The organism is Psychrobacter sp. Sarcosine-02u-2 (assembly GCF_002836335.1).
Taxonomy (GTDB): Bacteria; Pseudomonadota; Gammaproteobacteria; order Pseudomonadales; family Moraxellaceae; genus Psychrobacter; species Psychrobacter faecalis.
Genome location: NZ_PJBX01000176.1, coordinates 1 through 57,671 on the forward strand (window position 1 = coordinate 1; position 57,671 = coordinate 57,671).

A 57,671-nucleotide genomic window follows, 5' to 3' on the forward strand; every position below is an offset into this window, starting at 1 on the left:
TTTTTATCAGCCTACTTATTAATAGTAGCTTGATGTGTTCTTTCTCGCTAATGGGTGTTTATTCAGTACCAAAACACTTTCTAAACGCCCTTCCCTTTCGACTGGGTGGCATTATACGCGCTTTTAGTAGGGGGTCAAGGGGGTTTATCCGCTATTTTAGCGATTATCTGACCTTACCATTAATACTGTTTATTTATCAGTTAGTTAGGGTTAAAAATAATTTCACCTTCATTATAGACTACCTTTTTTGCTTAAAATTGCTTACCTCTCCTATATAACGGCTATCTAATAATTATCTTCTATATAGGATATGACACTTCTATAGTTTACCTATCTTTTTAAAGAAATCCTTATAAGCAGCGACTTTTTTATCTAACGCTAAAGGGTAGGCGCGCGACGTTGAAGGTAACCTATATAAGGTAAGATTATTTACATTAACTTTCTTATTATTATTACTTTGCCATTCATAAGGGTAATCCATACTTTGATTGGTCTTAGGGTATTTTGATTTGGCAGGTGGCTCAGCTAATAAATTGAGTAGCACTTCAGTGGCTTTGCCGCCCGTGGTAAATAAGGTTTCAACCTTTGGTACTTGTGGCAAGATAATATCTAAATCAACGGGGGTGACAACGGTGAGGTTTTTGTCCGATGCATTACCAGTCTCGCGGATAGCTTGAGTGACGGTAGGACAAGAGGCAATGCCGCGCTCGAACATAAAGGCACGAATACGCTCAGGGTCAAAACGCTTTTCATCGCCTACTCTGAAATAATCAACGTCATCAAAAAACACACTGCCATAGATACGCCACATATCATTATAAAAGTTCGGGTAGTGAAAGCGCATTGCCCATTTATCAGCAGTCGGTGGAAAAGTACCCATCATCATCACGGTAGCATTCGGCGGTAACACTGGACCGAACGGATGGGTTTCTACTTCTGCGGCGCGAGTGTCGAACAATAACGAGTTGGTAGCCAATTTATCAGTATTATCATGGGTATGGGATGGTTGTGTAATCATAAGATTCTTCATCAGAAAAGCGGTTTTTTTGTTATCATAGCAAGCCTAAACACTACTTCATTTGTTAGGGCGTTATTATAGTCGAACATAGTTTGCTTAAATAAAACTAACCTTGTTATAAATGCCTTTGGCTTACTTTTTTATTAAAGCATTAAGCTTACTATTGATGGTCTAGGTATAGGGTTGAAGTGCAGTAAGTGTTTGTATCTTTATTACTAATAGCAACCGCAGTAACTGCGCAAGCATCAGCGAAAAATCAAGAGAGACCTTATGAATGACTTAAAAATCACCGTTATTGATCACCCGTTAGTCCGTCATAAACTCAGCCTTATGCGTGAAAAAGACTGTAGTACTTATAAATTTCGCACCCTAACCAAAGAGCTTGCGCGCTTGATGGCGTATGAAGCGAGCCGTGACTTTGAAATCGAAAGCTTCCCGATGCAAGGCTGGTGTGGTGAAATCACTGGTGAGCAAATTTCGGGCAAAACTGTGACTATCGTTCCTATTTTGCGTGCTGGTATCGGTATGCTCGACGGCGTGCTCGATTTAATCCCGACCGCCAAAATCTCTGTGGTCGGTTTACAGCGTGACGAAGAAACCTTGCAGCCTGTGCCGTTTTTTGAAAAATTTGTCAGCCACATGGACAAACGCCCAGCACTTATTATTGACCCAATGTTAGCAACTGGCGGCTCAATGGTTGCAACCATCGAGATGCTAAAGAAAAATGGCTGTACCAATATCAAAGCATTGGTATTGGTTGCCGCCCCTGAAGGCGTGCGTTTAGTGAATGAAGCCCATCCTGATGTGACCATTTATACGGCTGCGCTTGATAGCCATTTGGATGAGCATGGCTATATCATTCCAGGTCTTGGCGATGCCGGCGATAAAATCTTTGGTAAGCAGTTATTTAACAAGTAAGACAACGCCTTTAAACCAAAACAAGCTATCGTCATAAAAATTATGAAGCACGCAACATCAATGATAAGGATATAAGATGAACGTATTGATTACAGGCGCAAGCGCTGGTTTCGGTAAAGCATTAGCTGAGCGTTTGGTTGCCAATGGTCACCGCGTGATTGGCTGTGCCAGACGCTTAGATAAGCTAAACGCTTTGGCAGATACGTTGGGCGAGGCATTTTTACCTGTGGTCATGGATGTCAGTGACACGGCGTCTATACCGCACATCATTGCTGACTTGCCGGCTGACTTTAGTCAAATCGATGTCTTGGTGAATAACGCTGGATTGGCACTTGGCACCGAGCCTGCACAAAAAGCTGATCTCGATGACTGGATGCGTATGATTGATACCAATGTTAAAGGTTTGATGGCGTTGACTCATGCTGTCTTGCCAGTCATGGTCGCACGCGATAGCGGTTATATCATTAATGTCGGCTCTATCGCCGGCAGTTGGCCTTACTTTGGTGGTAACGTCTATGGCGCGACCAAAGCCTTTGTCAAACAATTTAGCTTAAATCTGCGCGCGGATCTCATCGGTACGCAAGTACGGGTGACCAACCTTGAACCAGGTAATGTCGCGGGCACTGAATTTTCAAACGTGCGCTATCATGGCGATGACAAGAAAGCCGCTCAAGTCTACGACGGCTTTAAAACCATGACCGGTGATGATATTGGCGATATCTTGTTATGGCTGATTGAGTCGCCTGCCCATATTAACGTCAATCGTTTAGAAGTGATGCCGGTTGCGCAAACCTATAATGGTCTAACGATTGCTAAGCAAGATTCATAAAGGTTTAAACTACCGTTTGGCTCACTAGCGTAATTCATAAGACCGAAGCAATATAGTCGCCTCTATGTTGCTTCTTTTTTCGGCCATGACATTCTCTTCATTGGCCAAGCGCAATTCCTGAAAATCCAAAATCAATACCTCATTACGCGTGCGCTCGCTGGTACGTTTATTATGACGTATGGGAAATCCTAAAACTTGCTTACCTTTAATTACTATCTGATTGATAATCATGGTCGGATTATTCATAGTAGATTTTGCACTTAACTGTTGAGCATCAATAATCGCGGTGGCAGGATTGAGCGTTGTGATTAACACCTTTGTCTGACGCACGCTTTTTGCTAAATCTCCTGCAAAAAAGAATACTTGCTCTATTGGTAAACACTGGGCGTGGCGCATAAGCTCGCGGCGAAATAACGCTGGCATATCGGTATTAAAGCTGTCTTCTGTTTGTCGATAAAACGCCGTAAAGTTACGATGCAGATAGCGACCAAAGACGCTGCTATTGATCCAATCTTGATAAACATCATTGGCTAATAACTGCTTTGTAAATGCTTCGGCATCTGGCATATTTTCTGTCATGAGCATGGCTAGCAATAGCGCGAGCGGATTGGTAAATGTTTGCTGCTGCCAGCTTTGTGGATATAAGCTGCTATCAAGCAATGCTAAAGTTAACTTGCCCATACGCTAATATCCTTATTAAACAGTGAAACTATTATTTAGTACATATAGTATCTATTATATACGTTTCCTATTACAGTCATTCGCTATCGAATAGCAGCACAGATTGTGTGCTTGGATTCATTTGATCGCCTTACTCATATAAAAAAAAGCGACCTTAAAAGACGCTTTTTATTTGAGCAATGAGTTTTAAGTATTTTTAAAGCCTTAATCAGCTAAGGCTTTAATCAGCTCAAATCTCGGTATTTCTTTACCATCAACTTCAACGGTTTCTGTAAACATGGTTAATGGTCGCACCCAAACGCCATACTCGCCATATAGACAGCGGTAAACGACTAGCGATTCTTCGGTTTCTGAATGCTGCGCGGTATGCAATACCTGATAAAGATTGCCTTTATAATGGCGGTAGATGCCTTGAGTGACGGTTTGGGTCATACGAATATCTCAACTATTCAAAAAGACTATTTATTTCTTTAAAAACTTTCTCAAAGTTATGCAACGTTATTTCATCAAAGCTACTTCCATCCATACTAATTTTTGCGATCTCATTAGCTGGTCTAAAGTGATTAAATCTACCCTTCTCAATAACCTTATTAATTTGCAAAATAATTCTACTAATATTTGGATTAAGGTCAGAAATTTCTATATCGTTATATTCGTTGAAAGCTAAATTGAATAAATTTAAATAGTCTTTCTTGTTGAATAAATCTTCCAAGTCAGCTTTATCATGAGTCTCAAGAAATTCATGAAAAAATCTAACCTTACTTTGATGTATGATTCTTTCAGAAATTAGGTTTTCCATTTTAGCTTTTGCTTTGACATCGTTATATGAGTCAAGAAGACAAACTATCTCTAACTGAGAGCCTCGCAATAAAGATATGAAAGTTGCGACCTTTTCAAGACCTCCGGTTGGAACTATAGTTATATCTTCTCTAATACCTTGTCGCCCAAGAGACTCTAACAGTCCAGACAAAGCTGTAAGTATGATTAAGTCAGATACACCTTCAACAAGCAGATTTTTATTGCTTACAAATAAATTTTGGGCTATGTCATAGCCCAAAGCTGCCTGTAAAGGAAATAGTGTATTCGGATCTTTTTCCTGAATACTATTTGAAATGACTGATGTTTTATCTTCTTCAAATACTGTTCTCACTCGCTCCAAGCTATTAGAGGGAATCATAAAAGGTGAGTGAGTCGTGTATATTATTTGATAGTCTTCCGATAAATCCTCTAGAAATCTTAATAAATCAGCTTGTGCTGAAGCATGCAAGTTCAAACCTGGTTCATCTAGCAATAGAATATATTGAGAATCTGAATCTTCTTGTATCTTTTTGAACCAAACCAAAAAAGAGAAAAACCAATTGAATCCTTTACTTCTGTTTTTTAAAGGCAAAGATACACCTTTGTTCTTCACCCTAATGTCTAAGACATGCTCTATTACTCTGTTGCTGCCATCTTTCACAGAGTCGATTTGAAAAGTTATGCCAAGATTCTTATTGGTTTGCCAATACTTAAAAAGCTCTTCAGAAATAATAGCTTCAGTTGCTTCAAGTTCTGCAATAAAATCTTCAAAATCATTTGACTGTATTAATTCAGATGTATCTATATCTGCCAAATCAAACAAAGCTCTTGCTGTCTTTTGCTCACTATCACCAAGTGTTTTATTTTCAAGCTTTTCAATACTAATTCTAGAAGGTAGTGCGAAATATTCATCATAATAGAGAAATTTGGGAAGATTGGGTTTTATGAATACTCTAGCTACATATTCACTTAAGGGATCGCTTTCCCATTTCCATTCATTAGTATAAAACTTAGCTAACGATGAAATTCCTTCTTTATACTGATCTTCATTATAACTTTCAATTAAATCATTAAGTTCTTCGCTAGAATTAATTTTTACGAGTTTATCATTCAAAGACTTACTAGATATGCCCAACTTACTGGTTTGAAATTTAACGAACTTATCACGGTCTATACCAACGTTTGACCAAGTACGATTACTCGTATATTTACTTATACAATCAATTAAAGTTGACTTGAGTGCATCTTTACCAAGCTCATTTTCAATCGCAGCAATCAACGTCTCATCTAATTTATATGTACAAACTATAGCAACAGGTTCCTCATCTGATTTTTCCATTTTCTTTTTTTCACGTCTTGGATAGTCATGAGTAACATTAAACTTAAAATCGTCATCATCCTGAAAATAATTAGTCTTAGCAATAGCCTCTAAAGCTGCTGTTTTACCAGATTCATTCATACCAACTAGAATTGTAATATCTTCTGCCACCTCAAAATTTTGTTTTTCTGTATAAGACTTATACTTCAATAGCTCTACTTTTTTCAACTTCATCATAAGAAAACATCCCTGTTTTTATAAGCAGATTATTGAGTTTAAGCAACCGTCACTTTTGCATAAGCCTTTTTGCCTGCTTGGATAACGACTGTCTGACCAGACGTTAAATTAAAGCCTGCATCGACCACTTCGCCATCTACTTTTACCGCGCCACGTTTGATCATGTCTTTAGCTGATGAGCTGTTTTTGGCAAGCTCTGCTTGATTTAATATCTGCGTGATAAATAATGCGTCCTGCCCTTCTAGCTCTAACGTCACTTCTGGTAAATCGACTGGCAATTCGCCATCAGCAAGTACGTTACCCGCTGATTTATGCGCATTAGCTGCCGCATCGGCATCGTGGAAGCGCTCAATCAATTCTTCAGCAAGAATACGTTTGATTTCTTGTGGGTTGCGACCGTTTTCCATTTCAGCCATTAACGCTTCGACTTCTTCCATCGGCTTAAAGCTTAAAAACTCAAAGTAGCGACGAATTAAGGTATCTGGCATCGACAGCAGTTTTTGGTACATGGTGCCTGGCGCATCGTAAATACCGACATAGTTGCCGAGTGACTTAGACATTTTATTAACGCCGTCTAGCCCTTCTAAGATTGGCACCGTGATACAAACTTGCGGCTCTTGACCGTAACGACCTTGCAGGGTGCGTCCCATTAAGATGTTAAAGGTTTGATCGGTACCGCCAAGCTCGACGTCGGCTTTTAGCGCGATAGAGTCATAGCCTTGCACCAATGGGTATAAAAACTCATGGATAGCAATTGGCGTTTGCGCGGCATAGCGTTTAGAGAAATCATCACGCTCAAGCATACGTGAGACGGTCAACTGGCTAGAAAGCTGAATCATATCGCCCGCTGACATGTCTTTAAACCATTCAGAGTTAAAGACAATCTTGGTTTTTTCTTTATCCAAAATCTTAAAGACTTGTTCCGCATAAGTCTGCGCGTTGACTTTGATTTGCTCATCGGTCAACGGCGGGCGTGTGCTGTTTTTGCCAGATGGATCACCAATCTTGGCGGTATAATCACCGATTAGGAAATAAATCTCATGACCCAAGTCTTGAAAATGCTTCAGCTTATTAATCAGCACGGTATGACCTAGATGTAAGTCAGGCGCGGTGGGATCAAAGCCTGCCTTGATACGCAGCGGGCGATTCAGTTTTAACTTTTTAACCAAATCGTCTTCCGATAGGATTTCTTGCGTACCGCGCTGAATCAGGGCAAGTTGTTCTTCTAGGGTGTAAGTTTGGGTGGTCATGATGCTCTCTTTATTGTCTTTATTTAAAGGGTAACGCGTTTGGGCCAATTAGAATTTCGTAGCCCGTAAAAGATGATAGAATTTGAGAGATATACTAGCGTTTTTTAAGGTAAATTGCCATGACCAACCCTGCATCGATTGCTGATACTAATGATAATACTGATTCAACTATCAATTATGACGATAATTTAAATAACACTTTGGACAAAACTTTAGATGACGATTTGAATTATGCCACCTTGACCGATGCGCTTGAGCAAACGGTATTTGAAAACTTCGATGATGGCTTATATATCGGCATGATGTCTGGCACCAGCTTGGATGGTATGGATGCGGTGCTTTGTCAATTCGGTGGTGAAGAAAACATCCAACAACCGCTGCGATTGTTAGCTTCTATCAGCCAAGATTTTCCGCCACGCCTGCGTGAGGTTTTATTGGCACTTTGTCAGCCAAATGGCGTTCAAGAATTAACCTCGACAATGGGCGAACCAAGCAGCGAATTAGACTGGTTTGGCTGGGCAAGTAAAGGATATGCTGAATTTGCCAGCGACGTGGTGAATAATCTATTGCAGCAGTCCAATACCGATGTAGAGTCGGTGCTAGCGATTGGCTGTCACGGTCAAACGGTGCGCCATCGTCCACAAATGGGCTTTAGTTTGCAACTGCTCGATGCCAATATCATCGCCGAGCGTACTGGTATTAGCGTCGTCAGCGATTTTCGCCGCCGCGATATGGCCGTCGGTGGTCAAGGCGCGCCTTTAGTACCTGCCTTTCACCAAGCATTATTTGCCACGCCTGATAGCACGCGGGTGTTATTAAATTTGGGCGGTATTGCCAACATCACCGTTTTGCCAGCCAATGCTAGCCTTATTAACGCTAATCCTGCTAATGATGCTGTTGTTAATAATAGTCCAGTTATTGGTTATGATACCGGTCCTGCCAATTTATTACTCGATGCGTGGACAGCGTTGCATACGGATAAAGATTATGACGCTGGCGGCGCATGGGCGCAGTCAGGACAAGTCGTTGAGCCGCTACTTAACCAGCTGATAGAACATCCATTTTTTGCGCGAACCTATCCGAAAAGCACAGGTCGTGAAGACTTTAACTTAGCATGGCTACAAAGCGAGCTGCAAAAATTTGACCAAGCCTCTGCCCATATTCGCTATTCGTCAGCCGATGTACAGGCAACCTTGACCGAGCTGACGGCGATGAGTGCCAGTATGCAAATCAACCTGTTTATTAAGGCAAATGAAAATAGCTCGGTTTATGTCTGCGGTGGCGGTGCCTTAAATGATTACTTGATGACTCGCTTGCAGGCGCATTTACCTCACTGCAAAGTAGAAACTACTGCAAGCTTGGGACTAAACCCCGCTTGGGTCGAAGCCGTCGCCTTTGCATGGTTGGCACGGCAAACCTTAATGGGGGAAACTGGTAACTTGCCAGCAGTCACTGGCGCGAGTAAAGGCGTGGTATTGGGTCAAGTTTGTTTTGCTTAATAAGCCTTTAATTGTTTAAATTTTAGTTTACATACGTGCACTAATGTGTTTTATAATGACGGTTAAAATACCTTCTTTTTAGGATCGCACGTACAGGATATATCGCATGAGCCAACATAGCAGTTCACCAAACGCGCAAGCCGCCGACTCTAATGCTGCCCCTATCCAGCAAACTCTGCGCCAAAAGCCGCCCCATTATGAACGCCCAGATGAGATGCGTGTGGTGGTGACGGGTATGGGTGCGGTGACACCTTTAGGATTAGACGTCGCAAGCTCGTGGACGCGTCTACTTAATGGCGAGAGCGGTATCGCGCCCATTACTCATTTTGATGCAACCGACTATCGGGCGCAAATTGCGGGCGTGGTCAAGGATTTTGACGCCAAGCAATATATGAATGCTAAAGACGCGCGCCGCTATGATGAGTTTATGCATTATGCCGTTGCAGCTTCTGCTATGGCGTTAAAAGACGCGGGCTTTATCGATGAAGTGAGCGCAGCTGATGCACCTGTACAAGATGTCGAGCAAGAGCGCTTTGGCGTGATTTTAGGGTCAGGCATTGGCGGTATCCAAACCATTGAAAACAGCCGTGATACCCTACGTGACAAAGGCGCTATGAAGGTTTCGCCCTTTATCATTCCAGGTTCTATCGTTAATATGGCTGCAGGTTTGGTTGCTATTAAGCACACTTTACAAGGTCCAAACCTGGCGACCTCGACTGCTTGTACCACCGCGACCCATGCTATCGGGCTTGCTGCGCGCTTGATTGCCTATGGCGATGCCGATGTGATGCTGGCAGGTGGTAGTGAAAAAGGCTCGAGCCCGCTTGGAATGTCAGGTTTTGGAGCGATGCATGCCCTCTCAACTCGTAATGATGAGCCAACCAGAGCCTCGCGTCCGTTTGATAAAGAGCGTGATGGCTTTGTGCTCGGTGATGGTGCCGGTGTCATCGTCCTTGAAAGCCTTGCCCACGCCAAAGCGCGCGGCGCAACGATACTTGCTGAGCTGGTTGGCTTTGGCATGAGTGACGATGCCAGTCACATTACCGCGCCACCAGAAGATGGTAGCGGTGCGGCTCGCGCCATGCGCAACGCCCTAAACGATGCCGGTATTGAGCCTGCCGTCGTTGGCTACGTCAATGCCCACGGTACCAGTACGCCTGCTGGTGACGTTGCCGAATCCATTGCGATCGAAACCGTTTTTGCGCCCGTTAAAGACAGCATTTTGGTCAGCTCGACCAAATCTATGACTGGTCATTTATTGGGTGCTGCTGGTGGTATCGAAGCTATCTTTACTGTGCTTGCTTTGCAACATCAGCAGGTACCGCCGACCATTAACTTGGATAATGTTGAAGACAACTGCAACCTTGATTACGTGGCCAATCAATCACGTAAAGTTGATAATCTGCAATATGCTGTCTCCAATAGCTTTGGTTTTGGTGGCACCAATGGGTCGCTTATATTCGCTCGTTGGCCGGTGCAACCATCAAGCTAAAACGCCTAAAACAATGTTAAAAACGCTAAATAAGTGTTAAAAAACTATTATTTTAGCCGTTGTAACCTTGGTGTCAGATTTGCTACGTTTGACCACTTGCAGCCCCTTATCGTACTTGCGTATGATAAGGGGTAATTTTATGCAACATTTATGGAAGATACCATGTCAAGCTACTCATTTTCCCATCAGTTTTATCAGCGCTGGACGTGTGCGCCAGACCCTGTACGCGCCTCTATCATCCAAGAACTTACCGATATTACCACCCTCTTACAACACGACACGCCATTTGAAACCTTTGTTTTTAGCACTCATGACTTAGACGCCCATCTTGATATTCTTTATGAAAATCATGAAGCTGAACAAGCGATTGCCAAAGCCATTGCCGAAAAACAAGCGCAAGAGCGAGCGGCTGCCGAAAAAGAGCGTTTAGAAGAAGAACAACGTTTAGAAAAAGAACGTGTAGAAAAAGAAAAACAGGCAAAAGCAGTAGCAGACGCTAAGCAGAAAGAAGAAGAGACATTAAGGGCAGCAGCGGCGAAACAAGAGCAACAGCACGATGAGCAGCTAGATCATAAACGAGCTACCAGTGTTGATGATAATGATAGTAGTAAAAACATTACTAGTAAAAATGATACTGACGTAGTAGAAAAACTGGAAGCTACTAAAACAGATGCTACTAAAACTGCGACTGATACTGATAGAAAATCCATTCAAGAACCCGCTAATATTGCAAATGTGACAAATGGCGCAAACGATCATAATATGAAAACCGTTATCGATAAAGCCGTTTCAGACGCCGCTATTCCTTTGTCTTTAAAAGATACTAAGCTTGGCGCGAGTCACCCAGAATTAATCCGCGAGCTTGAGATGCATGTCGATGACTATTTAAGCGAGCAAATGATGCAAATTTCTGAGAATTTAAAATCTTGGTTACGGGCCGAATTGGCACAGCATTTAACCGAACCTGATACCACCACTACTATTAAAAGTAATGAAAATATCGCCAAGAAAAACATTCATTAGCGATAAAAAACCTGATTCAAATTAGGAATTCCTTTGTATCACTAGACACTAAAAAGCCCCATCGATATTGACGGGGCTTTTTAGTGTCTTCAATTCAAGAATATAAGCTTTTGCCTTAGATAGCTTTAGTACGCTCAGTTAGCCACTCAAGCGCCGCACCTTTAACGCGATCTTTTAGCTCGACATAGACTCGGCTATGATAATCATTGAGCCAATCAATCTCGATTTGGGTTAATAGTGCAGGCTCAATCAAACGGGTATCAATAGGGCAATAAGTAATGGTTTCAAAGTGTAGAAATTGTCCAAACTCAGTCTCAGTCGGATTCGCAACTGGCGTATTGACCACCAAGTTTTCGATACGGATTCCCCATTTGCCTTCGCGGTATAAACCCGGCTCATTACTAGATATCATCCCTTCTTTCATCGCGCGCTCTTTTGGTGTGCTGGCACTATAAGCAATGACCTGCGGGCCTTCATGGACATTTAAGAAATAACCAACGCCATGACCGGTACCATGACCATAGTCCATCTGTGCTTGCCACAAGGGTGCACGGCAAATCGCATCGATGAGCGGTGACGCAATACCATCAGGGAAATGCGCTTTTGCTAAGGCGATATGGGCTTTTAGCACAGTGGTGAAATCGCGTTTATGCTCAGAATTTACTTGTCCAATACCGACCACGCGGGTGATATCGGTGGTACCGTTTTGATATTGCGCACCTGAGTCAATGAGCAATAAGCCGCCCTCGTCTTCAGCAACATCAAGGTAGCTGAATTTTTCTGGCGTCGCACGGTAATGCGGCAAAGCGCCATTTTCGTTAAAGCCTGCGATGGTTGGAAAGCTTGGCGACACATAATGCGGCTGCTGACTGCGAACTTCGATGAGCATACTGTCGACATCCAACTCACTCAAACGCTCACCGTCTGCTAGGCGTTTTTCAAATGTCGCGAAAAACTCACTTAACGCCGCGCCATCTTGGCGCATCGCTTCGCGCACATGCTCGATATCCGCCGCAGACTTCACTGATTTGAGTAACGTACTTGGCGCCATCTGCTCGATAAAGCCCACATCGTCGGCCATTTTTGATAGCGTGCCGACCGCCACTTTGCTTGGGTCTAACAATAATATATCTTCTGGCGTTAAGGTAGCTAATGCCTCTTGTACCGCATCATAATCTGCAAGCGTGATACCGCTGTCTTTTAGCGCTTTTTCAATCTCGCTACTGACTTTATTATTATCAACAAACAAGGTCGCTTTATCTTCGCTAATGAGCATATGCGCTAAAAATACCGGATTATAATCAACGTCCGCACCGCGTAAGTTGGTCAACCAAGCGATATCATCTAAGCTTGATAGCAAGTGATGGCTTGCGCCTGCCTTCGCCATACCTGCGCGCACGGCAGTAAGTTTTGAGCTAGCGGGCTGATCGATAAACTGCGCATCGTGTTGGTAGAGCTGTGCTGATGGCAATGCTGGACGGTCGTTCCATATGTCTGTCAACACATCGCGCTCAGTAATTAAAGTAATATCGTTGGCATCAAACGCATCAAGCAATCTGTCTTGCTCAGCGATAGACAATACATTGCCATCAACCGACACGCTATCGCCTTCGGCTAAGTTTTGCGCCAGCCAATCGATATGATTTGGCTGACCAGGAGCCAGTTTTTCCAAGGTAATACCCGTGCCTTCTAGCTGATGCGCGGCGTGTACCCAATAGCGGCTGTCCGTCCATAGGCCAGCAAAGTCAGCGGTAACGACCAGTGTACCAACCGAACCTGTAAAGCCTGATAACCACAAACGCGCTTGCCAATATTCTGGCAAGTACTCAGATAAATGCGGGTCTGCTGACGGTACGATAATCGCCGTTAAATCTTGTGCGGCAAGCGTTTGGCGTAGGCTATCAATACGCTCGTGGATGTGTTGTTTATTCATGAAAGGTGTCCTTATTACTTTTAAAAATGAGAGTTAAAAAAACGCTTGTGAGGCGACTATGAGTAGTCGTCTTATTGAGGCAAATAAATTTATCAGTGTTAAATACAGCGTTATATTTGCCTATAAAGGGTTTACTATTTTTAGAATGATAGCTATATAAATGAGTAAGAGTGCTTAGGCGTTTAGGCAAGCTATTATTAATTTCAGCTTAGTAATAGTAGTTTAATAATAGTATTAAAGCAGAGCCTCTCTAGATGTTTGGGCAGATAGCAGGCTTTCAATGGCGACAGAGAAATAACTCACTGATTGAAACAATAAAACGTGCTACCGATTATGGTAACACGTCTTATCTTTTGGCGTTTATAGGGACGATTGCTACTATAAATAAGCTAAATAGGCTTAATTAATCTTCACCATCTTCTTAACGCTTTATTTACTGAGCCGCTTTATCGGCTTGCTCGCTTTTGACCAACATGTTATTGATAGGTTTTGCCAGTACCAATAACACCACTGCGGTCACTACCAAAAAGACGGTCATGGTGGTAAATAGTGTTGGTAAGCCTTCGATCTTGTCGGCTGAAACGTGACCACCAAAGAACGCAGCGACCAAGTTACCCATAGCGACAGAGGCAAAGAATAATCCCATCATCTGCCCTTGCATGCCTTTTGGCGCAAGCTTGGTCATTGAGGATAACCCTACTGGACTCAGCGCCAGCTCCCCCAAAGTTAGCAGTAATAAACTACCTACGAGCCATAATGGCGATGCTAAGCCGCCGTCACTGGTCAAGATGCTTTTTGAGGCAAAAATCATCAGCGAGAAGCCTGCCGCGGTAATCAACATCCCGAGCGCAAACTTGGTCATACTATTAGGTTCAAGACCGCGTTTGCCAAGCTTGACCCAAACAATACTAACAATGGGCGCCAGCAATAAAATAAACAACGGGTTTAAAGACTGGAACCAAATACTCGGTATCTCAAATCCTAAGACGTTCAAGTCAGTATAGCGATCGGCAAATAGGTTAAACGAGGTTGGTTGCTGCTCAAAGCTTGACCAAAATAGCGTTGAGCCAATGATTAAAATAAAGCAAGTCAGTAGGCGCAGCTTATCGGTTTTATCAAGACGCGGCGAGACAAACATAACCGCAAAGTAGCCTATCACCACCGCGGCAATGATATAAGTCATATATTCGGCGACCATTTCAGGATTGAACGGTAACATACCACTTGCCACCAAAACCACAACCGCTGCCAATAACACCAAGAAACCAATTACCCAGCGACCGATGTTTTTATAGCGGTCATTGGCGTGTTCCCACTCAGGTTTTATATTTTTGGCTTGGGCATAGTGGGTCAAGGTTTTTTGGGCAGAAAAACGGTAGATCAGTAATGATATCAGCATACCGATACCACCAACGCCGAAACCTGCGTGCCACATGCCCTTTTCTTTAAACACCCCAACGATGAGCGCTGCTAATAAAGCGCCAATATTAATGCCCATATAAAACAAGGTAAAACCACCATCACGGCGCACATCGCCTTTTTTATACAAAGCGCCTACCATGACGGAGATACAGGTTTTAAATAAACCTGACCCTAATACAATACATATCAAACCAACAAAAAACAGCGTCATGCCAAATATGGCGGAGAGCGCAATACATAAATGACCGAGGGCAATAATAATGCTGCCCCACCATAAGGCACGCTCTTGACCAAGCCAGTTATCAGCGAGCCAACCGCCCGGTACCGCCGCCAAATATAACGAACCGGCGAAAATACCGTAAATGGCAGAGGCTGTTGCTTCGTCGAAGCCAAAACCACCGCTGCCAACGGTCGCTACCATAAACAGTACTAATAACGGACGAATACTATAATAAGAAAAGCGTTCCCACATTTCGGTAAAAAACAGCGGGCGCAGTGGCTTTGGGTGCCCCATAAACCCATTATCCAGTGCTGCCAATTCAGCTTCACTAACATTTACTTTTGAGTCTCTGCTCATAACTTTATTCCTTTAAAGACCACTGTAATGACGACCAAACTCCTGTTTATTTTGCTAAGCGGTCACATAGGCGCATTATTGTTTCACTTGGTTATGGTCAAGTAAAGAAAAAGTTATTCAATAATTACACAAATACCTACAAAAAAACCTGTGCTCAGTTAACCAAGCACAGGTTTTTAATGTTAGCTTCTAGAGTATTTTCACTCTTAGAATAAAGTATCGTCACAACAGTTGTACTTAATTACGGGTATCTGACTATATTTATACAAGTATTTGTTTTTATAACAAAATACTTAGGTCACAAGCTTACTCTTCAGTTTTCCAAGTATGCGTTAACTCTGCACCCTCACCACCATCCAAATCCGCATCGGCTTCTTCTGCTGTTAAGTTAGCATCATCAGGGACTGCCGCTTGATTGACAGTACCCTCAGCAGTTGCGGTGCCAGATTCAGCAGCAACGACCGTACCATCAGTATCAGCAGCTGGGGTTACGGTAGCATCTGCTGGATTTTCAGTAGGTGCAGTTGCAGGCGTACCAGTTGTTGCTGGCTCGGCAGCGGTTGCAGCGGGCGCAGCTGCTTCTGTCGCAGTTGCGTCTGTTTCAGCAGCCGCTTCGGTGCTCTCAGCAGTGATATGCTCGCCTGCTGGACGCAAATAGCCAGAAATGCCGATTAATAAGACGATACCTAAAAATAAGGCAACACCGCCTAAGGCAAATAGGAACTCTTTCTTGGGATTGTTTTCGACAATATGTTCTGACATACCTTATCCACCTTGCACAAAATATTTAAAATATTGGCCTATTATATCGCAATTTATATCGATTTGTGAAAACCCTTAACGATTTAAAGGGTTTATTAGCGAAAAAACTTACAACCAAAGCCTATGGGTATTTTTTATTTGACCAAACGTCTCTGCGGGGTCGCACGCTTGCCAAGATAGCTTAATAATAGCAGAAGCGCAATAATGATTAAAATAGGATAATTACCCGCGCGCATATAAGGCGTATTACCAACGCGTGCCTGCACATTTCCGCGTAAGACGGTGCGCTCAAACTGCGGTGCGCGCTTTACGATATGACCTTTATGATCAATGATAGCGGTAACGCCAGTATTGGTCGCGCGCATAAACCAGCGGCCGTTTTCAAGCGCGCGCATTTGTACCATTTGCAAATGCTGGAGCGGACCTGCCGAGCTACCAAACCACGCATCGTTAGAAATAGTTAACAAAAAGTCAGTATTGATGGCATTTTTGCGCGTGGTGTCAGGATAGGCAACTTCATAGCAAACCGCGGCGCCCAAGTTATGACCACGCACGCGCAGCGGTGATTGATTAGCACTACCGCGGCTATAGCTCATGATATCTTGGCTGCCAGCAAGGTTAGGCAAGATATCTAGCATGCCCTCAAAGGGGATATATTCGCCAAAGGGTACCAAACGCTGCTTTTTATATAGCCCTTCAGCGTCTGCGCCTAAGGCAATGACACTATTATAAAACGGCGGGTATTTATCGGTTTTGGCATCAAAAGCTGCGGTATCCTTATAAGGGATACCAGTGACCCACGTGGTGTCGGTCTCTTTGGCCACTTTGACCACTTCACTGATAAAACCTAGCGCTTCATCTTGAAACATGGGAATGGAAGACTCTGGCCACAAGATCATGTCGCTGCCCCATTCAGTACTGGACAAGGTGGCATAAATTTTTAGCGTTTCTACTTGATATTCAGTCAGCCATTTTAAATCTTGCGGAATATTACCTTGAATTAATGATACCGATAAGTCAGGCGTGCCCTTTGGTTTTGTCCACTGCGGATTTAGCAACCATAACGCGCAGCTGAGAATAAGCAGCGCGGCAGTAGGAATCATATAACCGCCGCGGCGACGTAACAGCTCGACCAAACTTGCCGCCAATAATACTGCCACAAAAGACACCGCAAATACGCCAGCAACGGGCGCTAATGACGATAGCCAATATTGCTCGGTAAAGGCATAACCGACAAATAACCACGGAAAACCGGTAAATAGCCACGTTTTCATCCACTCTTGCAATACCCAAAGCGCGGCAAAAGATAATGGCTGCTTACCGACGACACGATTAAAAATCAGCGCTAAAAAGCCATGAAACAAGCCCATCCCAAGACCCATTAGCGCAATCATAATTAGCGCCAGCCACACTGGTGTATCGCCATACACATGGATTGAGGTATACAGCCAAAACGCCCCGACGCACCAAAGCCCGGTACCATAAGCTTGACCAATAACAAAAGCACGCTTACCAGTCATATCTGGCATCAGTAAGGCATACAAAATAGCGGGCGACACCAACGCCACCGGCCAAAAACCATACGGCGCGAGGGCAAAGATAAACACTGCGCCTGCCAGCCACGAAATCAATATGGTCAACACCATCGGCAAGCCCTTTGGCTTATCGGGGTTTAGACGTTTTTGCAAATCAACAGTAGACAGACGCATAGCAATTATCCAAAACCTTATTATTCAGTCGTTTAAAGCTTACATATTAACTTTGATTTATTCAGTGAGCGCTGAATGGGTAGCCATGCATCCGCTGCTCAATACAGCGCTCAAAAATTAAACCTGCCCATGATACCAGTCTAAATCAATCAATAGGTAAAATTGCGTTGCAAAATACCGATTTTAAAAGCAAAAAAAACACGACCGCAATCGTGTTTTTTTATATTTACATGCCAAGCTTATGTTTAAGTGCCAAGCTTAAGTGATAAACATCAACAAATTAATGGCTACCTATTAATATTTGCTGGTCAGCATTGATTTTGGACAACTCAAGATTTTGAATAAAGCGCCCTTCAACATCGGTAATGGTAATTTGCCAATCGTCTATCACCACACTTTCCCCTTCCAAATCGCCAACATGGCCGAGTGCTTGCATGACCAAACCGCCCATGGTATCGACATCGGTATCGTCAAAGTGAGCGCCAAGCTCATCATTACAGTCTTCAATCACTGTCGATGCTTGCACGCGCCACGTGTTTGGTCTTTCAGGATCGGCGACGATATTATTGATATCACTGTCTTCATCGAAGTCATCATGCTCATCGACGATATCGCCGACAATTTCCTCGAGCAAATCTTCCATCGTTACCACACCAGCGAAGTTACCAAACTCATCGACGACAATCGCCATATGCACTTGGGTGCGCTGTAATGAGCGTAGCAAAGTATCAGAGCGTGCCGTTTCGCTGATATAAAGCGGCTGACGCACCAAGTCTCGTAAACGTTGACTGTCAATTTTATCTTCTTGATCTCGCACCATGTGTACGAGGATGGGAATCAAATCTTTTGCCAATAAAATACCGATAACGGCATCATCGTCTTGGCTATCAAAGACCGGATAGCGCGAGTGTGTGGTCTCAAGAATGATATCCATCACTTCAGCTAAGCTAGCGCTTTCGTGCAGCCCAACCACTTGCGGGCGCGGGGTCATGATTTCGCGAACTTGGGTGGCAGGCAAATCAAGCACACCTTCCAACATGTCCACGGTATCGGGTTCTAAGAACTGGCGCGAGTCTTGCACCAAACGTATCAGTTCATCACGGGTTTCGGGGGCGGTCGATAGCCAGCGTTTTAAGCCGCGCATCGACCAACTACTCGGGCTTGGAGCGTCTTCGGACATGATGATGTGATTTAACCTCTTTAGTTAATAGCAGTAATCAAAGAAAATAGTGAATAGCAATTAAAATCTTAAACCTAAATGGGGATTAAAATAGCAAATAAAACAGCGACTTTATCTTTAGACAATGGTCAAAATATTTAAATAAAGGACAAATTATCTATAAAATCCTATCATAACGATAAATGACAACTATATAAGTATAGATGAAAATAGACCAGCCTAATAAGTTTCACTTTATCGCAAGGCTTACGGACATTCAACGACAAATTCACTCAAATTGTATTGTCAGTGTGTTGTAAACTTTGCTATGGTCAAAGCCTTCATTCCTCAAAGTCAAACCTATGTCGCTACGTGCCTTTTTTTCTCGCCTGCTCTCGCCGCTCGCAAACAGCAATCGCTTAGAGCATGGGGCAGCTTATGAGCGCCAGCAAAAGCGGACTTGGCGCTATTACCTCGCGCAGCTTTTCATCGTTACTACGTTGCTCCTATCTGCTATTTGGCTGTTAATGGCAATTTGGTATCAGTTTGGCATGCGCTCACCGATTACGTGGCTTACAACCCTTGTTATAATCGGCATTTTAGCGGCGCTGGCTAAGGCCGCTTATGCAACAAAAAGGCCTTGGTCAAAAAGTCCAAAAAATCGAGGTAATCAGCCATCAAATAATTCAGCAGCGCCAGATAAAAAAGTAGCCGTTAAATGGCTCATCGGTTTATATGGAGCAGTTTGGTTTATCGGTTTGGGCTGGTTTTTTTCTATCGAGCCCAAACAAGACCGCGACTGGATGGCGGAAGTCAGCGAAAGAGTTACTTATAGCCGCGATGCCAACAACCCTGACTTAGTCACACTCACCAATGTACGAAACTTTGATTGGCGTAACGATAAAGAAGCGGCTGAACACTGGGGCACGCGCACGATTGATATGTCAAAACTCTCTGGCGTCGATGTGACCAACTCCTATTGGATGGGGCCGCTGATTGCGCATACTTTGGTCAGTTTCCGCTTTGAAGATGATAGACCGCTTGCCTTCTCGTTTGAGATTCGTAAAGAAGAAGGCGAGTCGTTTTCGGCATTGGCAGGATTTTTTAGGCGTTTTGAGCTGAGCCTGATTGCTGCTGAAGAGCGAGATATCATTTATACTCGCAGTAATGCTCGCGGTGAGCAAGTTTATCTGTTTCCGGTCAGCAATCTACAACAGCACGAGGTCAAGTCATTATTTGAGTCTTACTTAACTGCCGCCGATGAATTGAATGCCAAACCAACTTGGTACAATACGTTGATGAGCAACTGTACCAATATTATCTTTTATATGGCGCGTATTGTCAGTGGCGACCGCTTGCCATGGGATTACCGAATTTGGGTATCGGGCTGGCTACCAAACTACTTATACGACGTTGGCATGCTCGACGCTAACCCTGAAAAAGACGGTCAGCCTTGGTCAATGGACACGTGGTACGAGCGCACCCATATCAATCCAAAGGTTCGCGGCTTTGATAATTTGGCAGGAAACAGCGCTATCAATAGCCGCGAGTTCTCCAAGCAAATTCGGCAAGATATTCCTATCCCGCCACTGGCAGATTCGCAAGCAGATGCGGAAGCGAGTGCCAAATCTGCCGCGCAAGATTCTAAAGAATAGCTGAGGTTTTCAAAGAGGTGCAGCTACTCTCAAAAGCGGTATTGCGACGTTAAATCCATTGTTCATTAAGCATAAACATAGATTAAACCCTTTATAAAAAAAGTTAGGTTAAGGCTGAACCCAATTTACCACCCGCTCCTCCATCTCCTCATCTGTCATGCCAATCTCAGAAATACAGCGCCCTGCTACGCCAACATTGGCAGCGCGCATCTGCTGCTGAGTTGCCACCGCATCTCCCGTTAATAACAAATGCCAACTTGGTAAATCTTGTCCTTTATACAAGCGCTTATAAGCACAGTGCGACGGCAGCCACATCATCTGCGGCAAATTCTCCATAGTTAGCTGAATACAGTCTGGCACGTGCTCTTGGCGCGTGGCGTAATGCTTGCAATAACCAGTCGCGCAATCCATCAGCTGACAAGTGACATCGGTATATTCAACCATTTCTGCTTCATGATTATTGTCATCGCTGACATTGTCATCGTCGATATACTTGATTAGGCAACAGCTACCGCAACCATCGCATAGCGCTTCCCATTCACTATGGTTTAGCTCTGACAGCGCAAAACGTGACCAAAACTGCGGACGCAATAGATCATTAGCATCGTTTTGGCTGTGAGGAAATAAGCGCACAGCAGATTGCGTCGCTGAATCTGAATCAGTTGTTGTTTTGGAATCTAGAGCGGATGCTAATTGAGATTCAGATTGATTGAGCAAATTGAGTGTCATAAAGTCGCCGTAGCATTTTGATAAAGAGCGTTACAGTATTATAGCTGTTTTTGGCGAACTTGGGCGTTAAGGTAGGAGAAGTAAATAAAAGAATGAAGCAAAACACGAACAGTTAATACTTATAAAACAAGCATTTATAAAGTAGTTATTTATAAAACAGCCATTTATAAAACCCCCTTCATAACATAAAAAAAGGACAATAATATGTCAATTAAGACTTTTGAATTGATCAGCACTACCGAAAACAACGTTGAGCTTATCAGCTATGTGGCGCTGCCAGAATCTGCCTCAGAGGACAATCCAGTAGCAGGTATTTTGGTGGCGCCAGAATGGTGGGGCGTGGTCGATCATCCAAAGTCCGTCGTTGAGCGCTTGGCAAAAGCAGGCTATGCGGCGGTGGCGATGGACGTTTACGGTGAAGGCAAGCTGACCAGCGACGCGTCGATGGCCAATATGTGGATGAAGCAAGTGCTAGCTGATCAAGACATGCTAATGGCACGTTGCCGCTTAATACTCAATGACTTTGGTGACCAACTGGCGGTTAATCGCGATAACTTAGCGGCGATTGGTTATTGCTTTGGCGGTAAAGTGGTGCTCGATATGGCACGTGAAGGTATGCCATTAAAAGCCGTCGCAACTTTCCATGGCAACCCATCAGCAAAACAGCCAGCCGATAAAAACTTCAAAGCCAAAGTATTGGTCGCTCACGGCCGCGATGACTCGATGGTCTCAATGGAGGCAATCGAAGGCCTAAAATCTGAGCTAGATGCTGCCGATGTTGACTACACAATTGATGTCTATGACGGTGCCAAACATGGCTTTACCAATCCGCACGCCGATGAACGCGCTGCCAAAAACGATGTTGACCTTGGCTACAACGAAACCGCTGCTAAGCAAAGCTGGGACAACATGCTTGAATTTATGAAAACCAATCTTGGTGAATAATTTTAAAAATATCATCAATCAAGTTGTATAAACGCTCACTATAACGAGTGCTAATACAAAGCATAAGACGAAAAACAGGGGTCACTTTCTCAGAAAGCGACCCCTGTTTTTTGTCGTTATATACAATAACTACCATGACCAATCTTGTGCTTATGAGCAAATAACGTCATCATCACTCTATTATAAGTGGGATTGAGTGACGAGGATGTTATATCTATTGATAAATCAGCTGGGCTGGCTGGCTTTTATGGCTTTATTGATCGTGGTGCTCATACTATACGCCAGGATAAGCCAGCAAATCAGACAATTGCGTCATGATATGACAGCGCTACAAGCTGAGCTTAAACGGCAAAAACAGGGCTTAATAACAGCAAAATCTTCTCACGCCGATATAAATAGCAATCAAGAAAGTCAATTTGCAGCAACGCCCGATACCTCTTCAAACTCGCGGTCATCAATGCCGCCACCGATACCGTTAGCGGCAGTAGATTCGGTTACAGCCGCTGACGCTAATTCCACGCCGATAGAAAATATCGTGTTAACGCAAAAATCGACAAAATCGAAACCCCCTGTTACAACGATAGAGCCAGACGAGCGCTCCTTGCCTATTGTCACTTCACTGATTCACTCTATGCAAAACTGGTTTTTTGGCGGCAACTTAGTAGTACGTGTTGGGGTTTTGGTGTTGCTCGTCGGGGTGGTGTTATTGCTGCGCTTATTAAGCGACTATATCGAAATTCCGATTACCATAAAGCTTATTGGCATTGGCATCATTGGCTTAGGGCTCGCATTGCTCGGATTAAAATTAGCAAAAAATCGCTTTGCTTATGGCATCACCTTGCAAGGCGCTGGTTTAGCGATTGCTTATTTAACCACCTTTTTTGCCTATAGCGTCTATCACGTGCTGGCAAGTGTGCCGAGCTTTGTTGGACTTGGCATCTTATCGGCCATCACCATCGGCTTAGCGGTACGCCAAAACGCTTTACCGTTGGCATTGTTGGCACTTTCTGGTGGGTTTTTTGCACCGATATTGACCAGTAGCGATATCGGTAATTTAGTGTCCTTGTTTAGCTATTATTTATTATTAAACGTCACCATTGCTGTCATCGCTCATTACCGCACTTGGAAAATGCTCAACATGCTCGGCGTAATGGTCACCTTTGGACTGGTCTATTATTGGGGTATTACGGAGAATTTAAGCGCTATTATAGAGGCGCAGCGCTGGACGTTGGTATTGCTAGTGGCGCTACATGTATTACTATATTTGTTTGTCGTCATCCGCTACGCGCAGCAAATTATCGCTTATAACACCCTTAATGAAGCAAATTTTGCTCATACAGCTAACGTTGATAGTGCAGAGAATCCAAATCATTTAGATAAATTTTATTTAGGAAACCACAGCTACGTATTCCCTATTGATACTGGTTTACTATTTTCTGTACCGATACTAGCCTTTGGTTTGTTTGCAGGGCTTTTAGACGCTATTCCTAATGGGTTAACCATCACTAGTGCTATTTTCGCGGCAATTTATTTAGGCATTGGCTGGGTATTTGTGCAGCGTAGTCAGCGCTACGCCTTAATTACCGAGGGTATGCTGGCATTAGGATTTGGCTTTTTAGCCTTGGTGATTCCGCTGGCACTCGATGCAGAATGGATTGCCTTTGGCTGGTCGGTACAAGGGCTGGCACTGGTATGGTTTGGACGGCGCTCACTACGTGCATGGTCAGTATTGTTTGGGTTGTTATTGCAGCTGCTCAGTATCGCGATGCTGATGATAAATGTGGTCTTTACGATCAAAGATTATCCAACGCTGGCGTTGACGATTTCGGCGCTCAGCTATCTAGCTACGATGTTTATCTTACGCGCCAGCAACTCGCCTATTGATGACGCCAACAACCAGCTTAACGCCAATCATACGCTGACTGCCTATACTAAAACCTTGGGCATTGGTGAACTCGCTACTAAGCAATGGCTTACCAGTATCAATAGCCAAAGTATGGCGTTTAACTTGATGTGGCGCAGTCCAAATTTGGGTCGATTTTTGACCTTTACTGCAATGGTTTGGCTGCTGTATGTCTTGGTGATTGATTTTGACCAATGGCTTGACAGTTGGCGCTTAGCAACGACGGCGCTGCTAGGATTGGCCACCTTAACCAGCCTAGCTATTTATCAGGCAATCAATCACTATCATTCGTGGCGCGAGATTAGGCAGTTTAGCCATGGGTTATTACTGCTATTTTATGCCGCGCTACTGTTTCAACTACCGCAAAAATATGAATTTGATTATCAATGGACCACCTTTCATTGGCCGATATTTATCATGCTACTCATAGGCTGGTTGGTCGTTGGGCAATTGTGGTTAAAAACATGGCATAAAGAATTGGAGTTAAAAAGTTTTGATAGCGCGAGCTGGCTTGGTGCTAGCATTATCCTATTAGCAGAAGCCATGCATTATGGCTTGCCCGATTCAAAAGGCGTCATGACTATTTTAGTGCCGGTTGCCTTTATGCTGGCTGGATTATGGTGGACACAGCGTCATGCTATGGTTCAGTACAATGATAAGCAATCACACTCGCAAACAGGAGCAGCGACCTCAGCATTTGCGCCTTATTGGTTTGATTGGCATCAGGCATTATTAGACAGTGCCAAACTCTTTGTACCTATCGCACTAGGTTGGGCTCTTTTTACCAACTTTACTTACGATGGCGTGATTTGGGGCTTGCCTTATTTCCCCTTATTTAATTTATATGATGTGACGTTATGGCTGGTGGTGTTTTATGTCTTGGGCGTTTATTTACTCCGTCAGCCATATGGTAGCGGTTCGAGAAATCTATTAAAAGCCATTCCTAAAAACGATATGCTGTTAATTGTGTTAGCGCTGATTGGCCTTTGGATAGGCTCGAGTATGTTGGTCAGGACGCTGCATGCATTTATCGGCACGCCGTTATGGACTGGCAGCTCATATGGGGTTAAGGGTGGCGCTTGGAGTAGCGAGCAAGTACAGACGGGATTGACCATTTTATGGACGCTCATTGCTTTGGTCGCCACTATCATTGCCAGCCGCTATGGACAGCGAACACTATGGTTTATAGGTATTGGACTGCTGGGCGTTGTGGTGTTAAAACTGGTCTTGGTTGATTTATCCCAGACCGAGGCAATTTGGCGGGTGATTTCCTTCCTTGGCGCGGGTAGCTTAATATTAGTCATTGGTTATTTAGCGCCATTGCCACCAGCACGTGAGGATTTAACAGACGAGTTTGAATAATAGTCTGCTCTGTGCGTTACGTTAAATGAAATGTTAACGTGGTGACGCTGGTTGTGTAGTAAACTGAACACCATTAGAAAGTAGACGTTGATTGTCTTACTTTGAGCATTTTTTATAAAAGGTTAGTAAAGCAGATGGATAAGAGAGCAAGTATTCAGTGGTTCCCTGGGCATATGAACAAAGCCCGTAACGAAATCAAAGAAATCATGCCGCAGATGGACGTCGTCATTGAAGTGATTGACGCGCGTATTCCTTATAGTAGCGAAAACCCCATGGTTGCAGCATTACGCGGCGAAAAACCAGTCATCAAAATTTTAAATAAAGCCGATCTTGCTGACCCTGAATTGACCAAAGCGTGGATGGAATATCTTGAACAACAAGACGGCGTTAAAGCTATCGCTTGCGACAATAACAAAGCCGATGACGTCAAGCGTATCATTGCAATATGCAAATCCCTCGTACCCAATAAAGTCGGTACCGGTCGCCAAATCAAAGCCATGATTATGGGTATTCCAAACGTCGGTAAATCAACCTTGATTAATACCTTAGCGGGGCGCGCGGTAGCTAGAACGGGCGACGAGCCAGCGGTGACCAAGTCACAGCAGCTGATCAAGCTTGACGATGACATCATGCTCTATGACACTCCTGGCATGCTGTGGCCAAAGGTTGAAAACGAAAACTCTGGCTATCGCTTGGCGGCGACCGGCGGTATTCGTGATACGGCGTTTGACTTCGCCGATGTGGCCAGTTATACCGCTGAGTATCTCATGCAAGCCTATCCTGAACTGCTAAAAACCCGCTATAAGATTGAAGAATTACCCAAGACCGATTGGGAGTTTTTTGAAGTGGCGGGACGTAATCGCGGCTGCGTGCGCGCGGGCAATCAAGTCGATACCTACCGCATGTCTGAGATTTTGATTAACGAGTTACGTAGCGGCAAGCTTGGAAATATTACCCTCGAGACGCCAGAAATGACTGAAGCTGAAGAAATTGTGGTCGCTGAACAACGAGTCGCAGCCGAAGAGAAAAGAATCGCTAAAGAAGAAGAAAAACGTTTGCGTCGTTTAAAAACGCGGAAGAATCGTAAATAAATTGCATAAAGAATACTGGCTATTATGAATCCGTTAATACCCTCTGCTAAAACCATTCAGATTTATCTGCCAAAAGGTAATCCTCGCGGATTGCGCTTGGCAGAGATGACCACGCGTACGGTGCGTTTGATTGAGATTCCACGCATTCATATTGATGATTTTTTTGCGATGCCAGATGCCAATCAAGTTGGCTTATATTTTTTGATTGGTGACACCGACAGTATAGATAAGCCATTACTTTATATCGGGCAAACTGGCGATTTGAAAACTCGTCTCAATCAACATCATAAAAAAGACTTTTGGACGCGGGCTTTTGTCATGCTTTCAACCAATAATTCCATGACCCAAACCCATGCGCTGTATATGGAGCATAAAGCAATTGCCACTGCCCTTGACGTGGGGCGCTATGAGCTAAAAAATGGTAATAGTGGTAATAAGCCGCATACACCCGACCCATTAAAAGCTGACTGCGAAGAGTTGTTTCACACCCTTGATGTTTTGCTATCAACCTTGGGGCAACCTATTTTTGAATCTTTAGCTATTCACGATAGCCTTTATAGCAATAAGACTGATGCACATAAACTGACCACACCCACTGATGTTAAAGTTGAAAAAGCAGCTGAAATATCTCCAACTAAACCTATCCCAGTCCTGTTTTATTACAAGGTAAAAGATGGCGATGCACAAGGCTATTATGATGACGATGGCTTTGTAATATTAGCAGGCTCTTTAATTAGACAATCACAGGCAGCATCTGCGCCACCCTTTGTGACCAGATTAAAAGAGAGCTTGCTTAGTAGTGGCAAACTCATAGCGGTAAATGATACAAGCTATAAGCTCACTGAAAATCATTTATTTAAAACACCCAGTGGCGCTAGTGCATTGGTATCAGGTCGTTCGACCAACGGTTGGATTGAATGGAAAAATGCCGTAGGTCAAACTTTAGACAGCATCTATCGATAACGACTTTAATCCCAACATGCGACCCTCATATAACCCTCATACTTTTTGAATTGCTCGCCCATTGCTTATGACATCTATTACTTTTATCCATACCGAGACCAACCTCGATTCCTTCGCCCCCCGCCTCCTCGATTGGTTCGCTAAAAACGGTCGCCACGATTTACCTTGGCAACAGCACCAAACTGACACGCCCAACCCTTATATTGTTTGGCTATCAGAAGTCATGCTCCAGCAAACACAAGTGACCACGGTGCTGCCCTACTTTGCCCGTTTTATGGAATCCTTTCCCACGGTGCAAGATTTAGCCGCAGCAGAATGGGATATGGTGGCCGAGCATTGGGCGGGGCTTGGCTACTATGCGCGGGCGCGTAATCTGCATAAAGGCGCAAAGCAATTGGTTGCAGTGATTGATGAGACGGGCGACTTTCCGCAGACGCTAGCAGGCTGGGAGGCGATATTTGGCGTTGGACCGTCGACTGCTGGGGCGATTATGGCGATGGGGTTACATCGCTATGGCGTTATCTGTGACGGTAATGTCAAGCGCGTCCTCACCCGCTGGGCGGCCATCGATGGTGATATCACTAAATCTGCCACCACTAAAGAGCTGTGGGCATTGGCAGAACGTCTAACGCCTAGAGAGAACTCAGGATTATTTGCGCAAGCTATGATGGATATGGGCGCAACCTTATGCACTCGTAGCAAACCTGCTTGTCTATTGTGCCCATTACAAGAGGATTGTATTGCCCATGCGCAGGGTCGCGAAACCGATTATCCAGTCAAAGCAAAAAAGCAGCCCAAACCCAGCAAGTTTAGCAATGCGCTATTGATTAAAGATATGGACGGCAAAATACTTTGGCTACAGCGTCCCGATAACGGTATTTGGGGCGGGTTGTGGAGTTTGCCTTTGCAATTTGTTGAGAAAATTGACGGTAAAGTAAGTGGCAAAACAACTGATAAAAATTCAAAAGCCAGCGATGATAAATTATTAAAAGTTGCTAATAATAAAAAAAACTATGAAACAGAGTTTACTACTGCTGAGCAAATTATTAACGAATGGTTAGATAAGCATAATTTAGCAGCCGCGCCCATTAATAAAACCTTAATTGATGACGCGCCTATCAAACATTCATTAACCCATTTCCATTGGTATTTAACGCAGCAATCAGTCACTCTAACTAATGAGCAAGTGACTGATTTGACCACAACCTTGCAAGCAGCAGATGTTAATATTAATTGGCTAAGTGCTGAAGATGCGCAGGCAACACTTGGATTACCGCGCGCGATGGTTAAGATTTTAGAATAATAATTGAGTGCAACCAAATACAATTCATAAAAAAGCGACTCAAAATATATTCTGAGTCGCTTTTTTAATTTACAAAGCACTAAAAACTTAAAACGGAACTTAAGACTTCGGTACCCGCAAACGCATCAAGCCTTCTTGTTGTACCGTCGCGACCAAGCGACCCTCTTGCCAAAACTGACCGTGATTTAAGCCTTTGGCGTTAGATGTCGTATCACTCCACATATCATATAGCAGCCATTTATTTAAATCAAAGTCACGATGAAAATGCATCGAATGGTCGATACTGGCCGCTTGCAAGCCACTGGTCATAAAGCTAACACCGTGTGACATCAGCCCCGTACCGACCAAGTAAAAATCAGACGAAAACGCCAATAGTGCTTGCTGAATGGCCACAGGCTGCTTGCCAAGCTCACGGATACGCAGCCAGTTTGCTTGCTTGGGTTTCATCGGTTCTGGATGAATCGGATCACGCGGCTTAATCGGTTTAATCTCGACATGACGATGACGCATAAAGCGCGCTTTTAGGGCATCAGGAACCTTTCCAACATACTGCTCTTTTAAATCTTGCTCATCAAGCAAGTCTTCTGGCGGCGGATACACGGGCATATCTTCTTGATATTCCAAACCCTCTTCCATCGGTGAAAACGAAGCAATCATCGAAAATATCACTTGCTCGACAGGCGCTTTACCTCGCACTTCTTTATACTGAATTGCCGTGACTTCACGTGCTGACAGACTGCGACCATCACGCAGGCGGCGTACTTGGTAAATCACCGGCTGATTGATATCGCCACCGCGCAAAAAATAGCCGTGCAGCGAATGACAAGGTTTGTCTTTATCGAGCGTATGCGATGCGGCCATAATTGCTTGCGCCAGCACTTGCCCGCCAAAAATACGACTGCCCACATAATCGTGGCTTTTACCTTCAAAAACATCAGGGCTGACTTCGATAAGCGCGACGGTAGCCAGCAGCTCATCGATCAGTTGCGGATAATCAGACATGACGATAGGTTTCCTTATTTTGATCAATCACGCCAAGCATTGAGATATAAGCACTCAAGGGTCAAGCGTATCAATACGATACGGCTTAAGCCAATGCGGCGTTTTACTTTAAAATAATATGTATAGTAGGTTCATTTTAAAACTGTTATGGCATGACTATTATAGTTTGCGATAAACACCCACATAACGCTGAGAACGCCAAATAAATAGCCAGTAAAATGATTAGCAATCGCTCATTATAAAGCGAAAAGCCAATCATCTTAGCGAATATTAAAGATTTTGACTAGGCAGTCGCCGCCTTACGAGTCGGTTTAACGCTTTATTAGCTTAACAATAATGAGCAAGTAATTATCTAAACAAGTAGCTGTCTAAACAAGCAGCATCTAAGCTCACAAACATAAATAAAAAACGAGATGATTAGACATCTCGCTTTTTATTTGTTTTTATATTATGGCTTTACAGCGACCAACACGCGAATAGAGTCTGGCACCAGCGATAAATTGTCTAGTGCTTGCTCACCTTGGGCTTTTAGCTGCTCTAGGCGTTCAATCTCTTCTGGGCGTACGTTAGGATTAATCGTTTGCAGGTGCTTTAGGCGCTTTATCTCACGTGACCACTGCTGACTAAAACGCGCGCTTGCTTGTTCACCAATGTCTGCTAGCTGCTGACGGGCAATATCTTCGGCTTCATAATAGCGCTGCTCAATCACATCGCCACGTACTTTAATTACTTGGCGGGCGCGGTTTTTATCCAAGCGCTCAATATGCGGCATAATCATATCGCTGCTAATACGCGCGGATAAATCACTACCCTGCTCACTGATAAACACACGAATATTTTGCGTCGGCAAGGTAGCAGGCAGATTAAGCAATCTTGGCGCAATCGCTTCAACGCGAAAATTCACTTCTAGCAGCACCATACCTTGTGGAACGGCGGCACTCTTTAGCATCGCAACGGTGGTATTCCCAAAAGTGCTGGTACTTGCTAGCTCATAAATCGCGCGCATCAATGGATGCTCGTGGGTGATAAATTCAATATCTTCACGCTGCAGTGCTTGCTTACGCTCAAAGGTCAAGGTCATGCCGTCTTCATCACCGAGCGGCAGACCGTCGATATAATCGCTAATTTCCGTGCTATCAATCGGCGCAATCACCCATGAACCATCACGTTGGATATTGTGATCGATATTGGCGGAAGCAAAAAAGCGCTCGATAAATTGCGGCAATAGATTGTGTTTATCAAAATTATGCATGGCATCGGCAATACGCCCAGCAACGCGCGGACGGCATGAGTTGTACTCAAGCAAGCGATCGCGACCGGCTTGTAGCTGTGCTTCTAGTCCCAAGCGCGTTTGCTGTGCTTCTTCGATAATCTCCTGCAAAGTGGTGCGGTTAGCGTCGGTATCCGCGCCTTCAAGCAGCGGTTTTAACTCTTGAATATATTGCTCTTGTACGCTTTGCGCCGTTGGAGAAATCTGATTAAACATATTGAGCGCGTCATTATACCAGCGGTACAGTCGCTCTTGCGCCGTCCCTTGTACATACGGTACGTGCAGCATAATTTGCTGTGTCTGCCCGATACGGTCTAGGCGACCGATACGCTGCTCTAAGGTATCTGGATTGGCAGGCAGATCCCACAATATCAGCTGGCTTGCAAACTGGAAGTTACGACCTTCTGAGCCAATCTCTGAGCAGAGTAATATCTGTGCGCCCTCTGAGTCGGCAAAAAACGCCGCCGCTTGGTCACGCTCAAGTAAGGTCATCTGCTCGGTAAAGATGGCGGTTTTAATACCAGCATGCAGACGTAAGACGGCTTCTAAGCTTTCGACCGTCGCCCCACTCCGCGCAATCAGCAGCACTTTTTTATGCTTAAGCTCACCCTTTAAGATATCAATCAACCACGGCACCCGCGGGTCATCTTCTAGCCAGCCACCATCGGGTTGATTTTCTTCGCCCCAAAGCTGCTCGCGCAATTTACCCTTGGTTTGGTAGCTATCGACCCATGCTGCAGGTAGCGACAATGGATACGGCTGGCTGCTACGACCATAAAAACCTTTGACACTCTCACGAGTATTACGGAATAAAATACGTCCCGTACCATGACGGTCAAGGAGTTCATTAAGCGCATAAGTACGCAGTTTTTCGTCGTCATTAATGTTTGCTAATTCATCGATACTAATAGAAAGCAGATGACTCAACGCCGCTATTTGACCGTCGCTTAACGGTTTATCTTCGATTAAAACACTGGCAACAGCGGCGGTTTCAGCAAAGGCTTCTTGGCTATCGATAAACTCATCAAGGTCATCAAAGCGGTCGGGGTCTAATAAACGCAGACGGGCAAAGTGACTTTGGGCACCAAGCTGCTCTGGCGTTGCGGTCAACAACATGACGCCCGGTGTTTCTTCGGCAAAGTCAGCAATGAGGTCATATTTATCATTGCCGCCTTGTGCTTCATCCCAATGCAGGTGATGCGCTTCATCGACGACCAATAAATCAAAGCCCGCTTCCATCGCTTGATCGTACAAATCTGGATGGTCAAGCAATAAGTCCATGCCGGCAATGATACATTGCTCAGTCGTAAAGACGTTTTGCTCAGGGTCGTGTTCTTTAATCGCAGCGGTACGTACCAAATCAAACAAGGCAAAGTTTAGGTTAAAACGGCGACGCAGCTCGATCATCCACTGATACTGCAAACTGTCTGGTACAAGAATTAGGACGCGCTCAGCTTTGCCAGTCAGTAGCTGCTGATGAATAATCAGACCTGCTTCAATAGTCTTACCCAAGCCAACTTCGTCAGCAAGCAAGACACGCGGGGCGATACGTTTACCGACTTCATGGGCAATATACAGCTGATGCTCGATGATATCGACACGTGCGCCCATCAAGCCTTTGAGCGGATGACCCGCTAGCGCTGATTGCATACGCAAGATATCTTGACGCAGCTCATACCAATCCCCGCGCTCAATACGACCAGCCAGCAAACGCTCAAGCGGCTTAGCCAGCGTGATATTAGCCGCCAAACGGGTTTCCATAATGCCTTTTTCATGCTCATCAACACTGTATTTGAGCACGCCCATCACTTCTTCAACAGCTGTCACCGTAAAGGTATTACCGGCTTGGTCAGAAATGCTATCGCCTTCTTTGAACACCACGCGCGATAACGGCGCAGAATTTTTGGCGTAGACGCGCGTCTCTTCACTTTGCGGAAATAGGATATGCACACAGCGGTCATCGACGTCGATGACCACACCCAAGCCAAGCTCAGACTCCGTATCAGATAAATAACGTTGACCAACGGCAAATTCGGTGCTGTGCAATGAAGCGATAGAGATAGTCATAAGGCGATGTCTTTTGTACTCAGATGATAAGAAAATAGATAATTAATGAATCAAGCCACAATCACACAAGGATTTAGTCAATTAATAGCTCAAACTTATTAATAAATTGCTGGTCATTGAAGCTATCAGCAACGCCCAACTTGTCAGCTAGGTCGATGGATAAAACAGACCATTATATAACGTTAGCGCCTAGATGAGTGCGTTAACTTGACTTTTCAAGAGCAGTTTTTGGCAAGATTATTGCAATTGTTTGGCAAGAATATTGCAATACTGCGCTTAAGTAACTTTTTAGAAATCCATATATAACGACTCACAAGTAAAGAAAAAGGCTCGCTACTATGCCCTAAACATTGTTATCATAAAATTGTTTCTATATTGTTAATATATGCAATTTAACATTTCTTATTGTTATTGAAGCTATGTTAACCATTACCCCCTTTTAGATTTTCCCAATGATATAAAAAAGTTATTCAAAAAATTTAACTATCAAGTCTTAAAACACAAAATTTCGGCAACCTCCTACTTAATACTGTCCTTTTTAAGACCGTTAAGTAAGCCAAATAGTGTTTTTCATAGTCGTTTAAGTTATGAATTAACCGTAAATACTTTAATACTAGTTATATATCTAGATGTTTAACTAAGTGATAATCTTAAAAACTTTGCCCCAATACTCAAATCCCATTTTCGTAAGGCTTACGTATCACCACATCATCGATTGCTCACAGCAAATAGCATCAGTAGTCTGTATAGACAGTCTGCTTTGAGGTCACGTTTATCCAAGGACAATCCCCTCATGAGTGCCTCCAAAAAAGTTGGCTTTTTTAACCAAGTCAGTACCCAAGTGACGACCATTCTATTTATGGCTTTTGTGGTCGTACTAGCCGTTGTTGTGTATGTTGTTGATAAAGAAGGTCATGAAAAAATTCGCCTTGAATCGGCAAAACTGGTCGCTGAGCGTGGTAATACCGCGGTCAATAGTATCTCAGCCGATATCAATCGCGTGATGCGCAGTGCCCTGTTATTGCAGCAAAGCGCGCAGACTTTGCCGCCACAAGAAGCGATTTTGCAAGCCAGTACCGCCAATGCTTTTGATAAGCGCGATTATAACTTATTAGGTAGTGGCGGCATTTGGCCAGAAAAAGGCGCACTGGGCGCCAATACCGCCACCCATCCATTTTTGATGGTGCGTCAAAACGGCGATTATCAAGCGGTACTCAGCGACCCAAACCCTGCCAATCCTTATTATCAAGAAGACTGGTTTAGCGTTTTGAAATTGCTCAAACCTGAAAGCTGTATTTGGAACCATGTCCGCGCCAGCCAAACCAAAGGCGAGCTGGCGATGAGTTGCGGTGTCGCCATCGAGCGTGACAACCAGTTCTGGGGTGCCAGTACCGTCAACTTTACCCTCAACCAGCTGCAAGAAAACATCGTTAAGCTCAGCGAAAGCTCAGGCTCAGGTTATATTTTACTGCTCGATAACAGTGACAAAGTTATCGCTTCATCTAATCCTGAGCGCTTAAGCTATATCGACGAAGCCACCGGCACACCGCTCGATATCAAGCAAGTTATCAACGCTGACCCTGCTTGGAATCCGGTACTAAACTTCTTGGAGATGCAGCGTAAAGAGACTATCGAGCGCGTTGCCGCTAGCGTATCGCCGCAAGTCCAGGTATTGACCACGCTTGATAAAGCCGAAACCGGTACGTCAAAAGGCTATTATCTCGTCAACTACGCCGCTTATCTAAACAACGGTGAAAATAAGCAAAACGCGATGGATAGCCGCTTATTGCAGAGCTTTGAGTTGGAAAAAGACAGCTACTATAACGGCAGCCAAGCGTACGTATTTGAGATTCCTGAGACTTATTGGAAACTTATCGTCGTCCAGCCTGACGCTGAAATTAACGCCATCGCTGACAACTTAAGTAAAAATCTGATCAACTGGATTGCCCTCGCGCTACTTATCACCGCGGGTTTGATTTACTTTATGCTCACTTATTTAGCGTTTAAACCATTAAAAGAAACCACCGATAAAATCTCGCAAGCGGAAAACCTGATTAACGATAAGCAATACAATAAGCTAAGCGAGGTTAAATTCGCCGAAGGTCGCAACGAGATTGGGCTGGTAAACGGCTCTATTAATGACCTCCTAGACCGTATCCAATCTAACGAAGGTAAGCTTGCCAATATCAACCAGCAGCTAGAGATTAAAGTTGAAGAGCGTACCGCTGAGCTACAAGAGACGCTAAAAGAGCTGAAAAACTCTCAGCTGCAATTGATTCGTTCAGAAAAAATGGCAACGTTAGGTCAAATGGTCGCAGGTGTTGCTCATGAGGTTAATACGCCATTGTCTTATGTGCAAAACAACCTAGAAATTATCGGTCAGTTGACTGAGCAATACGAAGAGCTGATTGAGTTGGTACAAGGGTTAAAAGCCGTTAAAACTGACGCCGCTACTGATGGCAAAATTGACAAACTATTGGCTGATATCGTCCGTGCGTCGGATGAAATCCAAGAAGATGATTTGTCCACTGAGCTTAAAGAGCTGATTAAAGACTCTCTCTTTGGCGTCGAGCAAATCACCGAGATGGTACTAAACTTACGTAACTTTGCCCGTCTTGATGAGTCAAAAGTGAAAACCATCGATGTGCGCGAATGTATCGAAGCGTCATTGAAAATCGCTGGCAACTCTATCAGACATCAAGAAATTGTCACTGATTTTGCGCCGAACCCTGAGATTAAATGCTCGCCGTCACAGATTAACCAAGTCTTGGTGAACTTGCTTAATAACGCCGCGCAAGCCATGGGCGAAAAACCGGATGGCAAAATCGAAGTGCGCACGCGTTCTGATGAGCGCAATGTCTATATCGATGTCAGCGACAATGGTAAAGGCATGAGCGCCGAGGTGCTTAACCAAATCTTTGAACCGTTCTTTACCACCAAAGGCGCGGGCGAAGGAACCGGTCTTGGGATGGCCATCAGTCAGCAGATTATGGAGCAGCATAATGGCGACATTAAAGCGGTCTCAACCGAAGGCGTTGGCACCACCTTTACCTTAACGCTACCGATTTATAATGATTTAACCGAACAAAGCCTAGCAGCGTAAGCGCTAGGTTCTGTTGTTCGTTTTGTTGTGAGCTCAATTGCTATTTTAATGATTATATAAAGCTATAGCACTATTATTCATCATAAGGATATCATCATGAATGAATTTGACCATGAAATGGAAACCTCTGGCGCTGAGCTAGGGTCTGAAGCGAAACCGAAGTTGGCGTTTATCGACGATGAGCAACGTATTTTACGTTCGATGAAACTGCTGTTTCGTAAAACGCATGACGTGTTTATCACCACCGACCCGACTGAGTATATCGACTATATCAAAAATAACCATGTACACGTGGCGGTCAGCGACCAACGTATGCCTGAGCGCGTGGGTGTCGATATCTTGCGTGAAGTCAAAGAAGTGTCGCCATCTACCATGCGGATTTTATTGACCGGTTATGCTGATTTGAACGCCATTATTGGCTCTATTAACGATGGTGAGATTTATCGTTATTTGACCAAACCTTGTAAATCTGAGGAGCTACTTGCGGTCGTCGGTCGCGCCACCGAAATCGCGTTGACTTATAATCCAGATGAGGACGCGGAGCAATTCGACAGTTCTGGTAAAAAGCAGACACTGTTGGTCATCGATGAAACCGACGAGCTAATTGAACAAATAAGCAAGCAGTTCTCGCATAGCTATAGAGTCCTGCACGCTGAAGGCTTGGAAGAAGCTTACGATTATTTGGCCAATGAAGATATCGGCGTGTGTATTACCGACATCAATGTCAGCGGCGAAAACATCGCGCCGATTATCTTCACCTTAAAACAAGATGCGCCGCACTTGGTGGTCTTGGTACAGACGGAATTTCAGGATGCGGGCTTGCTCATTGATTTGATTAATAAAGGTCAGGTTTATCGCTGCTTACCTAAGCCCATGCGTGCCAGCCTACTTGAGATTAGCGTCAACCGTGCTTTCCAGCATCATGCAAAACTCAAAGCCAGCCCTGAGTTGGTTAAGCGTTATGAAGTGGAGCACGACCCTGAAAACGATGTACGTATTGATTTAAGCAGTCGCGTACGTAGTCTGATTGGCAAATTGCGCAAGCGTTTTTCTTTATAAAACGAAAAACGATATAAGCACAAGAACTCCTATCGCATAAAATAAAACCTCTATTTCAATTGAAGTAGAGGTTTTTTACTGCACGCTTTTCGATAAGGTTTTTGACGCGTTTTTTGACTAAGCCCGGCAACGTGCTACATTAAGCCAATAACTCTATCAGCCTATTTAAAATGCAAGACCATTTAAAACGTCATCTATTTAAAATATCATCTATTTAAAATAACAATGAGATAAGGAAACATCATGCAAGCGGTTTTTTTAGACAAGGGTACTTTTTCTGACAATGTCGACTTACCAGCACCTGCTGGCGTGACTGACTACATCACTTACGACGATACACCTCAAGAGCTGATTATTGAGCGCTGTCAAGATGCCGATATTATCTTTGCCAATAAAGTCCAAATCAATGCTGACGTCATTGCCAATCTGTCCAAACTTAAGCTTATCCAACTGACCGCCACAGGTATGAATAACGTCGATCAAAATGCCTGTGCTAAGCACAATGTTGCGCTATATAACGTCGCTGGTTACGCGGTCAAAAGCGTGCCCGAGCATACCTTTATGCTGATGCTAACGGCCATGCGCGCAGGCATTCATTATCATGAAAAAGTTGCGGACGGTACGTGGCAAGATGATGGTAATTTCTGCTTGCTCGATATTCCGCTGATAGATTTGGAAGAGAAGACGCTTGGTATTATTGGTGTTGGCACTATTGGTAAACGCGTCACCGACATCGCCCGCGCTTTTGGCATGACAGTATTGTGGGCGGAGCATCAAGGGCGTACGCCGCGTAATGAGGATTATACGGCGTTCGATGAGGTACTGGCGCAGTCTGATGTACTGAGCTTACATTGCCCATTAAATGAGCAAACCAAGCACTTAATTAATAAAGACACCTTAGCGAAAATGGCTAAACAGCCACTGATTGTCAATGTCGCTCGTGGCGGTATTGTCGATAGCCAAGCGCTGACCGATGCCATTAATAACGAGCAAATTATTGGTTATGCCACCGATGTATTTGAGCAAGAGCCGATTGTCAAAGACGACCCTTTATTAACCCTTGCTAAGCATCCGCGGGTGATATTTAGTCCGCATAACGCCTGGGGCAGTAAAAGCGCGCAAGAAACCTTGTGGCAAATCTTAAGCAAACAAGTCTCAGAATTTATCGATAAGCATGAGAAGACAACCACTAATAACACTTAACGACTAAAATTTAACCAATCGTCCTTTATTTTGCGGTATTTAAGCATCACGCGGTCACTCAGATAATTATTGGTGACCCGCCAAGGATAAATATCGCCTTGTTTCGGTAATTGGTGTTGCGCGCGCTGCACATAGCCTGCCGATAGCGCGCCCATGACCGTATCTGGCTGCGCATGCGCCTCGCTATGCGCAGTTTTTGCTTGTGACACTGCCACCTGATAACCGTGCTTATGCATATGGTTGAGAAGCCGCAGCACATACTGACAAGCCAAATCGATTTTGAGCGTCCACGACGCATTGGTATAACCAAATAGCGCCACCATATTTGGCACGCCTTCAACCATCACCGCCTTATACGTCATGCGTTTGCCAATATCAATTGCCTGTCCATCGATATATAGTTTCGCGCCGCCAAGCATTTGCAGCTTTAGCCCCGTTGCGGTCACAACAATATCAGCGTCAAGGTGTTTGCCAGAGTCAAGCATGATGCCAGTTTTGGTAAAGTGGCTGATTTGATCAGTCACGACGGCAGCGCGCTTGCCATGTAATGCCTTAAACAAATCGCTGTCTGGCACAGCACAAAGTCGCTCATCCCACGGATTATAAGTAGGCATAAAATGCGCAATATCAACTCCGCTGCCCTTTAACTCGGTTTTAACGCCACGTTTTAATAAGGCTTTTATCACCTTCGGCGCAAAAACCGCTGCTCGATACGTCCCTTGTTGCATCAACACATTACGCGCGCGCAGTAGCTTATAAGCTTGCGTTTTTGATAACGGCGAAAATTTACCTGCCAGCCAATCAAGCGCATAATCATCGCCCGGTACACTTGCTACATAGGTCGGCGAGCGTTGTAGCATAGTAACGTGCTGCGCGCATTGCTCGCCCGCTTCATCGACCATGGCAGGCAATAGCGTCATCGCCGTCGCCCCACTACCAATTATGACGACTTTTTTATCGTCATAATTCACATTTTGCCAATGCTGCGGATGAATGATTTCACCTTGGAAATCTGCTTCGTTTTCAAAAATAGGACGATAACCTTGCTCATAATCATAGTAGCCTGTAGCACCGACGACAAACTTTGCCGTTAAGGCAAATACCTCGCCACTTACATGGTTTTTTACCGTTGCCGTCCACTGTTGGTTATGGCTTGACCAAGACAGTTGCTGCACCTCATGCTGATAGCGGATATGTTCAGTGATACCAAAATCGCGCGCCGTATCAGCAATATAGTTTTTAATATCGCCGCCTTTTGCCAATACTCGATGGTTCAACCACGGACGAAAGCTATAGCCAAAGGTCAAAGCATCAGAGTCGGAACGAATACCAGGATACGTAAACAAATCCCACGTACCGCCCAAATCCGCGCGTTTTTCTAATACCATAAAGCGCTGGCTAGTTTTTTGCCGCTTTCTTGTTGCTCGCTGTTTTAAGCGACTCGAGCTTTTTTGCCCAAACAGCGCTTTATGCTTTTGCTGCTGCAATCGACATGCCATACCGATACCGGCAATACCAGCGCCGATGATAAGTACTTCACAATCGACGGGGATATTTGAGGCGGATGACCACGCTTTAGGTTTAAAGCGCTGCTTAAGTGCCTGTTTGGCGGCTGTTACATCAAGCATAATACGATCCTTGTTTTTGCATGATTGATTTAAAAATAGCTTATTAGAAAGGAGTTACTAAAAAGGGCATGGACTTTCCCAATCCATCCACGCACCAAGGGTCGGATGTTTAAGGCGCAATTGCTGAGCATGTAAATTAAGCCTCGGCGCAATCGTTAAGGCATTACCTTCGGCATAAATTGGGTCGCCAATCATCACATGACCGACGTGCACCATATGCACGCGCAGCTGATGACTACGACCGGTCACGGGCTTTAACAGCACGCGAGTAACGGCTTGACCGTTGCATTCTTCATGCGCCAACACCTCATACAGTGTCAATGCATGCTTTGACCAATTATGGTCAACGATATGCCGTGGTTTGGTCGTAGGCTCATAGCGTACCGGCACTGATATCTCGCCTTTGGCACCGACGTTTTGCCACCGACCAAAGACGCGCGCTTGATAGCTTTTTTGCGGCAACCGGTCGATGAATTGCTTACTAATGTGACTTTGCGCGGCGGCATTTTTGGCAAAAATTAGTAGCCCTGAAGTATCCATATCTAGACGATGGATCAACTTTACCGCCGGATTGGCGCGCTCGAGTCGTGCCAACAAACTCACCTTAAGGCTTTTACCATCGACGCTTAACAGTCCGGCGGGCTTATCAACAACCCAAATGTCATCGTCTTCATAGACGGTAATGTCTTGGGCAAATTTTTGAAAAAACGCAAGAGGATAGGCATTTTCTTGAGCGTTTAAGGCATCTATTGCTTCATCGGTAAAAGGCATAAAAATGGGCTACTTGTATCAAAAGGTTGGTGGTTTAAAAATAGATTATTCTAATAAGGCTATAAATGATATCAGGGTTTAGAAATATTAACGGCGCTACACGGTAAACATGCTAGATGTAGAATAATGCCCGCACGAGATTAGGGTGACAGATAAAACATAACCTGTGTCATTATGTGTCGATTTATTGTGCTAATAGTAATTGTTAAACATTTTAACCCGCCTGCATCTGTCAACTTTGAGCAAACATGTTAATATAATGGCAGATTTTCACCACCTCCCAACCATTCTTTAACCACTCATCGCTCGAATATGACAGCCGTATTGTATGATGACTGGTGATAGAAATAATAAAACAAGAGAGATAAATTATGTCAGACCTTATTGTTAATACCACTGATGCAAACTTCGACCAAGACGTCCTACAATCTGATATGCCAGTGCTAGTAGACTTTTGGGCAACTTGGTGTGGTCCTTGTAAAGCCATCGCGCCTATTTTAGAAGATTTGGCGAGCGAGTACCAAGGTAAAGTTAAAATCGTTAAAGTCGACGTCGATAACAACCCGCAAGCAGCGAGCCGTTTTGGTATCCGCAACATCCCAACGCTATTTGTCTTTAAAGATGGCGAAAAAGTCGATTCAGTCATGGGCTTACAGCCAAAAGCTGAACTTGCTAAAGTATTAGATAAACATCTATAAGTACGATTAATAAATGCCAATTAATAATCGCTAAAAGGCGTTTGTTAAAAATAGCGATTCTAAAAAATGCGCTATGCTGTTTATAAAGTTCGTATTGAAAAAGCCATTATCTTTTTGAGCTAATGGCTTTTTTGCTGCTTTTCTGAGCAAAAAGCTGGATATTATAGCTTTTTTGGCAAAAATTATTGACAAGGCTGTCTTGAACGCCGTATAGTCTGCTGACAAGAGAAAACTAATCATTTTCCTAAGTGTCTTGTCGCTATTCTCCTCGTGTTTATCAACAAAAACACAATCGTCATTATAAAACACCACTACTGAACGCAATGACTAAACACAATTACTGATATTGAGTTTTTGACGCAGACTCTTATGTAGACTTCTTTATCTTCACTTTTTATAAACCTGCCTGACTGTCTTGCAAGGCGTTTATAAGCTGGCACGTAAAACAAACAAATCCTACATAAGCCCCAAGCCCTGTGTATATACCCTCTATCGCCCTACACCCTTTGTTTAACCCTTGTCGTGATTTGTGCTGATAATGGCATCTCTCATCTGATCAACTGCTAATGACCTATCTATGAATCTTACTGAACTAAAGAAAAAATCAATCGCTGAGCTACTGGCCATCGCCAAAGAAATGGGCCTTGATAATATGGCGCGTAGCCGTAAACAAGACATTATCTTTGCTATCTTAAAAACCCATGCCCGTAACGGCGAAGCCATCTACGGCGACGGCGTGCTTGAGGTACTTCCTGATGGTTTTGGCTTTTTACGCTCATCAGAGGGCTCTTATTTAGCAGGTCCTGACGACATATATGTCAGCCCCAGCCAAATTCGCCGTTTTAGTCTCAAGACGGGCGACAGTATCGCGGGCACAATTCGTCCGCCAAAGGATTCTGAGCGTTATTTCGCGCTACTAAAGGTTGGCGAAATCAACTTTGATACCCCAGATCGCTCGCGTCATAAGCTGATTTTTGAGAACTTAACGCCATTATTTCCAACTGAGCAATTAAAGCTAGAGCTTGGTAATGGCACCACTGAAGATTTGACTGGTCGTATCATCGACCTGATTGCCCCGATTGGTAAAGGACAGCGCTCGATTATCGTTGCACCGCCAAAAGCCGGTAAAACCATGCTCTTGCAATCTATTGCTCAGTCTATCACCCGTAATAATCCTGAATGCTACCTTATCGTCTTGCTCATTGATGAGCGTCCAGAAGAAGTAACCGAAATGGAGCGCACCGTGCGCGGCGAAGTCGTTGCCTCAACCTTTGATGAGCCACCGCAGCGTCATGTTCAAGTCGCCGAAATGGTCATCGAAAAAGCCAAACGTTTGGTCGAACATAAGCAAGACGTGGTCATTTTGCTTGATTCTATCACCCGTCTTGCCCGTGCTTACAACACCGTTATTCCATCATCGGGTAAAGTATTGACCGGTGGTTTGGATGCCAACGCGCTAGAACGTCCAAAACGCTTTTTTGGCGCGGCGCGTAACGTCGAAGAAGGCGGCAGCTTAACCATTATTGCCAGTGCCTTGATTGATACCGGTAGTAAAATGGACAGTGTTATCTTTGAAGAGTTTAAAGGCACGGGTAACCAAGAAATCACCCTTGAGCGTGACTTAGCCGAAAAACGCGTCTTCCCTGCGATTAATATCAAAAAATCTGGCACCCGCCGCGAAGAGCGCCTACTTGATGAAGATAAACTACGTAAAGTTTGGATATTGCGTAAACTGTTACAACCGATGGATGGTGTCCAAGCGACTGAGTTTTTGCTTGATCGTTTAAAAGAAGCCAAAACTAACGATGAATTCTTTGAGCAAATGAAACGTAAGTCACAAAACTAGACCGTTAGCTCGACTGCTAGATTAAAAAAGGCCACTTTATGTGGTCTTTCTAGTTTTGCAATTACGTAATTGCAAAAAACAGTTAGCGGACTATCATTATAAATACAATAACTATAAGCAAAACCCCTACCAATGATACAGCGAAGTAACATAATTTACCGTATATTTGCAAAGCTTAGCGTTTCTACTACGGCTTGATAGAGACAAACAAGCTATTATTAAAAGTAGTACAGACATATTTAGATACATCCTGTATATTGGATTTCAAACTTGATGACTTAATAGGTGATACCATGAAATTTGCTAAAACTTTTGCACTAACTGCGATTGCAAGCTCAGCTTTGATGATGGGCGGTTGTGCTAACAATGGTTATGGTTACAACAGTGGCTTGAGCAACACTGCTAAAGGCGCTACTGCTGGTGCAGCTGCTGGTGCTCTACTTAAAAGTGGCGGCAACAGTAAAGACATCGCTCGCGGTGCAATTGGTGGCGCAGCCATTGGCGGCGCAGGTGCTTATATCCTTGACCAAACTCGTTAATCACTATTCGTTAGCTATGATTAAATCATTATCTTAATTAAGATGATAGATTACATGAGTATTGAAAAAAGATAGCTGACTATTAAAAAGTTAGCAAGAAAAAAGCCTGCAATGGATTTGCAGGCTTTTTTACGTTTATAGGGTAAGCAATACCCAAATATTTTTATAACACAAAACGAACTCTATAACGCGCCGCTAAAAGTATCGCACGCTTGCACATTACCGCTCTCTAAACCACGGGTAAACCACTGCACGCGCTGTTGACTGGTGCCATGAGTAAAATTATCGGGTACCACAGCGCCGCCGCCGGCACGTGCTAAACGATCATCACCAATTTGACCAGCGGCATTGATGGCTTCATCAATATCGCCCGCTTCCAAGAACTGTACGCGCTCTTGATTGCGCTGCGCCCACACGCCTGCAAAACAATCGGCTTGTAACTCTTGCATGACAGACAGTTTGTTAGCCTGCGCGCGTGTCACTTGGCGACTGGCTTCATTGACTTGCTGAGTAATACCAAGCAAAGTCTGCACGTGGTGACCGACCTCATGAGAGATGACATAGGCTTGCGCAAAGTCTCCCGCTTTACCTTGATTTTCACTATCGCCTGAACCTTGTTCATCGCCAGTAATACCCAAACTTTGACGCATCTCTACAAAAAACGACGTATCCAAATATACCGTCTGATCGCCTGGGCAATAAAAAGGCCCTGTGGCGGCGCTGGCACTGCCGCAAGCTGAGGTGACCTGTCCATTAAATAAAATCAATGACGGCTCTTTATAAGTGCTCCCTGCCTCGTTAAATATCTGATGCCAAACTTCCTCTGTATCCGCCAATACGACTTTTACAAAGCGGGTATCACGTTCATCACTAGTGGCAGGTTGGGTAGAAGTATTGCCGCCACCCGTAATCACTTGCCCCGTTTGCAAGGCGGTCATCGGATTAACCCCAAACACCAGCCATAAAATACCAGCAATGATAATACCGCCGATACCGCCACCAATCATTTTGCCGCCGCCACTGGTGGTGCGCACATTCGAACTGCCACGTCTGTCTTGCCACTTCATAATGTTTCTCCTAAAAATCCAATAGCATGCCTATCACTATCGTAGTAAACCCTATTATTTGATTATTAACGTTATAAGATATATGACTCATTCCGTTGATTTTATATTCTAGCTTTCAACCATAATCGCTTCTATATTTTTGCTTTATTTTAATGTCAATTTTATTGATAAATAGCCTATCGATAATCTCAAAATACGCTTAAAATCATAAAAAAATCCTTTTATCAAAAAAGTGCTAAAACGTCCTGATGTCATTGATTATACGTCGATTAATTTGGCTTGTTGTATTAAAAAGTATATTAAATGAGCAAGTTAAAAGTCGGTTTACAATTTTATTGTTACTTAATTGTACAACCTCTTTCCATGCAGAAAGAAATCATATAGAATGCGTGAAAGCTGAGTAGCTGTAATTAATACTAGTTGAATTCTGGGACATCTCGGATATTCAACCTTTTTTGCTGCTACTGATCATTTCATTTTTCCGGAGAAACCCTATGAAACTTAAATTACTTGCTCTAGCTGGTATCATGACTGCAACTATGGGCCTTACTGCCTGTGATAGCAACAAAGAAAACGCTGCTGAAGATTTATCTGACGCGCAAGAAGAAGTGCAAGACGCTTCTGAAGAACTAAACGAAGCTGCTGCTGAAGGCGAAGCGGTACCTGCAGAAGCTGACGCTGCTGTAGCTGATGCTGAAGCTGACATCGCTGATGCACAAGCGGCTACTGCTACTGACGAAGTTGATGCTGAAGTACCTGTAGACGGTACTACTACTAGCGTTGATGTAGCTAGCGAAACTCCAGCTGTTGACGCTGCTGACGAAGTTGTTGTTGAAGAACCAGCTCAGTAATTTTTATTTTTCATAATAAAAGTACTGCAGTAAAAAAGAGAGCCTATGCTCTCTTTTTTTATGTCTACTATTTATGTTTTATAAAAAGTAGTATGATATAAAAGCGCCACATAAAAAATGATGGTTATCACAGTAATATATTCAATAGACTGTGATAACCATCATTTTCACTTACTGCCGAGATTATTATTAGTCAAATAAGCGCTCATCCACTTGTTGGCGAAACTTCTGTCCTGTTTTAAAGGTGACGACGCGGCGTGCTGACACGGCAACGGGCTCCCCTGTCTTCGGGTTACGTCCGGGACGGCTGTTTTTATCTTTAAGCTCAAAGTTGCCAAAGCCTGACAGCTTGACCTCTTTGCCATCAATCAAACTCTCTGACAACTCGTCAAAAAAATTCTCCACCAAACAGCGGCCTTCTTGGCGTGTCAGGTTAAGATGACTCATCAAATGCTCAATCATGTCAGATTTGGTTAAGGTGCTCACAGTACGACTCCTATGCTATGTCGTGATGTCGAATATCATGGTTTAGCGGTATGAGAATTAATGTTAGTTATTATAAAGGTTTTTTGTCATCTTTTTCATAAAGTCTGCATGAAAATCCTTTATTAATAACCACTTAACTTTTTTAAGGATGAAAATTTCTATCAGATAATCATTTTTATAAATAGCAAAACGCCATAGCCTCATTTATGCAGAGGCCATAGAGCGTTTTAGATGGTTATATCTTGGTTTTAGCTATCACGCAACTGAGCGGCGTGCTGTTCAGTTAGCGCTTGCACGACTTTATCTGTCGCCGTTTTTACTGCGTCATCAGATAATGTCTGTGCTTTGTCTTGCCATATTAAAGCGAATGCTAAAGAGCGTTGACCAGTCGGTACTTTGTCGCCTTCATACACATCAAATAACCATAAATCTGTCAGCAATTCATCAGCTGCGGCACGAATCGTCGCCTGCAAGGTCTGTAAGCTGATGTCACTATCGACTAAGATGGCGATATCGCGGCGTACGTGCGGGAATTTGCTTGGTGTGGTGATAGCGTGCTGTTCACGTACCAAGGTTAATAATGGCGCCAGTGACAATTGCGCCACCCACGTCGCTGGCAAGTCTAGCTGTTTAGCGGTATTAGGATGGAGTTGACCCAACCAACCGACGTATACCTCATCGATATAGAGCTTAGCACTTTGACCAGGATGTAAGAAGGCAAGCGCACTACGCTCATAGCGGATACGCGCACTGTCGATTTGCGCAGGTAATAACTGCTCAATATCATGCTTAAGATCATAAAAATCTAGCGCACGGTTTTGATACGCTTGCTCATCCCAAACATCGCCGACAGCAACCAACGCAATACTTGGCGTTTGTACCAACTCGCTAATACTTTGACCGACAAAGCTTAAACCCGTTTCAAAGAAACGCACGCGCGGCTGCTGACGATTGAGGTTATATTGCACACAAGGCAATAAGCTTGATAGCAAAGTACGGCGCATCACCGCCAAGTCGCTAGAGATAGGATTGGCCAGTGCCAACACTTCGCCCAGCGCTTTATCATCAAGCAAGGCTTCTATTTTTGCATCACTAAAGCTAAAGCTAATGGCTTCCATATAGCCATTATCGACTAGCGCGAGCTTCATCTCGTGCGTCAAGTCCGCCGTGTCGTCATAATCCATACTGACTTGCAAATGCGGCAAGACGCTTGGAATATTATCATAACCGTAAATACGGGCAATCTCTTCAATCAAGTCCTCGCGGATACTCATATCAAAACGATACGATGGCGGCGTGCAAATCAGCTTATCTGCTTGCTGCTCTACCTCAAAGCCTAATTGAGTCAAAATACGCACCATCACTGCTGGCTCAATCTCAATACCAATGACCTCACGGACTTTAGTAACTGGCAACGTAATCGGCGTACGTGCTGGCAAGTGCTTGCTATTTTCTACTTTTACTATTTGCCCAGCTTGCGAGTTCGTGACACTGGTAATCAAATCAACTGCACGCGCTAGTGCTAACGCTGGCAATTCAAAATCGACACCACGTTCAAAACGTTGTGAGGCATCGGTATGCAAACCAAAACGGCGTGCGCGTGCAGCGATCGCTAATGGATTAAAAAAGGCACTTTCTAGGATAATATTGGTCGTGTTATCAGTAACGCTACTACGCTGACCGCCCATAATTCCGGCAAGTGCCAATGCACCTTTATCATCGGCAATGACCAACTCATCACCCGTTAGAGTAATGGTTTGCTCATTTAATAAAGTAATGGTCTCAGCAGGCTGCGCCAAACGTACTACGATATCGCCTTCAATGGTATCAGCATCAAACGCATGTAGCGGTTGGCCCAGTTCCATCAACACGTAGTTGGTCACGTCAACCAAAAAGTTATGCGAGCGCAGTCCCGATTGGACTAGCGCATCTTGCATCCATTTCGGCGTATCGATACTACGATCAATGTTGCTGATTGATTGGAGTAAATAGCGTGGGCACGCTTCAACCGCGCTTACTGTTACTGCTGGCGTAGTATTTCCAGCACCGTTAGCGTCAGTTGGCACGTTGGCAGGAATCTCAGGCTGCTGCATTGGCAAATCATTAATCACTGATATCTCACGGGCAATACCGCGTACACTAAAGCAATCTCCGCGGTTTGGGGTGATAGAGATATCCAGTATTTGATTGTCTAAACCTAAATACTCACGGATATCCATGCCAATCGGTGCATCACTTGGCAACTCAAGCAGGCCATCGATGCTATCGATTAAATCAATTTCAGAGGCACCGCAGAGCATACCGTTAGAGTCGACACCGCGTAGGTTGCCATTTTTAATTGTAAAGCCTTCTGCGTCGTTAGATGGCAGCACAGCACCAACGGTCGCAACCGGCGCTTTCATACCAACCGTCACATTGGGCGCGCCGCAAACGATTTGTAACGGCTCAGCGGCACCAATATTGACCTGCGTGACGCGCAGTTTATCGGCATCGGGATGCTGCTCGACGCTGATTACCTCACCTACTACCACGCCGCTAAAAGCACGAGCAACCGCAAAGCGATCGTCAATCTCAAGCCCTGCCATTGTAAGCTGTTCGGCCAATTGCTCACTGCTATTGTTGGGGTTTACCCATTGACGTAGCCACTGTTCGCTAATTTTCATAAATATCTCGGATCAGAATTTTATAATAAAGATTTTAGAATAAAGGGTGACGTATTAATAACGACCATCTAGCCAAACTGTTTTAAGAAGCGTACGTCGTTTTGGAAAAACAGGCGCAAATCATCGATACCGTAGTACAGCATGGCAAAGCGCTCAATACCCATGCCAAAAGCAAAGCCGGTGTATTTTTCGCTATCAATACCGCAATTGGTCAGCACCTGTGGGTGTACCATGCCGCAGCCCATGACCTCAAGCCATTTACCATTATCATCGAGAATATCGACTTCAGCAGAAGGCTCGGTAAATGGGAAGAATGAGGGACGGAAACGCACGGTCAGCTCTTTGGCAAAAAATGCTTCTAAGAATTCACTAATCAAGCCTTTTAGCTCGGCAAAGGTGCTCGACTCAGTAACCATCAAGCCTTCTAGCTGATGGAACATCGGCGAATGGGTTTGATCTGAGTCATTACGATAGACGCGGCCTGGGCAAATAATACGAATCGGCGGCTCATTCTTTTCCATGGTGCGAATTTGCACGGGGCTGGTATGGGTACGCAGTAAATAATGCGCATCAAAATAGAAGGTATCATGCATCGCACGGGCTGGATGATGCGATGGGATATTTAGCGCTTCAAAATTATAGTAATCGCTCTCAACTTCAGGGCCGGTCGCAACATTAAAACCCGCTTGGATAAAATACTGCTGCATACGCTGGGTAATCATGGTCACGGGATGCAAATGGCCTTTTTGACCACCGCGCGCAGGCAAGGTGATATCAATGCTCTCGCTGGCAAGCTTGGCGTTTAATGCCGCCACTTCTAGCTCTTGCTGCTGCGCGGTCAACGCATCTTGAATGCGGCTACGCACTTGATGTAACCAGCCGCCGTAAGTTTTTTTATCATCGCTGCCAAGCTTACCCATCTGCTTTGACCAGCCGGTTAATGGGCTCTTTTTACCGGTCAGTTGCACACGTAAATCTTGCAGGGCGCGCACATCGGTTACTTGTAGAACTAACGCTTCAGCAGCACTGGCAAACTCATTTAACTGGGCTTCGTTTAACTCGCTGAGCTCGGTGGACAAGGTCGGTAGCGCCGACAAATCGGTGGTAGCAGCAGGGGTAGTCATAAGACGCATTCTTCCTGATTTAAACGGACTATTAATAATAGTGATTTATAATTGTAGGGATTTGACCAAATATTGCAAACCATTTACCCACTCATTTTCAACCAAAGGCGTGTGATATAAATGGCTTGAATATTTAGACAATAAAAAGTGCAACTTTACTAAAAACGTTTTACATTTTTGCGGTGTAAAATTGGCTGTAAAATAATTTAATATAAAAAAAGCCACCGACCAGCGGTAGCTTTTATTAATATCGTACTATTAATCAATATTATTGCTATCCATTTAAGCAAACACTCAAAAAAGCGGAATACTTAAAGGATAGTTAATATTTAGGCTAATTCCGCTTTTGCTTTTTCAACTAAGGCGGTGAAAGTCGCTGCATCATGCATAGCGATGTCAGCAAGTACGCGACGATCGATAGCAATGTTTGCTTTTTTCAAGCCGTTGATAAGGCGGCTATAGCTTAAGCCGTTTAAGCGTGCACCAGCATTGATACGTGCAATCCAAAGACGACGGAAAGTACGTTTTTTGTTGCGACGGTCACGATATGCATACTGACCAGCTTTGGTCACTGCTTGTACAGCTACGCGATAAACACGTGAACGAGCGCCGTAGTAGCCTTTTGCGCGCTTTAAGATTTTTTTGTGACGGCGATTTGCCTGTACACCACGTTTTACACGGGCCATAAATTACTCCAAGATTTTTTAATCATTATTAAACGAATCACGATGTCATCAAATAATTGATTAATAGACATCGTTATCAAATTGCAAAGTCAAATATTTTTAATAAATTAAAGCTAAATGACGATAGGCTATTAGATGTATGGGCACATACGACGAACTGCTGCTTCGTCAGACTTGTCCACCATCTTTAGACCGCGCAACTGGCGAATACGCTTAGCTGATTTCTTGGTCAAGATATGGCTTTTGAATGCTTGTTTACGCTTAAAACCGTTCGCTGTTTTTTTGAAGCGTTTAGCGGCGCCGCTTCTGGTTTTCATCTTAACTTTCATGATGATTTGCCTCTTTGTCTTTGATAGAACCTGGTCGTCAAATAGTAAAAACGAATAGTCGCTTTAAAAACAAGCACTAAACGGCTATTTGCCTCGAGGTGGGAGGCGCTATTTTAGCAGATAGTACGCTGTTTTGCCAAGGAAAGTTTTAATCGCTACTTTATAGGGTGCGTTAGTTACTATGAAATACACTACGCGCAAAAACGTGCTGCTGTTATAATTGCGCTTTATTTCCTGCGTTAACATATTGAATGTCAGCGGTAGCTGTGTTTAAGTAGAGATTGAGCGCTATTTTTACTACTTTCTTTAATACCGTTTACCCCTTTCTCATTTCTTTTATAAGACGACTGATAGATTATGACTTTACCTGCTTGGCTTGCTGCCGTAAACTTTAATGCTGATGGTTTGATTCCTGCAATTGCACAAGATTATGTGTCAGGGCGTATTTTGATGATGGCGTGGATGAACGCCGAATCCTTACAATTAACCGCGCAAACGCAGACGGCGGTGTACTTTTCGCGTTCGCGTGGCAAGTTATGGCATAAAGGCGAATCTTCTGGGCATACCCAGCGCGTGCATGATATTCGTCTAGATTGCGACGCCGATGTGATTGTCCTTAGCGTCACTCAAGCCGGTGGTATTGCTTGTCATACTGGCCGTGAGTCTTGTTTTTATCAGCGTTTGGATTTGTCAGGGCAAACACCTGAATGGCAAACAGTCGATAAAGTATTAAAAGATCCTGCAGAGATTTATCAGACAAACGCCGCTGCAAAAGCCACGCCTGAAATTAATGAAGCGACTGCGGAAGATATAGACCATGCAGACACCCATCAAAATAACAACCTTGCTACCACTCATTCTATTTTGCAGCAGCTTGATAAAGTATTGGCCGAGCGCAAACAAGCGGATGCTGACAGCTCATATGTAGCCAGCTTATATGCCAAGGGTTTAAATAAAATATTAGAAAAAGTCGGTGAAGAAAGTACCGAGAGCATCATCGCGGCCAAAGACTTAGCCAATTGTGATGAAAATAGCGACAAAGCCCAGTATGACGAAGCGCGTCACGAGCTGATCTATGAGGTCGCTGATGTTTGGTTCCATACTTTAGTGGGCTTGGCATGGTTTGATATAGAATCAGAAGCGGTATTAAATGAGCTAGGCCGACGTTTTGGTCTGTCAGGTATTGATGAAAAAGCAGCGCGCTAGCGTTTTTTAAGCTTAGCCATTACCCTGTTTGATTATTGTTGCTTTCACCTTTTTGTCATAACGGCAGGTTATAATAGTGTGACATGTTACTTCTCATAAGCTGTCGATAGCTTTTGTGTACGACAGCAATATTCTATACACTCAACGTATTCCTATAAAGACTGAAAACCAAGACAGAAGGATAGCATCATGGGTAGTTTTTCCATTACGCATTGGCTGATTTTATTGGTGGTGGTGGTGGTGGTATTTGGCACCTCCAAGCTAAGAAATGCCGGTAAAGATTTGGGCGGCGCAGTCAAAGGTTTTAAAGACGCCGTTAAAGATGAAAATACCGAACATACCAAAAAACAAGTTGTGCTTGACCATGATGGCAATGCGCACACTGAAGAGCGAACAACCACTAAGGTTGATGACAAGCATAATGTATAGCATTTAATAGTGGCATTGGGACATTATGTTTGATATTGGATTTTCAGAATTACTGCTTTTTGGCGTCATCGCCTTAATCGTTTTGGGGCCAGAAAAACTGCCCCAAGCGGCGCGTACGGCTGGGCAGTGGTATGCCAAAATTCGCCGAACCGTCACGACGTTGCAGTCTGAAATCGAAGCGGAACTTGACTTGGCAGAGACGCGGCAGCAAATGCAAAAAGAGCTGGCTAAAATTCGTGAAACTGAAGCTGAAATGCGCCGTGAGATGGCAGAGATGCGCGGCAGTCTGCAAGAATTTGAATCCTCGCAAAACCAGCATCTTAAAGCTGCGCATCGAGTTAATACTGCTAAAGTGGATAGTGATAGCGATAAAATCGACCATGAGAAAGACGATCATTCATTAGTAACGCCAAAAGAATTTGACTACGCTTATGACCGCTATGACTCCGATAAAAAATTAACAGCGCCTGAACTATTAGAATTACGAAACTCAAATAATGATGCTAATCTGAAAACTGATTTCAACGACAATACCCATCAAAAGATCCAAACCGCCATCACCAAACCGTGGGAAAACATGTGGTTTCGTCTTGGCGCTTATGATAAAGCAAGACGTCTGCCGCAGCCGCCCTACCTGCCCAATTATAAAGCCGATACGTTATTAAATAACCATTTAAACAAACCATCGATTAAAGAGTCATCAGTTCAGCAGGCTTCTGCCAAGCAGCAGGAGAATGATTAGTGGGTTTATTTAAGCGTAAAAAAAGCCGTCAAGAAAAAGTAACGGCTACAGACATCGATGCTATTACAGATGCGGCCACAGATGCCGCTGCGCATGATGACTCTGGTGATATCTTAAGCTCAATGGCTGATATGCCGATTACTGAGCATTTGATTGAACTACGCCGACATCTGATCAAGATATGCGTCGCGGTACTGGTGATATTTTTGGCCTTGGTCGGATTTTCACGCGAGCTCTATGACTTTTTATCCGACCCACTGGTTGCCCAGTTGCCCGCCAACTCAACGATGATTGCGACCGATATCACTTCCAACTTTATGGCGCCGATACGTCTGAGTATCTTTGTGGCGGCATTTTTGGCAATGCCCTATATCTTGTATCAAATTTGGTCGTTTGTCGCGCCTGGTTTGTATAAAAAAGAGAAAAAAGTCGCTATTCCTGTACTGATGTCTTCGATATTTTTATTTTATGCGGGCGTAGCGTTTGCTTATTTTATTGTGTTAAAAGGCGTGCTTAAGTTCTTTATCATGTTTGCGCCGCAAAACGTCTTGCCGATGACAGATATCGACAGTTATTTAAGCTTCGCGCTCAAATTATTCATGGTATTTGGGCTTACCTTTGAGATTCCAGTGGTGACTTTACTATTGATATTGGCGGGTGTCGTCTCCATTCAGAGTCTAGAAGATAAACGCCGCTATATTATCGTCGGCTGTTTTGCCGTTGCAGCGGTCGTTACACCGCCTGATGGCGTATCAATGTTGATGCTCGCCATTCCTATGTGGTTATTGTTTGAGCTAGGGTTGTTTTTAGCAAAAGTCTTAATCAAAGAAGAACGCAAACTGACTTTGACAGACGATATAGAGTTGAAGAAAGAATAACTTTACTTATCAGGCACTTATTCAAAAAGCAGCCAACACGCTAATCTGTTAATATAGCTTTCTTATTTAAATAGCTTTCTTATTTAAGTCGCTCAGTACTACCCTCATTATTAATGAGTCTCTCACTATCACCGTTATTATCAGCCGTCAGCCATTGTTTATGCAGTGGCTTTTTTACCGCCGCCAATTTTGACCCCATTCTAGTTTTTAGGTAGCTTTATTATGTCCGCATCGATGCCAGCTTATATGAGCGATCCCACTGATGAGCAGCTGAACGCACTAAACATGGCGATGGATCACAAGTCATTTAAAGTGGTTGCCTATGCAGGTGCAGGGAAAACCACAACGCTCAAATTAATTGGTGAGCGTCTGCGCGGTCGCGGTTTATATTTAGCGTTTAACAAAGCCATTGCCAACGATGCGCGGCAAAAATTCCCCGGTCACGTCGATTGTCGGACGTTTCACTCACTGGCCTACCGTCACGTACCACGTGATATTACCGCTAAATTGTCATTACCAAGGTTTTCACCCAAGCGTTTGGGTGATGATTTAGGCTTACAACCCGTGCAAGTGCGTCGGCAAATGGATGGGGTGAATAAATATATTACCCTCACGCCAGCGCGCTTGTCGCGATTTGTCAGTGATGCGGTGAGCAATTTTTGTAGCACTCATGCCAGCTATCCTGCCCCAAGGCATCTTGAATTTCCAAGCTGGCTTGATGAATCAGATAGCGAGCAATTGCGCGAAATCCTCTACCCTGCCGTTGAGCAGCGCTGGTTACAGTCGATTGATGCGCGCCATCCGGCTGGTATCGGCCATGATATTTATCTTAAATTGTGGGCATTATCGAAGCCGAGCATTCCTGCGGACTTTATCTTATTTGATGAAGCACAAGATGCCGATCCATTGATGATGGGGATTTTGACTCAGCAGCCACGGCAGGTGATTTATGTCGGCGACGCCCATCAGCAGATTTATGAGTGGCGCGGCGCGGTCAATGCGATGAAAAAACTGCCGTTGCCGCAAACTTTATTGACCCAATCGTTTCGTTTTGGCGAACCAATTGCCGAGATTGCCAATACCTTGCTTAAAGCTTTACAAGAAGACGTACCATTAAAAGGCAATCCTAATAAGCAATCGTCTACCGAAAAAGGCATGGTGCATAGTAAAAAAGATGCCATTCTTTGCCGTACCAATGCGGCGGCAATGTCGCAATTGCTGACGGGCTTAAAACTTGGTCATCGAGTTGCTCTGCAAGCCGATACTGATCGTATGCTTAAATTTTGTCAGGCAGCCGAAAACTTAAAAAATGGCAAATCGGCGTATGGTGTACCCGAACTGGCGTATTTTTATAATTGGAGTGACGTCCAAGAATACTCTGAAACCAATGAAGGCAGCGACCTTAAAACCTTGGTGAAGTTGGTCGATGACCATGGTACCAATGTGTTGACGCAGGCAGTTAACAGCCTAACCCGTATCGAAAATGCTGATTATGTCATCTCAACCGCGCATAAAGCCAAAGGGCTTGAGTGGGGCAAAGTGCAGCTCGATGATGATTTCTATTATGACGTGACCACCAATGCGGTCAAGATTAGCCCAGAAGAGCTGCGTCTGCTCTACGTTGCGTGTACGCGCGCGCAAAGCAATTTAGATATTCATAATATTAAAGACTTGGTATCAGGATTGCAGACAGGCAAAAAGGTCATTTTTGGTAATACTTAATCTGCCCGTCTATCTCTCACCTCATCGCCTTTGCCAACCTCATTTCATAATATTGACTATCCGATCATGAATCATAATCAACAACTTCAAGCACGCCAAAACACCATACAGCAATTATTTGCCAATCCTGTTCGCCTGCTTGCGCCTATGGAAGGTTTGACCGATCCATTGATGCGCCAAATCCTCACCCAAATTGCGTCAGACTTGGGTCGTCCTTATGATTGGTCGGTCAGTGAGTTTATTCGCGTCACCCAAACTGTCTTGCCAGCACACGTTTTTTATAAATACGTGCCAGAGTTGCATCATGATGCCAAAACCATATCTGGTACACCGATTCATATTCAGCTACTTGGTAGTGACGCGCAATTGATGGCAGAAAATGCCGCTTATGCTGCCGAGCTTGGTGCGCCTGCGATTGATATCAACTTTGGTTGTCCGGCTAAAACGGTTAACAGCCATCGTGGTGGTTCGGTGCTACTTGATGAGCCTGAGGTGATGCATGAGATTATCAGCGCCGTACGCCGAGCCGTACCCGCTCATCTTCCCGTATCCGCAAAGATTCGCTTGGGCTATACCGATACGAGTCGCATGGATGATATCAAAGCAGCGATTGCTGCGAGCGGCGCTGATTGGTTAACCATTCATGCGCGTACCAAAACCCAAGGCTATAAGCCTCCCGCTTATTGGGATAAAATCCAAAATTTTAATACGCTTGCTATACCAGTGATTGCCAATGGTGAGATTTGGAATAGTGAGCACGCACAAAACTGTATGGGACAGTCAGGAACCCAGCATCTGATGCTTGGTCGCGGCGCCGTCACCCGTCCTGATTTGATTGCCAAGATTGATGCCGATAATAATGACACAAAAACACTGACAGCCTTAGCATGGCAAGATTTAATTACCCATCAGATTAAGTTTTTAGAGGGTGCGGCGAAAAACGATGTGGTGTTGGTTGGACGTTATAAACAGTGGCTTGGTATGCTAACCAAGGGTTACTCTGAGGCGCAAACCTTGTGGGAAAGTATCAAACGAGAAAAAAATAAAGCGGTGATTATCGCGGCGCTGCAAAATAGCACATGCGAATAATCAGCGCTTTATGAGCGATATTGTGAAGGTGTTAAAAATTAGAATATCAAAGACTTACAGCAGCAATAAGCTAAAAACTGACCCGAATTGCTAAGTAAAATAACATCAATGAGCAAGCCATCGAAAGCACCCAAAGAATAGAGCGAAAGGTGGCTAAATTGGTAATATAAGCCACGCAAAACCCAATACGAATCAGCACATATAGCCAAGCGATGGTATTAATAATTAATTGCGGTACAAAAAACAGCATCGCAACCAACATTGCTGCCAAAAATATAGGCAAGGTTTCATAACTGTTTTGCTGGGCAGCATTGGCCCGCGCGGCAGCTCCCGTCGTCCCTTGTAAGAAATCACGCGGATGGGCATTGTCAGCCAAATTAAAACCGCCAAGCGCTTTTGCTGTCAGCGCCATCGCCAGTGGCAGCAGACTTGCCACCACCATCGCCCAAATAGCCGCTGCGGCACTATCGGGAATCAACCCAAAGAATAGACTCATCAGTATACTTGCCCCTATCCTGCAATCACTTCAAAATCGTGAGTCACATTGACGCCGCCCTGCACCAGCATCCGGCTGGCTGAGCAATATTTTTCGGCCGACAGTTTGATGGCTTTTTCTACTTGGCTTTCTTTGACTTCT

General features: G+C 44.2%; 47 protein-coding genes (1 of these 47 running past the window's edge). 24 read left to right on the forward strand and 23 right to left on the reverse strand.

What is annotated here, in order from left to right; genetic code table 11:
- Window positions 1-319: 319 nt before the first annotated feature.
- Window positions 320-886, reverse strand: a complete 567-nt coding sequence (locus CXF58_RS11630) for a DNA glycosylase (RefSeq protein ID WP_416375580.1) — start codon at window positions 884-886, stop codon at window positions 320-322.
- 402 nt (window positions 887-1,288) lie between these two features.
- On the opposite strand from CXF58_RS11630, the gene upp reads away from it, so the two are divergent.
- Window positions 1,289-1,936: a uracil phosphoribosyltransferase gene (gene upp / locus CXF58_RS11635; protein WP_068403656.1), complete on the forward strand. Its 648-nt coding sequence runs from the start codon at window positions 1,289-1,291 to the stop codon at window positions 1,934-1,936.
- A gap of 76 nt (window positions 1,937-2,012) precedes the next feature.
- Window positions 2,013-2,765, forward strand: coding sequence for an SDR family NAD(P)-dependent oxidoreductase (locus CXF58_RS11640; protein WP_102077584.1), 753 nt, complete (start codon window positions 2,013-2,015; stop codon window positions 2,763-2,765).
- A gap of 24 nt (window positions 2,766-2,789) precedes the next feature.
- Here the strand turns inward: CXF58_RS11640 and CXF58_RS11645 are convergent, their stop codons facing one another.
- The 4 genes from CXF58_RS11645 to tyrS all read right to left on the reverse strand — a co-directional run bounded on the left by CXF58_RS11645 (window position 2,790) and on the right by tyrS (window position 7,049).
- Entirely contained in the window at window positions 2,790-3,446 is a 657-nt protein-coding gene (locus CXF58_RS11645; RefSeq protein WP_102077585.1) for a hypothetical protein, read from the reverse strand.
- A gap of 204 nt (window positions 3,447-3,650) precedes the next feature.
- Window positions 3,651-3,878 carry a DUF1653 domain-containing protein gene (locus tag CXF58_RS11650; protein WP_102077586.1) on the reverse strand — a complete coding sequence of 76 codons (228 nt, stop codon included), beginning with the start codon at window positions 3,876-3,878 and terminating at the stop codon, window positions 3,651-3,653.
- Between the two features lie 13 nt (window positions 3,879-3,891).
- Complete coding sequence (locus CXF58_RS11655; RefSeq protein WP_102077587.1) at window positions 3,892-5,799, reverse strand: AAA family ATPase; 1,908 nt, start codon at window positions 5,797-5,799, stop codon at window positions 3,892-3,894.
- A 38-nt stretch (window positions 5,800-5,837) separates the two neighbouring features.
- Window positions 5,838-7,049 (reverse strand): tyrosine--tRNA ligase, encoded by a 1,212-nt coding sequence (gene tyrS, locus CXF58_RS11660; protein ID WP_102077607.1) that lies wholly within the window; start codon window positions 7,047-7,049, stop codon window positions 5,838-5,840.
- A 119-nt stretch (window positions 7,050-7,168) separates the two neighbouring features.
- Here tyrS and CXF58_RS11665 point away from each other — a divergent pair, with 119 nt between their 5' ends.
- From CXF58_RS11665 to CXF58_RS11675, 3 genes are all read left to right on the forward strand, one after another.
- Complete coding sequence (locus CXF58_RS11665; protein ID WP_102077588.1) at window positions 7,169-8,548, forward strand: anhydro-N-acetylmuramic acid kinase; 1,380 nt, start codon at window positions 7,169-7,171, stop codon at window positions 8,546-8,548.
- A 214-nt stretch (window positions 8,549-8,762) separates the two neighbouring features.
- Window positions 8,763-10,040 (forward strand): beta-ketoacyl-ACP synthase II, encoded by a 1,278-nt coding sequence (gene fabF / locus CXF58_RS11670; protein WP_180952584.1) that lies wholly within the window; start codon window positions 8,763-8,765, stop codon window positions 10,038-10,040.
- Window positions 10,041-10,190: 150 nt separating this feature from the next.
- The gene (locus CXF58_RS11675; protein ID WP_102077590.1) at window positions 10,191-11,063 is read left to right on the forward strand and encodes a hypothetical protein; all 873 of its coding nucleotides are present in this window, start codon (window positions 10,191-10,193) and stop codon (window positions 11,061-11,063) included.
- Between the two features lie 115 nt (window positions 11,064-11,178).
- Here the strand turns inward: CXF58_RS11675 and CXF58_RS11680 are convergent, their stop codons facing one another.
- The 5 genes from CXF58_RS11680 to CXF58_RS11700 form a co-directional block, all read right to left on the reverse strand.
- Window positions 11,179-12,996, reverse strand: coding sequence for an aminopeptidase P family protein (locus CXF58_RS11680; RefSeq protein ID WP_102077591.1), 1,818 nt, complete (start codon window positions 12,994-12,996; stop codon window positions 11,179-11,181).
- Between the two features lie 433 nt (window positions 12,997-13,429).
- A complete protein-coding gene (locus tag CXF58_RS11685) occupies window positions 13,430-14,995 on the reverse strand; it encodes a peptide MFS transporter (protein ID WP_102077592.1) in 1,566 nt (521 codons plus the stop codon).
- 306 nt (window positions 14,996-15,301) lie between these two features.
- Window positions 15,302-15,757, reverse strand: coding sequence for a hypothetical protein (locus CXF58_RS11690; protein WP_102077593.1), 456 nt, complete (start codon window positions 15,755-15,757; stop codon window positions 15,302-15,304).
- A 134-nt stretch (window positions 15,758-15,891) separates the two neighbouring features.
- Window positions 15,892-17,466 (reverse strand): apolipoprotein N-acyltransferase, encoded by a 1,575-nt coding sequence (gene lnt, locus CXF58_RS11695; protein ID WP_102077594.1) that lies wholly within the window; start codon window positions 17,464-17,466, stop codon window positions 15,892-15,894.
- A gap of 280 nt (window positions 17,467-17,746) precedes the next feature.
- Window positions 17,747-18,646 (reverse strand): HlyC/CorC family transporter, encoded by a 900-nt coding sequence (locus CXF58_RS11700; RefSeq protein WP_068403676.1) that lies wholly within the window; start codon window positions 18,644-18,646, stop codon window positions 17,747-17,749.
- Between the two features lie 341 nt (window positions 18,647-18,987).
- On the opposite strand from CXF58_RS11700, the gene CXF58_RS11705 reads away from it, so the two are divergent.
- Window positions 18,988-20,280: an Lnb N-terminal periplasmic domain-containing protein gene (locus tag CXF58_RS11705; protein ID WP_068403678.1), complete on the forward strand. Its 1,293-nt coding sequence runs from the start codon at window positions 18,988-18,990 to the stop codon at window positions 20,278-20,280.
- A 108-nt stretch (window positions 20,281-20,388) separates the two neighbouring features.
- On the opposite strand, the gene CXF58_RS11710 is transcribed toward CXF58_RS11705, so the two are convergent.
- Window positions 20,389-21,009 (reverse strand): YcgN family cysteine cluster protein, encoded by a 621-nt coding sequence (locus tag CXF58_RS11710; protein WP_068403680.1) that lies wholly within the window; start codon window positions 21,007-21,009, stop codon window positions 20,389-20,391.
- Window positions 21,010-21,213: 204 nt separating this feature from the next.
- Between CXF58_RS11710 and CXF58_RS11715 the strand changes: the two genes are divergently transcribed.
- From CXF58_RS11715 to mutY, 5 genes are all read left to right on the forward strand, one after another.
- The gene (locus CXF58_RS11715; RefSeq protein ID WP_068403682.1) at window positions 21,214-21,954 is read left to right on the forward strand and encodes a dienelactone hydrolase family protein; all 741 of its coding nucleotides are present in this window, start codon (window positions 21,214-21,216) and stop codon (window positions 21,952-21,954) included.
- 247 nt (window positions 21,955-22,201) lie between these two features.
- A complete protein-coding gene (locus CXF58_RS11720) occupies window positions 22,202-25,219 on the forward strand; it encodes a DUF2339 domain-containing protein (protein ID WP_227514904.1) in 3,018 nt (1,005 codons plus the stop codon).
- Between the two features lie 134 nt (window positions 25,220-25,353).
- Entirely contained in the window at window positions 25,354-26,310 is a 957-nt protein-coding gene (gene ylqF / locus CXF58_RS11725) for a ribosome biogenesis GTPase YlqF (protein WP_068403686.1), read from the forward strand.
- 24 nt (window positions 26,311-26,334) lie between these two features.
- The gene (locus CXF58_RS11730; RefSeq protein WP_068403688.1) at window positions 26,335-27,273 is read left to right on the forward strand and encodes a GIY-YIG nuclease family protein; all 939 of its coding nucleotides are present in this window, start codon (window positions 26,335-26,337) and stop codon (window positions 27,271-27,273) included.
- 67 nt (window positions 27,274-27,340) lie between these two features.
- Window positions 27,341-28,576, forward strand: coding sequence for an A/G-specific adenine glycosylase (gene mutY / locus CXF58_RS11735; RefSeq protein ID WP_068403690.1), 1,236 nt, complete (start codon window positions 27,341-27,343; stop codon window positions 28,574-28,576).
- 99 nt (window positions 28,577-28,675) lie between these two features.
- On the opposite strand, the gene CXF58_RS11740 is transcribed toward mutY, so the two are convergent.
- Together CXF58_RS11740 and rapA are read right to left on the reverse strand one after the other, a co-directional pair.
- On the reverse strand, window positions 28,676-29,578 hold the full coding sequence (locus tag CXF58_RS11740; RefSeq protein WP_068403692.1) for an acyl-CoA thioesterase: 903 nt from the start codon (window positions 29,576-29,578) through the stop codon (window positions 28,676-28,678).
- A 448-nt stretch (window positions 29,579-30,026) separates the two neighbouring features.
- Entirely contained in the window at window positions 30,027-32,915 is a 2,889-nt protein-coding gene (gene rapA, locus CXF58_RS11745) for an RNA polymerase-associated protein RapA (protein WP_180952582.1), read from the reverse strand.
- Window positions 32,916-33,708: 793 nt separating this feature from the next.
- On the opposite strand from rapA, the gene CXF58_RS11750 reads away from it, so the two are divergent.
- The 3 genes from CXF58_RS11750 (at window position 33,709) to CXF58_RS11760 (ending at window position 38,280) form a co-directional block, all read left to right on the forward strand.
- Window positions 33,709-36,018, forward strand: coding sequence for a sensor histidine kinase (locus CXF58_RS11750; RefSeq protein WP_102077595.1), 2,310 nt, complete (start codon window positions 33,709-33,711; stop codon window positions 36,016-36,018).
- Window positions 36,019-36,114: 96 nt separating this feature from the next.
- Complete coding sequence (locus tag CXF58_RS11755) at window positions 36,115-37,077, forward strand: response regulator (RefSeq protein WP_068403696.1); 963 nt, start codon at window positions 36,115-36,117, stop codon at window positions 37,075-37,077.
- A 243-nt stretch (window positions 37,078-37,320) separates the two neighbouring features.
- Complete coding sequence (locus tag CXF58_RS11760; protein ID WP_068403697.1) at window positions 37,321-38,280, forward strand: D-2-hydroxyacid dehydrogenase; 960 nt, start codon at window positions 37,321-37,323, stop codon at window positions 38,278-38,280.
- Here CXF58_RS11760 and CXF58_RS11765 read toward each other — a convergent pair.
- A complete protein-coding gene (locus CXF58_RS11765; protein ID WP_068403699.1) occupies window positions 38,277-39,908 on the reverse strand; it encodes a flavin-containing monooxygenase in 1,632 nt (543 codons plus the stop codon). The two genes, CXF58_RS11760 and CXF58_RS11765, sit on opposite strands and share 4 nt — an antisense overlap.
- A 57-nt stretch (window positions 39,909-39,965) precedes the next feature.
- Window positions 39,966-40,679, reverse strand: a complete 714-nt coding sequence (locus tag CXF58_RS11770; protein WP_068403701.1) for an RluA family pseudouridine synthase — start codon at window positions 40,677-40,679, stop codon at window positions 39,966-39,968.
- 371 nt (window positions 40,680-41,050) lie between these two features.
- On the opposite strand from CXF58_RS11770, the gene trxA reads away from it, so the two are divergent.
- The 3 genes from trxA (at window position 41,051) to CXF58_RS11790 (ending at window position 43,762) form a co-directional block, all read left to right on the forward strand.
- On the forward strand, window positions 41,051-41,377 hold the full coding sequence (trxA, locus tag CXF58_RS11775; protein WP_068403703.1) for a thioredoxin: 327 nt from the start codon (window positions 41,051-41,053) through the stop codon (window positions 41,375-41,377).
- Between the two features lie 577 nt (window positions 41,378-41,954).
- Window positions 41,955-43,223 carry a transcription termination factor Rho gene (rho, locus tag CXF58_RS11785; protein WP_068403707.1) on the forward strand — a complete coding sequence of 423 codons (1,269 nt, stop codon included), beginning with the start codon at window positions 41,955-41,957 and terminating at the stop codon, window positions 43,221-43,223.
- Window positions 43,224-43,516: 293 nt separating this feature from the next.
- The gene (locus CXF58_RS11790; RefSeq protein WP_068403710.1) at window positions 43,517-43,762 is read left to right on the forward strand and encodes a hypothetical protein; all 246 of its coding nucleotides are present in this window, start codon (window positions 43,517-43,519) and stop codon (window positions 43,760-43,762) included.
- 182 nt (window positions 43,763-43,944) lie between these two features.
- On the opposite strand, the gene CXF58_RS11795 is transcribed toward CXF58_RS11790, so the two are convergent.
- Window positions 43,945-44,847, reverse strand: a complete 903-nt coding sequence (locus CXF58_RS11795) for a KPN_02809 family neutral zinc metallopeptidase (RefSeq protein WP_228706603.1) — start codon at window positions 44,845-44,847, stop codon at window positions 43,945-43,947.
- Window positions 44,848-45,323: 476 nt separating this feature from the next.
- Here CXF58_RS11795 and CXF58_RS11800 point away from each other — a divergent pair, with 476 nt between their 5' ends.
- Window positions 45,324-45,680 (forward strand): hypothetical protein, encoded by a 357-nt coding sequence (locus CXF58_RS11800; RefSeq protein WP_068403714.1) that lies wholly within the window; start codon window positions 45,324-45,326, stop codon window positions 45,678-45,680.
- Window positions 45,681-45,869: 189 nt separating this feature from the next.
- Here CXF58_RS11800 and CXF58_RS11805 read toward each other — a convergent pair whose 3' ends face one another.
- The 5 genes from CXF58_RS11805 to rpmI all read right to left on the reverse strand — a co-directional run bounded on the left by CXF58_RS11805 (window position 45,870) and on the right by rpmI (window position 50,968).
- A complete protein-coding gene (locus tag CXF58_RS11805) occupies window positions 45,870-46,166 on the reverse strand; it encodes an integration host factor subunit alpha (protein ID WP_068403716.1) in 297 nt (98 codons plus the stop codon).
- A gap of 248 nt (window positions 46,167-46,414) precedes the next feature.
- On the reverse strand, window positions 46,415-48,829 hold the full coding sequence (gene pheT, locus CXF58_RS11810) for a phenylalanine--tRNA ligase subunit beta (protein ID WP_068403717.1): 2,415 nt from the start codon (window positions 48,827-48,829) through the stop codon (window positions 46,415-46,417).
- 68 nt (window positions 48,830-48,897) lie between these two features.
- Entirely contained in the window at window positions 48,898-49,953 is a 1,056-nt protein-coding gene (gene pheS, locus CXF58_RS11815; protein ID WP_068403765.1) for a phenylalanine--tRNA ligase subunit alpha, read from the reverse strand.
- Between the two features lie 329 nt (window positions 49,954-50,282).
- Window positions 50,283-50,639, reverse strand: coding sequence for a 50S ribosomal protein L20 (rplT, locus tag CXF58_RS11820; protein ID WP_058369591.1), 357 nt, complete (start codon window positions 50,637-50,639; stop codon window positions 50,283-50,285).
- A 131-nt stretch (window positions 50,640-50,770) separates the two neighbouring features.
- A complete protein-coding gene (gene rpmI, locus CXF58_RS11825; RefSeq protein WP_011281253.1) occupies window positions 50,771-50,968 on the reverse strand; it encodes a 50S ribosomal protein L35 in 198 nt (65 codons plus the stop codon).
- Window positions 50,969-51,325: 357 nt separating this feature from the next.
- Between rpmI and hisIE the strand changes: the two genes are divergently transcribed.
- The 6 genes from hisIE (at window position 51,326) to CXF58_RS11855 (ending at window position 57,034) form a co-directional block, all read left to right on the forward strand.
- The gene (gene hisIE / locus CXF58_RS11830) at window positions 51,326-52,174 is read left to right on the forward strand and encodes a bifunctional phosphoribosyl-AMP cyclohydrolase/phosphoribosyl-ATP diphosphatase HisIE (RefSeq protein WP_068403719.1); all 849 of its coding nucleotides are present in this window, start codon (window positions 51,326-51,328) and stop codon (window positions 52,172-52,174) included.
- A gap of 189 nt (window positions 52,175-52,363) precedes the next feature.
- Window positions 52,364-52,603, forward strand: a complete 240-nt coding sequence (tatA, locus tag CXF58_RS11835; RefSeq protein WP_068403721.1) for a Sec-independent protein translocase subunit TatA — start codon at window positions 52,364-52,366, stop codon at window positions 52,601-52,603.
- 25 nt (window positions 52,604-52,628) lie between these two features.
- Complete coding sequence (tatB, locus tag CXF58_RS11840; protein WP_068403723.1) at window positions 52,629-53,345, forward strand: Sec-independent protein translocase protein TatB; 717 nt, start codon at window positions 52,629-52,631, stop codon at window positions 53,343-53,345.
- Complete coding sequence (gene tatC, locus CXF58_RS11845) at window positions 53,345-54,223, forward strand: twin-arginine translocase subunit TatC (protein ID WP_068403725.1); 879 nt, start codon at window positions 53,345-53,347, stop codon at window positions 54,221-54,223. Before tatB ends, tatC begins: the two co-directional genes overlap by 1 nt.
- Before the next feature lie 222 nt (window positions 54,224-54,445).
- Window positions 54,446-55,945 (forward strand): UvrD-helicase domain-containing protein, encoded by a 1,500-nt coding sequence (locus CXF58_RS11850; RefSeq protein ID WP_068403727.1) that lies wholly within the window; start codon window positions 54,446-54,448, stop codon window positions 55,943-55,945.
- A 66-nt stretch (window positions 55,946-56,011) separates the two neighbouring features.
- Complete coding sequence (locus CXF58_RS11855; RefSeq protein WP_068403729.1) at window positions 56,012-57,034, forward strand: tRNA dihydrouridine synthase; 1,023 nt, start codon at window positions 56,012-56,014, stop codon at window positions 57,032-57,034.
- A 70-nt stretch (window positions 57,035-57,104) separates the two neighbouring features.
- Here CXF58_RS11855 and CXF58_RS11860 read toward each other — a convergent pair whose 3' ends face one another.
- A complete protein-coding gene (locus CXF58_RS11860) occupies window positions 57,105-57,530 on the reverse strand; it encodes an MAPEG family protein (RefSeq protein WP_068403731.1) in 426 nt (141 codons plus the stop codon).
- 14 nt (window positions 57,531-57,544) lie between these two features.
- On the reverse strand, window positions 57,545-57,671 hold the final stretch of the coding sequence (locus CXF58_RS11865) for an OsmC family protein (protein ID WP_068403733.1). 287 nt of this gene lie beyond the right edge of the window; the window shows 127 of its 414 coding nt (coding positions 288-414); its start codon lies off the right edge, out of view; its stop codon occupies window positions 57,545-57,547.

What these genes read in the sequence shown, in the direction of transcription:
- CXF58_RS11630 (WP_416375580.1), bottom strand. Translation starts at nt 886, where the DNA reads ATGATGATGGGTACTTTTCCACCGACTGCTGATAAATGGGCAATGCGC.
- upp (WP_068403656.1), top strand. Translation starts at nt 1,289, where the DNA reads ATGAATGACTTAAAAATCACCGTTATTGATCACCCGTTAGTCCGTCAT.
- CXF58_RS11640 (WP_102077584.1), top strand. Translation starts at nt 2,013, where the DNA reads ATGAACGTATTGATTACAGGCGCAAGCGCTGGTTTCGGTAAAGCATTA.
- CXF58_RS11645 (WP_102077585.1), bottom strand. Translation starts at nt 3,446, where the DNA reads ATGGGCAAGTTAACTTTAGCATTGCTTGATAGCAGCTTATATCCACAA.
- CXF58_RS11650 (WP_102077586.1), bottom strand. Translation starts at nt 3,878, where the DNA reads ATGACCCAAACCGTCACTCAAGGCATCTACCGCCATTATAAAGGCAAT.
- CXF58_RS11655 (WP_102077587.1), bottom strand. Translation starts at nt 5,799, where the DNA reads ATGATGAAGTTGAAAAAAGTAGAGCTATTGAAGTATAAGTCTTATACA.
- tyrS (WP_102077607.1), bottom strand. Translation starts at nt 7,049, where the DNA reads ATGACCACCCAAACTTACACCCTAGAAGAACAACTTGCCCTGATTCAG.
- CXF58_RS11665 (WP_102077588.1), top strand. Translation starts at nt 7,169, where the DNA reads ATGACCAACCCTGCATCGATTGCTGATACTAATGATAATACTGATTCA.
- fabF (WP_180952584.1), top strand. Translation starts at nt 8,763, where the DNA reads ATGCGTGTGGTGGTGACGGGTATGGGTGCGGTGACACCTTTAGGATTA.
- CXF58_RS11675 (WP_102077590.1), top strand. Translation starts at nt 10,191, where the DNA reads ATGGAAGATACCATGTCAAGCTACTCATTTTCCCATCAGTTTTATCAG.
- CXF58_RS11680 (WP_102077591.1), bottom strand. Translation starts at nt 12,996, where the DNA reads ATGAATAAACAACACATCCACGAGCGTATTGATAGCCTACGCCAAACG.
- CXF58_RS11685 (WP_102077592.1), bottom strand. Translation starts at nt 14,995, where the DNA reads ATGAGCAGAGACTCAAAAGTAAATGTTAGTGAAGCTGAATTGGCAGCA.
- CXF58_RS11690 (WP_102077593.1), bottom strand. Translation starts at nt 15,757, where the DNA reads ATGTCAGAACATATTGTCGAAAACAATCCCAAGAAAGAGTTCCTATTT.
- lnt (WP_102077594.1), bottom strand. Translation starts at nt 17,466, where the DNA reads ATGCGTCTGTCTACTGTTGATTTGCAAAAACGTCTAAACCCCGATAAG.
- CXF58_RS11700 (WP_068403676.1), bottom strand. Translation starts at nt 18,646, where the DNA reads ATGTCCGAAGACGCTCCAAGCCCGAGTAGTTGGTCGATGCGCGGCTTA.
- CXF58_RS11705 (WP_068403678.1), top strand. Translation starts at nt 18,988, where the DNA reads ATGTCGCTACGTGCCTTTTTTTCTCGCCTGCTCTCGCCGCTCGCAAAC.
- CXF58_RS11710 (WP_068403680.1), bottom strand. Translation starts at nt 21,009, where the DNA reads ATGACACTCAATTTGCTCAATCAATCTGAATCTCAATTAGCATCCGCT.
- CXF58_RS11715 (WP_068403682.1), top strand. Translation starts at nt 21,214, where the DNA reads ATGTCAATTAAGACTTTTGAATTGATCAGCACTACCGAAAACAACGTT.
- CXF58_RS11720 (WP_227514904.1), top strand. Translation starts at nt 22,202, where the DNA reads ATGGCTTTATTGATCGTGGTGCTCATACTATACGCCAGGATAAGCCAG.
- ylqF (WP_068403686.1), top strand. Translation starts at nt 25,354, where the DNA reads ATGGATAAGAGAGCAAGTATTCAGTGGTTCCCTGGGCATATGAACAAA.
- CXF58_RS11730 (WP_068403688.1), top strand. Translation starts at nt 26,335, where the DNA reads ATGAATCCGTTAATACCCTCTGCTAAAACCATTCAGATTTATCTGCCA.
- mutY (WP_068403690.1), top strand. Translation starts at nt 27,341, where the DNA reads ATGACATCTATTACTTTTATCCATACCGAGACCAACCTCGATTCCTTC.
- CXF58_RS11740 (WP_068403692.1), bottom strand. Translation starts at nt 29,578, where the DNA reads ATGTCTGATTATCCGCAACTGATCGATGAGCTGCTGGCTACCGTCGCG.
- rapA (WP_180952582.1), bottom strand. Translation starts at nt 32,915, where the DNA reads ATGACTATCTCTATCGCTTCATTGCACAGCACCGAATTTGCCGTTGGT.
- CXF58_RS11750 (WP_102077595.1), top strand. Translation starts at nt 33,709, where the DNA reads ATGAGTGCCTCCAAAAAAGTTGGCTTTTTTAACCAAGTCAGTACCCAA.
- CXF58_RS11755 (WP_068403696.1), top strand. Translation starts at nt 36,115, where the DNA reads ATGAATGAATTTGACCATGAAATGGAAACCTCTGGCGCTGAGCTAGGG.
- CXF58_RS11760 (WP_068403697.1), top strand. Translation starts at nt 37,321, where the DNA reads ATGCAAGCGGTTTTTTTAGACAAGGGTACTTTTTCTGACAATGTCGAC.
- CXF58_RS11765 (WP_068403699.1), bottom strand. Translation starts at nt 39,908, where the DNA reads ATGCTTGATGTAACAGCCGCCAAACAGGCACTTAAGCAGCGCTTTAAA.
- CXF58_RS11770 (WP_068403701.1), bottom strand. Translation starts at nt 40,679, where the DNA reads ATGCCTTTTACCGATGAAGCAATAGATGCCTTAAACGCTCAAGAAAAT.
- trxA (WP_068403703.1), top strand. Translation starts at nt 41,051, where the DNA reads ATGTCAGACCTTATTGTTAATACCACTGATGCAAACTTCGACCAAGAC.
- rho (WP_068403707.1), top strand. Translation starts at nt 41,955, where the DNA reads ATGAATCTTACTGAACTAAAGAAAAAATCAATCGCTGAGCTACTGGCC.
- CXF58_RS11790 (WP_068403710.1), top strand. Translation starts at nt 43,517, where the DNA reads ATGAAATTTGCTAAAACTTTTGCACTAACTGCGATTGCAAGCTCAGCT.
- CXF58_RS11800 (WP_068403714.1), top strand. Translation starts at nt 45,324, where the DNA reads ATGAAACTTAAATTACTTGCTCTAGCTGGTATCATGACTGCAACTATG.
- pheT (WP_068403717.1), bottom strand. Translation starts at nt 48,829, where the DNA reads ATGAAAATTAGCGAACAGTGGCTACGTCAATGGGTAAACCCCAACAAT.
- pheS (WP_068403765.1), bottom strand. Translation starts at nt 49,953, where the DNA reads ATGACTACCCCTGCTGCTACCACCGATTTGTCGGCGCTACCGACCTTG.
- rplT (WP_058369591.1), bottom strand. Translation starts at nt 50,639, where the DNA reads ATGGCCCGTGTAAAACGTGGTGTACAGGCAAATCGCCGTCACAAAAAA.
- rpmI (WP_011281253.1), bottom strand. Translation starts at nt 50,968, where the DNA reads ATGAAAGTTAAGATGAAAACCAGAAGCGGCGCCGCTAAACGCTTCAAA.
- hisIE (WP_068403719.1), top strand. Translation starts at nt 51,326, where the DNA reads ATGACTTTACCTGCTTGGCTTGCTGCCGTAAACTTTAATGCTGATGGT.
- tatA (WP_068403721.1), top strand. Translation starts at nt 52,364, where the DNA reads ATGGGTAGTTTTTCCATTACGCATTGGCTGATTTTATTGGTGGTGGTG.
- tatB (WP_068403723.1), top strand. Translation starts at nt 52,629, where the DNA reads ATGTTTGATATTGGATTTTCAGAATTACTGCTTTTTGGCGTCATCGCC.
- CXF58_RS11850 (WP_068403727.1), top strand. Translation starts at nt 54,446, where the DNA reads ATGTCCGCATCGATGCCAGCTTATATGAGCGATCCCACTGATGAGCAG.
- CXF58_RS11855 (WP_068403729.1), top strand. Translation starts at nt 56,012, where the DNA reads ATGAATCATAATCAACAACTTCAAGCACGCCAAAACACCATACAGCAA.
- CXF58_RS11860 (WP_068403731.1), bottom strand. Translation starts at nt 57,530, where the DNA reads ATGAGTCTATTCTTTGGGTTGATTCCCGATAGTGCCGCAGCGGCTATT.